Source organism: Enterobacter sp. 237C8 (assembly GCF_034106865.1).
In the GTDB taxonomy this organism is placed as follows: domain Bacteria; phylum Pseudomonadota; class Gammaproteobacteria; order Enterobacterales; family Enterobacteriaceae; genus Enterobacter; species Enterobacter asburiae_B.
On sequence record NZ_JAWNDF010000002.1, the window covers coordinates 286,561 to 344,231 of the forward strand.

The 57,671-nt window shown below is 57.7% G+C and carries 45 protein-coding genes and 1 tRNA gene (2 of these 46 only partly in view); 31 read left to right on the forward strand and 15 right to left on the reverse strand.

The annotated features are described in order from the left end of the window. The 8 genes from nuoG to nuoN all read left to right on the forward strand — a co-directional run. Positions 1 to 1,982, forward strand: the 3' portion of a protein-coding gene (nuoG, locus tag USF70_RS11300) for an NADH-quinone oxidoreductase subunit NuoG (RefSeq protein WP_126327509.1). Its footprint begins 742 nt before the window's first position; the window shows 1,982 of its 2,724 coding nt (coding positions 743-2,724); the start codon falls outside the window, past its left edge; it ends in the stop codon at positions 1,980 to 1,982. Next, positions 1,979 to 2,956 (forward strand): NADH-quinone oxidoreductase subunit NuoH, encoded by a 978-nt coding sequence (gene nuoH / locus USF70_RS11305; RefSeq protein WP_008500211.1) that lies wholly within the window; start codon positions 1,979 to 1,981, stop codon positions 2,954 to 2,956. The genes nuoG and nuoH overlap by 4 nt, the downstream gene beginning before the upstream one ends. 13 nt (positions 2,957 to 2,969) lie before the next feature. Then, positions 2,970 to 3,512, forward strand: a complete 543-nt coding sequence (nuoI, locus tag USF70_RS11310; RefSeq protein ID WP_003861491.1) for an NADH-quinone oxidoreductase subunit NuoI — start codon at positions 2,970 to 2,972, stop codon at positions 3,510 to 3,512. A 10-nt stretch (positions 3,513 to 3,522) separates the two neighbouring features. Beyond that, complete coding sequence (nuoJ, locus tag USF70_RS11315) at positions 3,523 to 4,077, forward strand: NADH-quinone oxidoreductase subunit J (RefSeq protein ID WP_023312534.1); 555 nt, start codon at positions 3,523 to 3,525, stop codon at positions 4,075 to 4,077. Further along, the gene (gene nuoK, locus USF70_RS11320) at positions 4,074 to 4,376 is read left to right on the forward strand and encodes an NADH-quinone oxidoreductase subunit NuoK (RefSeq protein WP_003861496.1); all 303 of its coding nucleotides are present in this window, start codon (positions 4,074 to 4,076) and stop codon (positions 4,374 to 4,376) included. The genes nuoJ and nuoK overlap by 4 nt, the downstream gene beginning before the upstream one ends. After that, on the forward strand, positions 4,373 to 6,214 hold the full coding sequence (gene nuoL, locus USF70_RS11325; RefSeq protein WP_014884634.1) for an NADH-quinone oxidoreductase subunit L: 1,842 nt from the start codon (positions 4,373 to 4,375) through the stop codon (positions 6,212 to 6,214). Before nuoK ends, nuoL begins: the two co-directional genes overlap by 4 nt. A 76-nt stretch (positions 6,215 to 6,290) precedes the next feature. After that, positions 6,291 to 7,820, forward strand: coding sequence for an NADH-quinone oxidoreductase subunit M (gene nuoM / locus USF70_RS11330; protein ID WP_023312532.1), 1,530 nt, complete (start codon positions 6,291 to 6,293; stop codon positions 7,818 to 7,820). A 6-nt stretch (positions 7,821 to 7,826) separates the two neighbouring features. Beyond that, positions 7,827 to 9,284 carry an NADH-quinone oxidoreductase subunit NuoN gene (gene nuoN / locus USF70_RS11335; RefSeq protein ID WP_029740937.1) on the forward strand — a complete coding sequence of 486 codons (1,458 nt, stop codon included), beginning with the start codon at positions 7,827 to 7,829 and terminating at the stop codon, positions 9,282 to 9,284. Between the two features lie 198 nt (positions 9,285 to 9,482). Here the strand turns inward: nuoN and USF70_RS11340 are convergent, their stop codons facing one another. Next, entirely contained in the window at positions 9,483 to 10,487 is a 1,005-nt protein-coding gene (locus USF70_RS11340; protein WP_033146077.1) for a chemotaxis protein, read from the reverse strand. A gap of 64 nt (positions 10,488 to 10,551) precedes the next feature. Next, positions 10,552 to 11,469: a ribonuclease BN gene (gene rbn, locus USF70_RS11345; RefSeq protein WP_048980038.1), complete on the reverse strand. Its 918-nt coding sequence runs from the start codon at positions 11,467 to 11,469 to the stop codon at positions 10,552 to 10,554. A gap of 71 nt (positions 11,470 to 11,540) precedes the next feature. On the opposite strand from rbn, the gene USF70_RS11350 reads away from it, so the two are divergent. The 10 genes from USF70_RS11350 to USF70_RS11395 all read left to right on the forward strand — a co-directional run bounded on the left by USF70_RS11350 (position 11,541) and on the right by USF70_RS11395 (position 21,409). Beyond that, positions 11,541 to 12,002: a GNAT family N-acetyltransferase gene (locus USF70_RS11350; RefSeq protein ID WP_033146075.1), complete on the forward strand. Its 462-nt coding sequence runs from the start codon at positions 11,541 to 11,543 to the stop codon at positions 12,000 to 12,002. 53 nt (positions 12,003 to 12,055) lie between these two features. Then, entirely contained in the window at positions 12,056 to 12,361 is a 306-nt protein-coding gene (elaB, locus tag USF70_RS11355) for a stress response protein ElaB (RefSeq protein ID WP_008500219.1), read from the forward strand. Between the two features lie 86 nt (positions 12,362 to 12,447). Next, positions 12,448 to 13,743 (forward strand): isochorismate synthase MenF, encoded by a 1,296-nt coding sequence (menF, locus tag USF70_RS11360; protein ID WP_320735638.1) that lies wholly within the window; start codon positions 12,448 to 12,450, stop codon positions 13,741 to 13,743. Between the two features lie 88 nt (positions 13,744 to 13,831). Beyond that, positions 13,832 to 15,502 carry a 2-succinyl-5-enolpyruvyl-6-hydroxy-3-cyclohexene-1-carboxylic-acid synthase gene (menD, locus tag USF70_RS11365; protein ID WP_048975386.1) on the forward strand — a complete coding sequence of 557 codons (1,671 nt, stop codon included), beginning with the start codon at positions 13,832 to 13,834 and terminating at the stop codon, positions 15,500 to 15,502. Next, positions 15,499 to 16,275: a 2-succinyl-6-hydroxy-2,4-cyclohexadiene-1-carboxylate synthase gene (menH, locus tag USF70_RS11370; RefSeq protein WP_087823053.1), complete on the forward strand. Its 777-nt coding sequence runs from the start codon at positions 15,499 to 15,501 to the stop codon at positions 16,273 to 16,275. Before menD ends, menH begins: the two co-directional genes overlap by 4 nt. Further along, positions 16,272 to 17,129: a 1,4-dihydroxy-2-naphthoyl-CoA synthase gene (gene menB, locus USF70_RS11375; protein WP_023312524.1), complete on the forward strand. Its 858-nt coding sequence runs from the start codon at positions 16,272 to 16,274 to the stop codon at positions 17,127 to 17,129. The genes menH and menB overlap by 4 nt, the downstream gene beginning before the upstream one ends. Continuing rightward, entirely contained in the window at positions 17,129 to 18,094 is a 966-nt protein-coding gene (menC, locus tag USF70_RS11380) for an o-succinylbenzoate synthase (RefSeq protein ID WP_217071601.1), read from the forward strand. The genes menB and menC overlap by 1 nt, the downstream gene beginning before the upstream one ends. Further along, a complete protein-coding gene (menE, locus tag USF70_RS11385) occupies positions 18,091 to 19,452 on the forward strand; it encodes an o-succinylbenzoate--CoA ligase (protein ID WP_232937548.1) in 1,362 nt (453 codons plus the stop codon). The genes menC and menE overlap by 4 nt, the downstream gene beginning before the upstream one ends. 124 nt (positions 19,453 to 19,576) lie before the next feature. Then, a complete protein-coding gene (locus USF70_RS11390) occupies positions 19,577 to 20,116 on the forward strand; it encodes a YfaZ family outer membrane protein (RefSeq protein WP_167818405.1) in 540 nt (179 codons plus the stop codon). A 93-nt stretch (positions 20,117 to 20,209) separates the two neighbouring features. Beyond that, positions 20,210 to 21,409, forward strand: a complete 1,200-nt coding sequence (locus USF70_RS11395; RefSeq protein WP_320735639.1) for a nicotinamide mononucleotide deamidase-related protein YfaY — start codon at positions 20,210 to 20,212, stop codon at positions 21,407 to 21,409. Positions 21,410 to 21,442: 33 nt separating this feature from the next. Here USF70_RS11395 and glpC read toward each other — a convergent pair whose 3' ends face one another. From glpC to glpA, 3 genes are read right to left on the reverse strand one after another with little or no spacing between them, the layout of a single operon-like run. Further along, on the reverse strand, positions 21,443 to 22,633 hold the full coding sequence (gene glpC, locus USF70_RS11400) for an anaerobic glycerol-3-phosphate dehydrogenase subunit GlpC (protein ID WP_232937553.1): 1,191 nt from the start codon (positions 22,631 to 22,633) through the stop codon (positions 21,443 to 21,445). Beyond that, complete coding sequence (gene glpB / locus USF70_RS11405; protein ID WP_143346673.1) at positions 22,630 to 23,847, reverse strand: glycerol-3-phosphate dehydrogenase subunit GlpB; 1,218 nt, start codon at positions 23,845 to 23,847, stop codon at positions 22,630 to 22,632. Before glpB ends, glpC begins: the two co-directional genes overlap by 4 nt. After that, positions 23,837 to 25,465, reverse strand: a complete 1,629-nt coding sequence (gene glpA / locus USF70_RS11410) for an anaerobic glycerol-3-phosphate dehydrogenase subunit A (protein ID WP_167818407.1) — start codon at positions 25,463 to 25,465, stop codon at positions 23,837 to 23,839. The genes glpB and glpA overlap by 11 nt, the downstream gene beginning before the upstream one ends. A gap of 252 nt (positions 25,466 to 25,717) precedes the next feature. Here glpA and glpT point away from each other — a divergent pair, with 252 nt between their 5' ends. After that, positions 25,718 to 27,070 carry a glycerol-3-phosphate transporter gene (gene glpT, locus USF70_RS11415; RefSeq protein ID WP_045888627.1) on the forward strand — a complete coding sequence of 451 codons (1,353 nt, stop codon included), beginning with the start codon at positions 25,718 to 25,720 and terminating at the stop codon, positions 27,068 to 27,070. 11 nt (positions 27,071 to 27,081) lie between these two features. Continuing rightward, positions 27,082 to 28,140 (forward strand): glycerophosphodiester phosphodiesterase, encoded by a 1,059-nt coding sequence (gene glpQ / locus USF70_RS11420; protein ID WP_320735640.1) that lies wholly within the window; start codon positions 27,082 to 27,084, stop codon positions 28,138 to 28,140. Positions 28,141 to 28,245: 105 nt separating this feature from the next. Here glpQ and yfaE read toward each other — a convergent pair whose 3' ends face one another. The 4 genes from yfaE to ubiG all read right to left on the reverse strand — a co-directional run bounded on the left by yfaE (position 28,246) and on the right by ubiG (position 33,041). Then, positions 28,246 to 28,500: a class I ribonucleotide reductase maintenance protein YfaE gene (yfaE, locus tag USF70_RS11425; protein WP_023294104.1), complete on the reverse strand. Its 255-nt coding sequence runs from the start codon at positions 28,498 to 28,500 to the stop codon at positions 28,246 to 28,248. After that, positions 28,500 to 29,630, reverse strand: coding sequence for a class Ia ribonucleoside-diphosphate reductase subunit beta (nrdB, locus tag USF70_RS11430; protein WP_023312514.1), 1,131 nt, complete (start codon positions 29,628 to 29,630; stop codon positions 28,500 to 28,502). The genes yfaE and nrdB overlap by 1 nt, the downstream gene beginning before the upstream one ends. Positions 29,631 to 29,679: 49 nt before the next feature. Continuing rightward, a complete protein-coding gene (gene nrdA / locus USF70_RS11435) occupies positions 29,680 to 31,965 on the reverse strand; it encodes a class 1a ribonucleoside-diphosphate reductase subunit alpha (RefSeq protein WP_023312513.1) in 2,286 nt (761 codons plus the stop codon). Between the two features lie 347 nt (positions 31,966 to 32,312). After that, complete coding sequence (gene ubiG / locus USF70_RS11440) at positions 32,313 to 33,041, reverse strand: bifunctional 2-polyprenyl-6-hydroxyphenol methylase/3-demethylubiquinol 3-O-methyltransferase UbiG (protein WP_048980024.1); 729 nt, start codon at positions 33,039 to 33,041, stop codon at positions 32,313 to 32,315. A 146-nt stretch (positions 33,042 to 33,187) separates the two neighbouring features. Between ubiG and gyrA the strand changes: the two genes are divergently transcribed. Next, on the forward strand, positions 33,188 to 35,824 hold the full coding sequence (gene gyrA / locus USF70_RS11445; RefSeq protein ID WP_039263204.1) for a DNA topoisomerase (ATP-hydrolyzing) subunit A: 2,637 nt from the start codon (positions 33,188 to 33,190) through the stop codon (positions 35,822 to 35,824). A 135-nt stretch (positions 35,825 to 35,959) separates the two neighbouring features. Next, complete coding sequence (gene rcsC / locus USF70_RS11450; protein WP_064672872.1) at positions 35,960 to 38,806, forward strand: two-component system sensor histidine kinase RcsC; 2,847 nt, start codon at positions 35,960 to 35,962, stop codon at positions 38,804 to 38,806. A 90-nt stretch (positions 38,807 to 38,896) separates the two neighbouring features. Here rcsC and rcsB read toward each other — a convergent pair whose 3' ends face one another. Both rcsB and rcsD read right to left on the reverse strand, forming a co-directional pair. Next, a complete protein-coding gene (gene rcsB, locus USF70_RS11455) occupies positions 38,897 to 39,547 on the reverse strand; it encodes a response regulator transcription factor RcsB (protein WP_003859405.1) in 651 nt (216 codons plus the stop codon). Between the two features lie 16 nt (positions 39,548 to 39,563). Further along, a complete protein-coding gene (gene rcsD, locus USF70_RS11460; RefSeq protein ID WP_033146060.1) occupies positions 39,564 to 42,236 on the reverse strand; it encodes a phosphotransferase RcsD in 2,673 nt (890 codons plus the stop codon). A gap of 744 nt (positions 42,237 to 42,980) precedes the next feature. Between rcsD and USF70_RS11465 the strand changes: the two genes are divergently transcribed. The 6 genes from USF70_RS11465 to mgtE all read left to right on the forward strand — a co-directional run bounded on the left by USF70_RS11465 (position 42,981) and on the right by mgtE (position 50,348). Next, complete coding sequence (locus USF70_RS11465) at positions 42,981 to 44,093, forward strand: porin OmpC (protein ID WP_033146057.1); 1,113 nt, start codon at positions 42,981 to 42,983, stop codon at positions 44,091 to 44,093. A 114-nt stretch (positions 44,094 to 44,207) separates the two neighbouring features. Then, positions 44,208 to 45,263: an FAD:protein FMN transferase ApbE gene (gene apbE, locus USF70_RS11470; protein ID WP_232937564.1), complete on the forward strand. Its 1,056-nt coding sequence runs from the start codon at positions 44,208 to 44,210 to the stop codon at positions 45,261 to 45,263. Between the two features lie 72 nt (positions 45,264 to 45,335). Beyond that, the gene (ada, locus tag USF70_RS11475) at positions 45,336 to 46,394 is read left to right on the forward strand and encodes a bifunctional DNA-binding transcriptional regulator/O6-methylguanine-DNA methyltransferase Ada (RefSeq protein ID WP_320735641.1); all 1,059 of its coding nucleotides are present in this window, start codon (positions 45,336 to 45,338) and stop codon (positions 46,392 to 46,394) included. Beyond that, positions 46,394 to 47,050, forward strand: a complete 657-nt coding sequence (alkB, locus tag USF70_RS11480) for a DNA oxidative demethylase AlkB (protein ID WP_033146054.1) — start codon at positions 46,394 to 46,396, stop codon at positions 47,048 to 47,050. Before ada ends, alkB begins: the two co-directional genes overlap by 1 nt. A gap of 69 nt (positions 47,051 to 47,119) precedes the next feature. Further along, a complete protein-coding gene (locus USF70_RS11485) occupies positions 47,120 to 48,763 on the forward strand; it encodes a multidrug ABC transporter permease/ATP-binding protein (protein ID WP_320735642.1) in 1,644 nt (547 codons plus the stop codon). Positions 48,764 to 48,911: 148 nt separating this feature from the next. Further along, positions 48,912 to 50,348: a magnesium transporter gene (mgtE, locus tag USF70_RS11490; protein WP_021241530.1), complete on the forward strand. Its 1,437-nt coding sequence runs from the start codon at positions 48,912 to 48,914 to the stop codon at positions 50,346 to 50,348. Here the strand turns inward: mgtE and USF70_RS11495 are convergent. Continuing rightward, positions 50,311 to 51,600, reverse strand: a complete 1,290-nt coding sequence (locus tag USF70_RS11495) for a SulP family inorganic anion transporter (protein WP_048980011.1) — start codon at positions 51,598 to 51,600, stop codon at positions 50,311 to 50,313. The genes mgtE and USF70_RS11495 overlap by 38 nt on opposite strands. A gap of 187 nt (positions 51,601 to 51,787) precedes the next feature. On the opposite strand from USF70_RS11495, the gene mqo reads away from it, so the two are divergent. Next, positions 51,788 to 53,437, forward strand: coding sequence for a malate dehydrogenase (quinone) (gene mqo, locus USF70_RS11500; RefSeq protein ID WP_320735643.1), 1,650 nt, complete (start codon positions 51,788 to 51,790; stop codon positions 53,435 to 53,437). Between the two features lie 135 nt (positions 53,438 to 53,572). Here mqo and eco read toward each other — a convergent pair whose 3' ends face one another. Then, positions 53,573 to 54,076 carry a serine protease inhibitor ecotin gene (eco, locus tag USF70_RS11505; protein ID WP_033146052.1) on the reverse strand — a complete coding sequence of 168 codons (504 nt, stop codon included), beginning with the start codon at positions 54,074 to 54,076 and terminating at the stop codon, positions 53,573 to 53,575. A 209-nt stretch (positions 54,077 to 54,285) separates the two neighbouring features. On the opposite strand from eco, the gene USF70_RS11510 reads away from it, so the two are divergent. Together USF70_RS11510 and USF70_RS11515 are read left to right on the forward strand one after the other, a co-directional pair. Beyond that, positions 54,286 to 54,546 carry a DUF2534 family protein gene (locus USF70_RS11510; RefSeq protein ID WP_008500962.1) on the forward strand — a complete coding sequence of 87 codons (261 nt, stop codon included), beginning with the start codon at positions 54,286 to 54,288 and terminating at the stop codon, positions 54,544 to 54,546. A gap of 138 nt (positions 54,547 to 54,684) precedes the next feature. Continuing rightward, positions 54,685 to 55,872, forward strand: coding sequence for an MFS transporter (locus USF70_RS11515; RefSeq protein WP_320735644.1), 1,188 nt, complete (start codon positions 54,685 to 54,687; stop codon positions 55,870 to 55,872). A gap of 35 nt (positions 55,873 to 55,907) precedes the next feature. On the opposite strand, the gene USF70_RS11520 is transcribed toward USF70_RS11515, so the two are convergent. Both USF70_RS11520 and yejM read right to left on the reverse strand, forming a co-directional pair. Then, positions 55,908 to 55,984: transfer RNA gene (locus tag USF70_RS11520), tRNA-Pro, on the reverse strand. A gap of 72 nt (positions 55,985 to 56,056) precedes the next feature. Beyond that, positions 56,057 to 57,671, reverse strand: the 3' portion of a protein-coding gene (yejM, locus tag USF70_RS11525; protein ID WP_047060568.1) for an LPS biosynthesis-modulating metalloenzyme YejM. The gene runs 146 nt beyond the window's last position; the window shows 1,615 of its 1,761 coding nt (coding positions 147-1,761); its start codon lies beyond the right edge, outside the window; the stop codon is at positions 56,057 to 56,059.

The following is a 57,671-nucleotide window of genomic DNA, read 5'->3' on the forward strand; positions in this document are numbered from 1 at the left end:
GTATCGAAAACCGTTACAACGGCACCGTTAACCACTACTTCCTCTGCGACCGCGGTCGTTTCGGCTATGGCTATGTGAACCTGAAAGACCGTCCGCGTCAGCCGGTTCAGCGCCGTGGCGACGACTTCATTACCCTGAACGCTGAACAGGCGATGCAGGGCGCGGCAGATATTCTGCGCCAGTCGAAGAAAGTGATCGGTATCGGCTCCCCGCGCGCCAGCATCGAAAGCAACTTCGCGCTGCGCGAGCTGGTTGGCGCGGAAAACTTCTATACCGGTATCGCCCAGGGCGAGCAGGAACGTCTGCAGCTGGTACTGAAAGTGCTGCGTGAAGGCGGTATTCATACCCCTGCGCTGCGCGAAATCGAATCTTATGATGCGGTCCTGGTGCTGGGTGAAGACCTGACGCAGACGGGCGCACGTGCGGCTCTGGCGGTTCGTCAGGCGGTGAAGGGTAAAGCACGTGAAATGGCGGCCGCGCAGAAAGTGGCTGACTGGCAGATTGCGGCGATCCTGAACATCGGCCAGCGCGCGAAGCATCCTCTGTTTGTGACCAACGTCGACAACACCCGTCTGGACGATATCGCCGCGTGGACCTACTGCGCGCCGGTTGAAGATCAGGCGCGCCTCGGCTTTGCGATTGCCCACGCGCTGGACAGCAGCTCGCCGGCCGTTGAACTGGATCGCGACCTGCAGAACAAGGTCGACGTGATTGTTCAGGCCCTGGCAGGTGCGAAAAAACCGCTGATTATTTCCGGTACCAACGCCGGCAGCGCGGAGATCATTCAGGCGGCAGCCAACGTTGCTAAAGCCCTGAAAGGCCGCGGTGCGGACGTCGGTGTGACCATGATTGCCCGTGCGGTGAACAGCATTGGTCTGGGCATGATCGGCGGCGGCTCGCTGGAAGCAGCGTTAAGCGAACTGGAGTCCGGTGCCGCTGACGCCGTTGTGGTGCTGGAAAACGATCTGCATCGCCACGCCTCTGCCGCTCGCGTTGACGCCGCGCTCTCCAAAGCGCCGCTGGTAATGGTCATTGACCATCAGCGCACCGCGATCATGGACAAAGCGCACCTGGTGCTCTCTGCGGCAAGCTTCGCAGAAAGCGACGGTACCGTTATCAACAACGAAGGCCGCGCCCAGCGTTTCTTCCAGGTTTACGATCCGGCGTACTACGACAGCAACACCGTGATGCTGGAAAGCTGGCGCTGGCTGCACTCCCTGCACAGCACCGTGCAGAGCCGTGAAGTGGACTGGACGCAGCTCGACCACGTTATCGACGCGGTAGTGGAAAAACTGCCTCAGCTGGCAGGCATTAAAGATGCCGCACCTGAAGCAAGCTTCCGCATTCGCGGCCAGAAACTGGCGCGTGAACCGCACCGTTACAGCGGCCGTACCGCGATGCGCGCCAATATCAGCGTGCACGAACCGCGCCAGCCGCAGGATAAAGACACCATGTTCGCCTTCTCTATGGAAGGGAACAACCAGCCGTCTGCGCCGCGTTCGCAAATCCCATTCGCATGGGCGCCGGGCTGGAACTCCCCGCAGGCATGGAACAAGTTCCAGGCTGAAGTGGGTGGCTCCCTGCGTCACGGCGATCCGGGCGTGCGTCTGATTGAAGCCTCCGAAACCGGTCTGGACTTCTTCACCGCCGTACCGGCGAGCTTCCAGGCGCAGGATGGCAGCTGGCGTATCGCGCCGTACTACCATCTGTTCGGTAGCGACGAGCTGTCTCAGCGTTCGCCTGTCTTCCAGACCCGTATGCCGCAGCCTTACATCAAGCTCAACCCGGCGGATGCCGCGAAGCTTGGCGTAAACGCGGGCGCGAACATCGCCTTTAGCTATGACGGCCAGACAATCAGCCTGCCGCTGATTATCTCCGAAGGTCTGACAGCAGGGCAGGTGGGTCTGCCGATGGGTATGCCTGGCATCGCGCCGGTTCTGGCGGGTGCGCGTCTTGATAATCTGCAGGAGGCAAAAGCATGAGTTGGTTAACGCCGGATCTTATCGACATCCTGCTGAGCATTCTGAAAGCGATCGTTATCCTGCTGGTGGTGGTCACCTGCGGCGCGTTCATGAGCTTTGGTGAACGTCGTCTGCTCGGTCTGTTCCAGAACCGTTACGGACCGAACCGCGTGGGCTGGGGTGGTTCACTCCAGCTGGTCGCGGACATGATCAAGATGTTCTTTAAAGAGGACTGGATCCCACGCTTCTCTGACCGTGTGATCTTTACTCTGGCACCGATGATCGCCTTCACCTCGCTGCTGCTGGCGTTTGCTATCGTTCCGGTCAGCCCGACCTGGGTGGTCGCTGACCTGAACATCGGCATTCTGTTCTTCCTGATGATGGCAGGCCTCGCGGTGTACGCGGTGCTGTTCGCAGGCTGGTCCAGTAACAACAAATACTCGCTGCTGGGTGCGATGCGTGCTTCCGCGCAGACGCTGAGCTACGAAGTGTTCCTGGGTCTCTCCCTGATGGGCGTGGTGGCGCAGGCCGGTTCATTCAACATGACCGACATCGTCAATAACCAGGCTGACATCTGGAACGTTATCCCGCAGTTCTTTGGGTTTATTACCTTTGCTATCGCGGGCGTGGCGGTGTGTCACCGTCACCCGTTTGACCAGCCAGAAGCCGAACAGGAACTGGCCGACGGTTACCACATCGAATATTCCGGTATGAAATTCGGTCTGTTCTTCGTGGGCGAGTACATCGGTATCGTCACCATTTCCGCGTTGATGGTAACGCTGTTCTTCGGTGGCTGGCATGGCCCGTTCTTACCGCCGTTCATCTGGTTCGCGCTGAAAACCGCGTTCTTCATGATGATGTTCATTTTGATTCGCGCAGCGTTACCGCGTCCGCGTTATGACCAGGTAATGTCCTTCGGCTGGAAAGTGTGCCTGCCGCTGACGCTCGTCAACTTGTTGGTAACGGCGGCTGTCATTCTCTGGCAGCAGCCATAAGGGGCTATAGACCATGACCTTAAAAGAATTACTGGTAGGCTTTGGTACCCAGGTACGCAGTATCTGGATGATCGGCCTGCACGCGTTTGCCAAACGCGAAACCCGGATGTACCCGGAAGAGCCGGTATATCTGCCGCCGCGCTACCGTGGCCGTATCGTGCTGACGCGCGACCCGGACGGTTCCGAGCGCTGCGTTGCCTGTAACCTGTGTGCGGTAGCGTGTCCGGTCGGCTGTATCTCTCTGCAGAAAGCAGAGACGGTAGACGGCCGCTGGTACCCTGAGTTCTTCCGCATCAACTTCTCACGCTGCATTTTCTGCGGTCTGTGTGAAGAAGCGTGCCCAACCACGGCGATTCAGCTGACTCCAGACTTCGAGCTGGGTGAGTACAAGCGTCAGGACCTGGTGTACGAGAAAGAGGATCTGCTGATTTCCGGTCCGGGCAAATACCCGGAATATAACTTCTACCGGATGGCGGGTATGGCAATCGACGGCAAAGATAAGGGCGAAGCAGAGAACGAAGCTAAGCCTATCGACGTCAAGAGCCTGTTACCGTAAGGAGAGGGCAATGGAATTCGCTTTTTATATCTGTGGCCTTATCGCCATCCTGGCTACGCTGCGAGTGATTACGCACACCAATCCGGTGCATGCGCTGCTGTACTTAATCATCTCGCTGCTGGCCATTTCCGGGGTGTTCTTCGCACTGGGCGCGCACTTCGCCGGTGCGCTGGAAATCATCGTCTACGCCGGGGCCATCATGGTGCTGTTCGTGTTCGTGGTGATGATGCTGAACCTGGGCGGCTCTGAAATTGAGCAGGAACGTCAGTGGTTAAAACCGCAGGTGTGGATTGGCCCGGCAATTTTGTCGGCCATCATGCTGGCGGTGATTGTTTACGCCATTCTGGGCGTCAACGATCAGGGCATCGACGGCACGCCGATCGGCGCTAAAGAGGTTGGTATTACCCTCTTTGGCCCATACGTTCTGGCGGTTGAACTGGCCTCAATGCTGCTGCTGGCAGGTCTGGTTGTTGCTTTCCACGTTGGCCGCGAAGAGCGTGCTGGCGAGGTGCTGAGCAACCGCACTGACGACCGCGCGAAAAGAAAAACGGAGGAGCGCGCATGATCCCCTTAACACATGGACTGATCCTCGCTGCGATTTTATTCGTTCTGGGTCTGACCGGTCTGGTTATCCGCCGCAATCTGCTGTTTATGCTGATCGGTCTGGAAATCATGATTAACGCCTCCGCGCTGGCCTTCGTGGTCGCCGGAAGCTACTGGGGCCAGACCGATGGTCAGGTGATGTACATTCTCGCCATCAGCCTCGCGGCTGCCGAAGCGAGTATTGGCCTGGCGCTGTTGCTGCAGCTCCATCGTCGCCGCCAGAACCTGAACATCGATTCAGTAAGTGAGTTGCGTGGATGAACATGCTTGCCTTAACCATTATTTTTCCGCTGATTGGCTTCGTGCTGCTGGCGTTTTCTCGCGGCCGCTGGTCTGAGAATCTGTCTGCGACCGTGGGCATTGGCTCCATCGGTCTGGCTGCGCTGGTGACGGCGTATGCGGGTATCGACTTCTTTAACAACGGACGTCAGCCTTTCAGCGTGCCGCTGTGGACCTGGATGTCGGTCGGTGATTTCAACATCGGCTTCAACCTGGTGCTGGACGGCCTCTCGCTGACCATGCTCTCCGTGGTCACCGGCGTGGGCTTCCTGATCCACATGTTCGCCTCCTGGTATATGCGCGGTGAAGAGGGTTACTCCCGCTTCTTCGCCTACACCAACCTGTTTATCGCCAGCATGGTTGTTCTGGTGCTGGCCGATAACCTGCTGCTGATGTATCTGGGCTGGGAAGGCGTAGGTCTGTGTTCTTACCTGCTGATCGGTTTCTACTACACCGATCCGAAGAATGGCGCAGCGGCCATGAAAGCGTTCGTCGTGACCCGCGTGGGTGACGTCTTCCTCGCTTTCGCGCTGTTCATTCTTTACAACGAACTGGGCACGCTGAACTTCCGCGAAATGGTGGAACTGGCGCCGGCGCACTTCGCTGCTGGCAACAACATGCTGTGGTGGGCAACGCTGATGCTGCTGGGTGGCGCCGTGGGTAAATCCGCGCAGCTGCCGTTGCAGACCTGGCTGGCCGACGCGATGGCGGGTCCAACCCCTGTCTCCGCGCTGATCCACGCCGCAACCATGGTAACCGCCGGTGTCTACCTGATTGCGCGTACCCATGGCCTGTTCCTGATGACCCCGGAAATTCTGCATCTGGTGGGTATCGTCGGTGCGGTCACGCTGGTGCTGGCAGGCTTTGCCGCGCTGGTGCAGACCGACATCAAACGTGTTCTCGCGTATTCCACCATGAGCCAGATTGGTTACATGTTCCTGGCGCTGGGCGTTCAGGCGTGGGACGCAGCCATTTTCCACCTGATGACGCACGCGTTCTTTAAAGCGCTGCTGTTCCTCTCATCCGGTTCCGTGATCCTGGCCTGCCATCACGAGCAGAACATCTTCAAGATGGGCGGACTGCGTAAGTCCATTCCGCTGGTGTATGTCTGCTTCCTGGTGGGCGGCGCGGCGCTGGCGGCACTGCCGCTGATTACCGCGGGCTTCTTCAGTAAGGACGAAATCCTTGCGGGTGCCATGGCGAATGGTCATATCAATCTGATGGTTGCGGGTCTGGTCGGTGCGTTCATGACCTCCCTGTATACCTTCCGTATGATTTTCATCGTATTCCACGGTAAAGAACAAATTCACGCTCACGCAGGGAAGGGGATCACCCACCACCTGCCGCTGATTGTGCTGCTGGTACTGTCCACCTTCGTTGGCGCGATGATTGTGCCACCGCTGCAGGGCGTACTGCCAGACACCACCGAGCTTGAGCACGGTCGCGTTCTGACGCTTGAAATCACCTCCGGTGTGGTCGCTATCGCGGGCATCCTGATCGCTGCATGGCTGTGGCTGGGCAAACGTACGCTGGTGACTGCCGTTGCCAACAGTGCGCCGGGCCGTCTGCTGGGCACCTGGTGGTACAACGCGTGGGGCTTCGACTGGCTGTACGACATGATCTTCGTTAAGCCGTTCCTGGGCATTGCGTGGCTGCTGAAGCGCGACCCACTGAACAGCCTGATGAATATCCCGGCGATCCTTTCCCGCTTTGCAGGTAAAGGCCTGCTGTACAGCGAGAACGGTTACCTGCGCTGGTATGTGGCGTCCATGAGCATCGGTGCGGTTGTCGTGCTGGCGCTGCTGATGGTGTTGCGTTGATCGTTAAGTGAATTTTATTCGAATTCGTTGAAAATCAGGCCCCTGCTGGGGGCCTTAAAAAGGAATGTAAATCGCCATGTTACTACCCTGGCTAATATTAATTCCCTTCATCGGCGGCTTCCTGTGCTGGCAGACTGAACGCTTTGGCGTGAAGATGCCGCGCTGGATCGCGCTGATCACCATGGGATTGACGCTCGCGCTTGGCCTGCAACTGTGGTTGCAGGGCGGTTACTCACTGACCCAGTCTGCAGGCATTCCGCAGTGGCAGTCTGAGTTCATCCTGCCGTGGATCCCGCGTTTCGGCATTACGATCCACCTGGCGATTGACGGTCTGTCGCTGCTGATGGTGGTGCTGACCGGTCTGCTCGGCGTTCTGGCGGTACTTTGCTCCTGGCGAGAAATCGAAAAATACCAGGGCTTCTTCCACCTGAACCTGATGTGGATCCTGGGCGGCGTGATCGGCGTGTTCCTTGCCATCGACATGTTCCTGTTCTTCTTCTTCTGGGAGATGATGCTGGTGCCGATGTACTTCCTGATCGCGCTGTGGGGCCACAAGGCGTCCGACGGTAAAACGCGTATCACGGCGGCAACCAAGTTCTTCATCTATACCCAGGCGAGTGGTCTGGTGATGTTGATTGCTATTCTGGCGCTGGTGTTTGTTCACCACAACGCGACCGGAACCTGGACCTTCAACTACGAAGATCTGCTGAAAACGCCAATGTCCCACGGCGTTGAATACCTGCTGATGCTGGGCTTCTTCATCGCGTTCGCGGTGAAAATGCCGGTTGTTCCGCTGCACGGCTGGCTGCCAGACGCGCACTCTCAGGCACCAACGGCGGGTTCCGTTGACCTGGCGGGCATCTTGCTGAAAACGGCGGCCTACGGTCTGCTGCGTTTCGCACTGCCGCTGTTCCCGAATGCCTCCGCTGAGTTCGCACCGATTGCCATGTGGCTGGGTGTGATCGGTATCTTCTACGGTGCCTGGATGGCCTTCACGCAGTACGACATCAAGCGTCTGATTGCCTACACATCCGTTTCCCACATGGGCTTCGTGCTGATTGCTATCTACACCGGCAGCCAGCTGGCGTACCAGGGCGCGGTGATCCAGATGATTGCGCACGGTTTGTCCGCAGCCGGCCTCTTCATCCTGTGCGGTCAGCTGTACGAACGTCTGCATACCCGCGACATGCGCATGATGGGCGGCCTGTGGAGCAAAATTAAATGGCTGCCAGCGCTGTCCATGTTCTTTGCAGTGGCTACCCTGGGGATGCCGGGTACCGGTAACTTCGTCGGCGAATTTATGATTCTGTTCGGCAGCTTCAAAGTGGTACCGGTGATTACCGTGATCTCCACCTTTGGTCTGGTGTTCGCTTCCGTGTATTCGCTGGCGATGCTGCACCGCGCCTACTTCGGTAAAGCGAAGAGCGAAATTGCTGCACAAGAACTGCCGGGGATGTCGCTGCGTGAGCTGTTCATCATCCTGCTGCTGGTCGTACTGCTGGTGCTGCTGGGCTTCTTCCCACAGCCGATTCTGGATACCTCGCATAGCGCGATGGGTAACATCCAGCAGTGGTTTGTTAATTCTGCTTCTACTACAAGGCCGTAATTCGCCATGACAATAACTCCACAACAACTGATCGCGCTGCTACCGCTGCTGATCGTCGGATTGACGGTGGTGGTTGTGATGCTCTCCATTGCGTGGCGACGCAATCACTTCCTGAATGCCACGCTGTCGGTCATCGGCCTGAACGCCGCGTTAGTCTCTCTCTGGTTTGTTGGCCAGGGTGGGGCGATGGACGTCACCCCGCTGATGCGCGTTGACGGTTACGCCATGCTGTATACCGGTCTGGTGCTGCTGGCGAGCCTGGCAACCTGTACCTTTGCGTACCCGTGGCTCGAAGGCTACAACGACAACAAAGAAGAGTTTTACCTGCTGGTTCTGATTGCCGCGCTGGGCGGCATTCTGCTGGCGAATGCGAACCACCTGGCCGCGCTGTTCCTCGGTATTGAGCTGATCTCTCTGCCGCTGTTCGGCCTGATTGGTTACGCCTTCCGTCAGAAGCGCTCCCTGGAAGCAAGCATCAAGTACACCATTCTGTCTGCTGCGGCATCCTCGTTCCTGCTGTTTGGTATTGCGCTGCTGTACGCACAGTCCGGTAACCTCTCTTTCATGGCGCTCGGCAAGAGCCTCGGTGACGGCATGCTGCATGAGCCGCTGCTGCTGGCGGGTCTGGGCATGATGATTGTTGGCCTCGGCTTCAAACTCTCTCTGGTGCCGTTCCACCTGTGGACGCCAGACGTATACCAGGGCGCCCCGGCTCCTGTATCGACCTTCCTGGCGACGGCGAGCAAGATCGCTATCTTCGGTGTGGTCATGCGTCTGTTCCTGTACGCGCCTGTGGGTGACAGCGAAGCGGTTCGCGTGGTGCTGGGCATTATCGCGTTCGTCTCCATCATCTTCGGTAACCTGATGGCGCTGAGCCAGACCAACATCAAGCGTCTGCTGGGCTACTCGTCTATCTCTCATCTGGGCTACCTGATGGTGGCGCTGATTGCGCTGCAGAGCGGCGAGATGTCAATGGAAGCCGTGGGCGTGTATCTGGCCGGTTACCTGTTCAGCAGCCTCGGCGCCTTCGGCGTGGTGAGCCTGATGTCCAGCCCGTACCGTGGCCCGGATGCCGATTCACTGTTCTCCTACCGTGGTCTGTTCTGGCACCGTCCGATCCTGTCCGCGGTAATGACCGTGATGATGCTCTCTCTGGCAGGTATCCCGATGACGCTCGGCTTTATCGGTAAGTTCTACGTGCTGGCCGTCGGTGTGCAGGCGCACCTGTGGTGGCTGACCGCGGGCGTGGTTATCGGCTCCGCGATTGGTCTCTACTACTACCTGCGTGTTGCCGTGAGCCTGTACCTGAGCGCGCCTCAGCAGCTCAACCGTGATGCCCCAACCAACTGGCAGTACAGCGCCGGTGGTATCGTCGTGCTTATCTCCGCACTGCTGGTGCTGATCTTCGGTATCTATCCGCAGCCGCTGATTGATATCGTGCAGCGAGCGATGCCGCTGATGTAAGGTGAAAGCAAAAAGGCAACGAAAGTTGCCTTTTTTAATGTTTGCGCCCTCTCCCGGTGGGAGAGGGACGGGGTGAGGGCACCAGCCCGCACGTAACGAAAAAACCCGCCTCGGCGGGTTTTTTTATGGTTTGCCCAGCGGCGCTACGCTTGCAGGGCCTACGGGTTTTGTAGGTCGGGTAAGCGTAGCGCCACCCGACTAAGCCAGCTGCTTGCGGCTAATCAACGGCCCGTCAATCTTCTTCATCGAGCGGTCCAGCACTTCCTCAATCACCGACGACAGTTCGTTCAGCTCAAACTTCGCCACATACCCGTCCGCCTTCACCTTGCGAATATGGTCTTCGTTGGCGTTGCCGGAAAGGGAAGAGTGGATCACGACCGGAATATCCTTCAATATCGGGTCGGTTTTGATTTTGCGCGTCAGCGTAAAACCGTCCATCTCCGGCATTTCGAGGTCGGTCAGCACCAGAGCGATCTTATCGGTGATGGGAACTCCTTCAGCCTGCGCCTGCGCCGCCAGCACGCCGATTTTTTCCCACGCGTCTTTGCCGGTGATATGCAGCTGCGCGGGGATCTCCATCGCCTGCAGACCTTTCTCCAGCATCGAGCGCGCCACCTTGGAGTCTTCCGCGACGATGGCGACAGCGCCCGGCTTGATATGGAATTTGGTGGTCTTCAGGTTCGTGGCGTGCAGATCGTGATTGGCCGGGGTGATGTCATACAGGATCTGCTCAACGTCCAGCACCATCGCCAGATCGTTGGTATCGGTCTTCTCGTCAAGACACGCAATGCTGGTGATGTAGCGACCGCTGACGGCGGTTTCCGCCGCATGCACCTGCTTCCAGTCCAGACGCATGATGTTCTCAACCGATTCCACGGCAAACGCCTGCACGCTGCGCGCATATTCGGTGATCAGCAGGATGTTCAGCCCGGTGGTGGGCTTACAGCCCGCCACGGCGGCCAGGTCAATCACCGGGATCACCTGATCGCGAATATTCACCATTCCCATCAGCGGTGACTTCATCCCGGCGGGTTTTGTGAACTCCGGCATCGGCACAATTTCACGCAGCTTAAAGACGTTAATGCCAAACAGCTCGGATTTATTTTCGTTCAGAGAGGTGCCAAGACGGAACAGCAACAGTTCAAAACGGTTCGACAGGGTCAGATTCGCCCTGTCATCAATATCTTTCTGGAAATTATCCATTCTACCCTCGAGAGAAATGCTGACCTTTTAATCGTTATCGGCATCCTGAGGGAAAAATGAAGGACTAAACGCTAACCTGAGCGAAATCTTCGGCCAGCTCACATTCCGGGAACAGCGCGCGGCACTCTGCCAGCAGGCTTGCGCATCCCCGCGCGTCGTAGCGCGAGCTGACGTGGGTGACGATGAGCCGCCCGACGCCCGCGTCACGGGCAAGCTGCGCCGCCTGACGCGTGGAGCTATGGCCCCGGCTGTTGGCTTTCTCTTCCATCGCCGTTTCAAGCGTCGCTTCATGCACCATGACGTCCACGCCCTGGGCCAGCGTGAGCGCCGCCGGGCACGGAGCCGTATCGCCAAAAATCGCCAGTTTTTTGCCGGGCTGCGGTGCGGCGAGATAATCCTGGCCGTTAATGACGCGTCCGTCCTCCAGCGTGACGGTCTCTCCGTGCTTCAGACGCTGGAACAGCGGCCCGGGTTTTACGCCGTCGGCCATCAGCGCGGCGGCATCCAGCGCGCCGGGTTTGTCATGCGCCTCAATGCGGTAGCCATAGCACTCGACAGGATGATTGAGCGGTTGAGCGGTAACCCGATAATCCCCGTCGTCGAATACCAGGCCTTCGGCAATCTCAACGACCTCCAGCGGATAATCTGTCCATGACCCGCTCAGGCGCAGCGTAGTTTCGACAAATTCACGAATACCCGCTGGCCCGTAAATCGTCAGCGGGTTGGCGTTACCGGCCATCGAGCGGCTGCACAGCAGGCCGGGAAGGCCAAATAGGTGGTCGCCATGCAGATGGGTGATAAAAATTTTATCCAGCTTGCCGGGGTGGTAAGCGGTGTGTAACAGCTGATGCTGCGTCCCTTCACCGCAGTCAAACAGCCACAGCCCGCCGCGGGTGGGATGCTTAAGATCCAGCAGGATCGCCGTCACGTTTCGTGAGCGGGTTGGCACGCCAGCGGACGTACCCAGAAAAATCAGTTCCATAACGCAATCAGCCCTTTGCCGAACGGGGAGGGGTTTAGTATAACGTGATGAACCCCAGGAAGGAGACTGACATGATCCAGTGGCAAGATTTACATCATAGCGACCTCACCGTTCATTCACTTTACGCCCTGCTGAAGCTGCGCTGTGAAGTGTTTGTTGTGGAACAGACCTGCCCGTATCAGGACATCGATGGTGATGACCTTGTCGGTGAGAACCGCCATATCCTCGGCTGGCGGGATAACGAGCTGGTGGCGTATGCGAGGATTCTGAAAAGCGAAGACGATTTTGAGCCCGTCGTCATTGGCCGCGTCATCATTAGCGGCAAAGCGCGAGGGGAAAAACTGGGCTATCAGCTGATGGAAAAAACGCTGGAGGCGTGCCGGAAACAGTGGCCGGACAAGGCGTTATACCTCGGCGCGCAGGCGCATCTTCAATCCTTTTACGGGCACTTTGGCTTTGCGCCAGTGACGGAGGTATACGATGAAGATGGCATTCCGCACGTCGGCATGGCGCGAGAAGTGAAACAGGCGTAATGGCATCTCGTTGGCTATAGTTAGCGGACTGGTGTACTAACATGGAGAAAAATATGTCATTTCAATCCTGGGATACCCGTATCGACGACGACCTGGCCTTGCTGAGCGAAACGCTGGAAGAGGTGCTACGTTCCTCGGGCGACCCTGCCGATCAGAAATATATTGAGCTAAAAGCCCGTGCCGAGCAGGCGCTGCATGAAGTGAAAAACCGTGTCAGCCATGCGTCAGATACTTACTACTACCGTGCCAAAAAAGCGGTGTATCGTGCCGATGACTACGTGCATGAAAAACCGTGGCAGGGTATTGGGGTGGGTGCTGCCGTGGGCCTGGTGCTGGGGCTGCTGTTAGCCCGTCGTTAAGCCGCTTAACCACTCCCTATACGTGGGTACTGCTATTTATGGTCAGTACCCCGTATAATACGAGGTTTTAACAGGGAGAGGTTCGCGTGAATTCGATTTTCCTCGCGCTGGAGCAACTGCGTACCCAGCTATCGCAAGCGTTACCCGCAGCACCCGGCATACGTCATTTCGACGTCTCTTTCCCGTTAAACGACGCCTTCGATCCCCTCGCCTGGCTGGGCGAGCAGCAGTGTTATCCGCAGTTTTACTGGCAGCAGCGTAACGGCGATGAAGAGCTGGCCGCGCTGGGGGCGGTCAACCAATTTTCCTCTCTGGCATTAGCCTCGCAGTTTTTGCGCGAGCAAAATGCGGCGCAAGATACTCGCGTCTGCGGCCTGAACGCCTTTAATCCCGAACAGGGGAGCCTCTTTTTACCGCGACTGCTCTGGCGACGTACCGCCGGCAACGCCACGCTGCGCCTGCAGCTGTGGAGCGACCGCTCGCTTGTGGAGGATGCCCGCGCCGCGCTGGATTTTTTACAGCGGCTTCGTCCTGCCAAATCTATCCGTCCGCTCTCCGTGCAGGTTGAGCACGAAACCCATCAGCCGCAGCAGGCCGAATGGCTGAAACTTATCCGCAGGGCGACGGAGACCATCGCGCGCGGTGAGTTTGAAAAAGTGGTGCTCGCCAGGGCAACCGATCTGCAGTTCACGCAGCGCGTTAACCCTGTCGCGCTGATGGCCGCCAGCCGCGCCCTGAATTTACATTGCTATCATTTCTGCATGGTATTCGACGCCAGCAACGCGTTTCTCGGCTCTACGCCCGAGCGTCTCTGGCGTCGGCGCGGCAAGCTGCTGCGCACGGAAGCGCTGGCGGGTACCGTCGCCAGCCACAATGATGATAAACAGGCGCAGCGTCTGGGCGAGTGGCTGCTGAACGATGATAAAAACCAGCGCGAAAATATGCTGGTGGTGGAAGATATCTGCCAGCGTCTTCAGCGCTCTACGCGGACGCTTGAGGTACTGCCCCCCCAGGTGGTACGCCTGCGTAAGGTGCAGCATTTGCGCCGCTGTATCTGGACCGAGCTGAAACAGGCCGACGACGAGCAGTGTCTGCTCATGTTACAGCCGACCGCGGCCGTTGCCGGATTACCCCGACAGCCCGCGCGCGAGTTCATCCAGAAGGTTGAACCCTTTAACCGCGAGTGGTATGCCGGTTCGGCCGGGTACTTATCCCCCGAACAGAGTGAGTTCTGCGTGGCGCTGCGCTCCGCGCGCGTTCAGGAGGACTCCCTGCGGCTCTACGCCGGCGCCGGTATTGTCAGCGGATCTGACCCGGAGCAGGAGTGGCAGGAGATTGAAAACAAAGCCGCCGGATTGCGCTCTCTGCTCCTAAGGGATTAATACAGATTCGCGCAATCCCGATTCATATCAAAATTCCAATTTTTTCTATTATTTATACTGTGTCGCATTCTTGATACCGGACAATCTCATGTCAGTAAGTTCTTTTAACCGACGCTGGGCGGCGGTGATCCTTGAAGCCCTGACGCGCCATGGCGTCAGGCACGTGTGTATTGCACCGGGTTCTCGCTCAACGCCGCTGACGCTGGCGGCCGCAGAAAACCGGGCGTTGATTCACCACACCCACTTTGATGAACGCGGCCTCGGCCATCTGGCGCTGGGTCTGGCGAAAGTCAGCAAAGAACCTGTGGCGGTGATCGTCACCTCCGGTACCGCCGTGGCGAACCTCTATCCGGCCCTGATAGAAGCCGGGTTAACGGGTGAAAGACTGATCTTACTGACGGCCGATCGTCCCCCTGAGCTTATCGACTGCGGCGCCAATCAGGCCATTCGCCAGCCGGGGCTCTTTTCTTCGCATCCTTCGCAGACGATTTCGTTACCGCGTCCCACCCAGGATATTCCGGCAAGCTGGCTGGTCTCCACTGTCGATCACGCCATGGAGACGCTGCGCAGCGGGGCGCTGCATATCAACTGCCCGTTTGCCGAGCCGCTCTACGGCGAGCTGGACGACACCGGTCTTGACTGGCAGCAGTCCCTCGGCGACTGGTGGCAGAGTGAAAAACCGTGGCTGCGCGAGCAGACGCATCTTGAGAGCGCGAAGCAGCGCGACTGGTTCTTCTGGCGGCAGAAGCGCGGCGTGGTGATTGCCGGGCGCATGAGCGCCGCCGAAGGCAAGCTGGTCGCTGAATGGGCGCAAACCCTTGGCTGGCCGCTGATTGGCGATGTGCTTTCGCAGACCGGTCAGCCGCTGCCGTGCGCCGACCTCTGGCTGGGTAATGCGAAAGCGGTCACCGAACTGGCGCAGGCGCAGATTGTGGTCCAGCTTGGATCGAGTTTGACCGGCAAACGGTTACTGCAGTGGCAGGCCACCTGCACGCCGGAAGAGTACTGGCTGGTGGATTCGCTGGAAGGGCGGCTTGACCCGGCGCACCACCGCGGCCGTCGTCTGGTCAGCAGTATCGACGCCTGGCTGACGCTTCATCCGGCTGAGAAACGCAAGCCCTGGGCGGTGGCTATACCGGACCTTTCGCGCCAGGCGTGGGAACTGACCAAAGCGCACTGCGAAGCGTTTAGCGAAGCCGGGCTGGCGCACCGCATTCGCCAGTACCTGCCTGAACAGGGGCAGCTGTTTGTCGGCAACAGCCTCGTCGTGAGGCTGATTGACGCTTTCTCGAAGCTGCCCGCGGGCTACCCGGTGTACAGCAACCGCGGTGCCAGCGGCATCGACGGGCTGATCTCCACGGCGGCGGGCGTGCAGCGCGCCAGCGCGAAATCGACGCTGGCGATCGTGGGCGATCTCTCCGCGCTCTACGATCTCAACGCGCTGGCGCTGCTGCGTCAGGCGTCTGCCCCGTTTGTGCTGATTGTGGTCAACAACAACGGTGGGCAGATTTTCTCCCTGTTGCCAACGCCGCAGAGCGAGCGCGAGCGCTTCTATCTGATGCCGCAGAACGTGCAGTTCGAACACGCCGCGGCGATGTTTAGCCTGAAATACCATCGCCCGGAAAGCTGGGAACAGCTGGACGCGGCGTTAAGCAGCGCCTGGAAACAGCCGGGCGCGACGCTGATTGAGCTGGTGGTGAATGAGGCTGACGGTGCGCAGGCCCTGCAAAGCCTGCTGGCGCAGGTGAGCCAGCTGTGATCCTCACTGGCGTGCAGCAGGCTGGCAAACCGGGCTATCCCTGGCTGGTCTTTTTGCACGGTTTTTCCGGCGACTGCCGCGAGTGGCAGAGGGTCGGTGAAGGGCTCCGCGATTATCCCCGGCTGTATCTGGATCTGCCGGGTCACGGCGGATCCCGGAATCTGGGCGTGACGGGGTTTGACGAGATGAGCACGTTGCTCACCCGAACCCTTCTTAGTTACAACATACTTAAATTCTGGCTCATCGGGTACTCCCTCGGCGGCCGCATTGCGATGTTCCATGCCTGCCAGCAGCCAAAGGGGCTGCTCGGGGTGATTGTTGAAGGTGGACATCCGGGCCTGCAGGATGCCGATGCGCGAAATGCGCGGCTGGCGTCCGACCGCCGCTGGGCAACGCGTTTTCGCACCGAACCGCTGGAGAAGGTGTTCGCTGACTGGTACCAACAGCCCGTGTTCGCCTCCCTCACGGACGCCCAGCGCGATGCGCTTATTACCCTGCGCAGCCAGAACAACGGCGCGACGCTGGCGATGATGCTTGAGACGACCTCGCTGGCCGTGCAGCCTGACCTGCGTGCCGCGCTTAGCGCACGCGATTTCTCTTTTGACTATCTCTATGGCGAACGGGATGAGAAGTTCGCGGCCCTTGCCGCGGAAGTGAACGCCGTTCGCCATGCCATTCCAGACGCCGGACACAACGCCCACCGGGAAAACCCCGATGCGGTTATCGCGAGTCTGGCTCAGATACTGCGTTATCGAATAAAGGACACTCTATGATTTACCCTGATGAAAACATGCTTTACGCCCCGGTTGAATGGCAGGACTGCTCCGAAGGCTACACCGACATTCGCTACCACAAATCCACCGACGGCATTGCCAAAATCACCATCAACCGTCCGCAGGTGCGTAACGCCTTCCGTCCGCTGACCGTGAAAGAGATGATTCAGGCTCTGGCGGATGCGCGCTACGACGATAACATCGGCGTGATTGTCCTGACCGGCGAAGGCGATAAAGCGTTCTGCTCCGGCGGCGATCAGAAAGTGCGCGGCGACTACGGCGGATACCAGGACGATGCGGGTACGCACCACCTGAACGTCCTCGATTTCCAGCGCCAGATCCGCACCTGTCCAAAACCTGTGGTGGCGATGGTGGCGGGCTACTCCATCGGTGGCGGTCACGTGCTGCACATGATGTGCGATCTGACCATCGCCGCAGAGAATGCCATCTTCGGCCAGACCGGTCCGAAAGTGGGCTCCTTCGACGGCGGCTGGGGCGCCTCGTACATGGCGCGTATCGTCGGGCAGAAAAAAGCCCGCGAAATCTGGTTCCTGTGCCGTCAGTACAACGCCCAGGAAGCGCTGGATATGGGCCTGGTGAATACCGTGGTACCGATTGCCGATCTCGAAAAAGAGACCGTTCGCTGGTGCCGCGAAATGCTGCAAAACAGCCCGATGGCGCTGCGCTGCCTGAAGGCCGCTCTCAACGCCGACTGTGACGGTCAGGCGGGTCTGCAGGAGCTGGCTGGCAATGCCACTATGCTGTTCTACATGACCGAAGAGGGTCAGGAAGGGCGCAACGCGTTTAACGAAAAACGCCAGCCGGACTTCAGCAAATACAAACGGAATCCGTAATGCGTCGCGCGCAGGTTTACCGCTGGCAGATACCGATGGACGCGGGCGTGGTGCTGCGTGAACGGCGGTTAAAAACCCGTGACGGCTTCTTCGTGCATCTGCAGCAGGACGAGCGGGAAGGCTGGGGCGAGATTTCGCCGCTGCCGGGCTTTAGCCTGGAGTCGCTGGATGACGCGCAGTCTGTATTGCTGGCGTGGGCAGACGCGTGGCGTGACGGCGCGGATCCGGCGTTGCCGGACGTGCCTTCTGCAGCTTTTGGTATCAGCTGCGCGCTGGCGGAGCTGGACGGCAGCCTGCCTGAAGAGGCTAACTACCGCGCGGCACCGCTCTGTACGGGCGATCCTGACGAGCTGTTCGCGCTGCTCTCCGCCATGCCGGGCGAGAAAGTGGCGAAAATTAAAGTCGGTCTCTACGAAGCGGTGCGCGACGGCATGGTCGCCAACCTGCTGCTGGAGGCGATCCCCGATCTTCATCTGCGTCTGGACGCTAACCGCGCCTGGACGCCGCTCAAGGCGCAGCAGTTTGCAAAGTACGTCAACCCGGCGTACCGCAGCCGCATTGCCTTCCTCGAAGAGCCGTGCAAAACCCGCGACGATTCGCGCGCGTTCGCCCGCGAAACGGGGATTGCCATCGCCTGGGATGAAAGCCTGCGCGAGGACGATTTTGAATTTGTCGCCGAGCCCGGCGTCAGCGCGGTGGTGATTAAACCAACGCTGACCGGCAGCCTGGCGAAGGTGCGAGAGCAGGTCGCGGCAGCGCATGCCTCAGGGCTGACGGCGGTCATCAGCTCGTCGATTGAGTCCAGCCTTGGGCTGACCCAGCTGGCGCGCATTGCCGCCTGGCTAACGCCGGATACGATCCCTGGCCTCGACACGCTGAACCTGATGCAGGCTCAGCTTATCCGCAGGTGGCCGGACAGCGCGCTGCCGTGCCTCAACGTCGCGGCGCTGGAGCCGTTGTTATGAGTTTTACCGATTGGCCGTGGCGGCACTGGCGCGCGCAGTTTGCTGATAAACCGGCCCTCAGGCTGAACGACGAGGTGCTCAGCTGGCAACAGCTGTGCGCCCGCGTCGACCGCCTTGCGGCAGAGTTTCACCTGCAGGGTGTGGAGGAGGGCAACGGCGTGCTGCTGCTGGCCCATAATCATCCGCAAACCCTGCTGGCGTGGCTGGCGCTGCTCCAGTGCGGGGCGCGCATTCTTCCCGTCAATCCGCAGCTGCCTCGCCCGCTGCTGGACGTGTTGCTCCCGCAGATGACGCTGCGCTTTGCGCTGGCGCTGGACGGTACCTGTGATGGTCTTCCTGCCCTGAGCATGCGCGAGCGCGCCGGGGAATATCGCGTTGCGTGGCAGCCGGCGCGGCTGGCGTCCATGACGCTGACCTCCGGCTCTACCGGGCTGCCGAAAGCAGCGGTGCATACCTGCGACGCCCATCTCGCCAGCGCGCGCGGCGTGCTGGCGCTGATGCCCTACGGCGAAGACGACGACTGGCTGCTTTCGCTGCCGCTGTTTCACGTTTCCGGCCAGGGGATTTTATGGCGCTGGCTGCAGGCCGGCGCGCGGTTAACCGTGCGCGAGAAACAGCCGCTGGCGCAGGCTTTGCGCGGCTGTACGCACGCTTCGCTGGTGCCGACCCAGCTCTGGCGTCTGCTTAATACCCACCAGCCTGTTGCACTGAAAGCGGTGCTGCTGGGCGGGGCCGCCATCCCTGTTGACTTGACGCAGCAGGCGCGCGAGCAGGGGATTCGCACCTTCTGCGGCTACGGCCTGACCGAGTTTGCCTCTACCGTCTGCGCGAAAGCGGCGGACGGCGAGCCGGACGTAGGCTATGCGCTGCCGGGCAGAGAGGTGCAGGTGGTTGACGGTGAAGTCTGGATCCGGGCAGAGAGTATGGCCTCAGGCTACTGGCGGGACGGCGAATTGGTTCCGCTGACCAACGCGCAGGGATGGTTCGCTACCCGCGATCGCGGGGAATGGCATGACGGCCGCCTGACGATCCTGGGCCGCATGGACAACCTCTTTTTTAGCGGCGGAGAAGGGATCCAGCCGGAAAGCCTTGAGCGCGTTATCGCCCGCCATCCGCAGATTAACCAGGTGTTTATCGTCCCGCTGGACGACGCCGAGTTTGGACAGCGTCCGGTGGCGGTGGTGGAGTGCGAGCCGGGAACGGATATCACCTGTTTACCTGACTGGGTCAGGGATAAGGTGGCGCGTTTTGAACAACCCGTCCGCTGGCTGCTGTTGCCGACCGAACTCAAAAATGGCGGCATTAAAGTCTCACGCCGCGCGTTGCAGCAGTGGGTGAACGCCTCGCTGAAGGGATAATAGCCGTTTCAAATAATTACAATCTACTGACCTGCCGCACGCAGAGTGCTTGATCCCCGGGAGACTCCGGTTAAAATCTCGCGGTTTTGGGACTTCTTTATAATAATTGTGCGGGATCACGACAATGAAAAAAGTGGCATTCGTGGGCTTCGGCCTGATGGTTGTATCTGCGGCGGCTAACGCCATCAGCATTAACGGATCGGCGGGTCAGGATTATACCCACCTGGGCTTTGGCATGGGTACCGAGACTTCCGGCCTGGCGATGACCGGCGGCTGGACGCATAACGATGACGACGGCGACGCGGCGAGCCTCGGCCTGGGTCTGAACGTTCCTCTTGGCCCGTTCCTGGCCACCGTCGGCGGTAAAGGTATCTATACCAACCCAAATGACGGTGACGAAGGGTACGCGGCGGCAGTGGGCGGCGGCCTGCAGTGGAAAATTGGCGACAGCTTCGGCCTGTTTGGTGAGTACTACTATTCGCCGGACTCCCTCTCAAGCGGTATCGAAAGCTATGAAGAGGCCAACGCCGGCGCGCGCTGGACCATCATGCGTCCGATTACCATCGAAGCGGGCTATCGCTATCTGAACCTGGCCGGCAAAGACGGCAACCGCGACAACGCGCTAGCCGACGGCCCGTACGTGGGCATCAGCGCAGGCTTCTAATCACTCCGGCGCGGCGTTCTGTCGCGCCAGTTTCTCTCTTCTCCACCCCGCGTTTGCGCTATAGTGTTTTGACCAAATAAGCGGGAGAACATAATGATTAACGTGGAGATGTTATCCACCGGCGACGAAGTGCTGCATGGACAAATTATTGATACCAATGCTGCCTGGCTTGCCGATCTTTTCTTTGAGCAAGGATTACCGTTAACGCGCCGCAATACGGTGGGCGACAATCTTGAGTCGCTGGTCGCTATTCTGCGCGAGCGCAGCGAACACTGTGACGTGCTGATTGTGAATGGCGGACTCGGCCCCACCGGTGACGATCTCAGCGCGCTGGCCGCCGCGACCGCAAAAGGCGAAGGGCTGGTGCTGCACGAGGCGTGGCTTTCGCAGATGGAGCGCTTTTTCACCGAACGTGGCCGCGTCATGGCCCCCAGCAACCGCAAACAGGCTGAAATTCCCGCCAGCGCCGAGCTGGTCGATAACCCGGTGGGTACCGCGTGCGGGTTTGCCATGCAGCTGAACCGCTGCCTGATGTTCTTCACGCCGGGCGTGCCCTCAGAATTTAAAGTGATGGTCGAGCAGCAGATCCTGCCGCGCCTTCGCGATCGTTTTACCCTGCCTGAACCGCCGCTGTGTCTGCGTCTGACCACCTTTGGCCGCTCGGAAAGCGATCTGGCCCAGAGCCTTGACCCTCTCCCGCTGCCGCCGGGCGTCTCCATGGGCTACCGCTCCTCCATGCCGATCATTGAGCTCAAGCTGACAGGTCCGGCCGAACAGAAAGAGGCGATGCTGGCCCTGTGGCCCGAGGTGCAGCGCGTGGCGGGCGAAAGCCTGATCTTTGAAGGGACGGAAGGGCTGCCCGCGCAGATTGCGACGCATCTGCAGTCGCGTCAGCTGAGCGTGACCTTAAGCGAGCAGTTCACCGGTGGCCTGCTAGCGCTGCAGCTGTCGCGCGTCAACGCGCCGCTGCTGGCCAGCGAAGTGGTGCCGTTCCAGCAGGAGACCCTGGCGCAAACCGCCCGCTGGGCTTCCGAGAGAAGGGTGAAGCATTTTGCCGGTCTGGCGCTGTTTGTCGGGGGGCTGGATGAGGAACACCTTAACTTCGCGCTGGCGACGCCGGAAGGCACCTGGGCCCTGCGGGTAAAAATGAGCATTACCCGCCACAGCCTAGCGGTGCGTCAGGAGGTTTGCGCCATGGTGGCGTTGAACATGCTGCGCCGCTGGCTGAATGGCAAAGAGGTTGCCAGCGAGCACGGCTGGATTAACGTTGTCGAGTCGCTGTTCGTGGAGTAAAACCATGGCCGGGGCGTTTCGCCCCGGCCATGTTCAGCCCAGCGCCTTCGCCAGCAGGGTGACTGGATGTTCGCAGCGCTTGCTGGTGGACATCTCAATCTGCCACTTGCAGGTTTCGCAGTCCGTTACCACGATATCCGCGCCGCTCTCTTCAATCTGGCGGAACAGCGGGGCGCCAATCGCCTGTGACGTTTCGTAGTTTTCACGCTTAAAGCCGTAGGTTCCCGCAATCCCGCAGCAGCGCGAATCCAGCACCGTCAGCTCCAGGCCCGGAATTAACCGCAGCAGCTCAAGCGTATAGAGCGACCAGCCCATTTTCTCCATATGACACGGCGTGTGATACACCACTTTCAGGGGCAATTTCCCCAGCGGCAACGTCTGTCCGCTGTCCAGCTTGCGCCACAGGAAACGTGTCGCCAGCTCGATGTGCTCGCGCAGGCCGTTATTATCCACGTCCAGCAGATGCGGGTACTCATCGCGCAGGGTGAAGGTACAGGTGGACGAGGTCGCCAGCACCGGAATACCTTTATCGACAATCGCTTCGCGCAGGGAGGTGACGTTGCTCTGAGCCTGCCTGCGCGCTTTATCGGTAAACCCGTTGGCGATCAGCGGTACGCCGCAGCACTTCTCTTTGTTCAGCAGCTGAACGCCCGTTCCCATGGCGTTCATCACCTTCAGCAGATCTTTGCCCAGCTGCGGGTGGTTGTAGTTCACATAGCAGCCGTGGAAAAAGGCCACCTGGTCGGCGTACTGCGCCTGCTCCGCCGCGACGGATTTGTACCAGCGGCGGAAGGTGCCGTGAGAATATTTCGGCAGGCTGCGGTGATGGTCTATCTTCAGCGTGGCATCCAGCAGCTGACGCACCGGTTTGAGGGAGGTCGCGGCATTCACCAGCGGGGCAAACGGCGTCGAGACGCTGCCCATCAGATCGGTATGGCTCAGAATAGCGTCCCGCAGCGTCGGCTTTTGCGTGCTGTAGCGCGCCCGGGCGCGCTGGATAATATCGCCGATTTTAACGTCCGACGGGCAGGCGACTTCGCAGCGTTTGCAGTTGATGCAGTATTTCAGCGCCTCGTCGTACAGCTTGCCGTCCTTCAGGCGCAGACGCTCGCCGTCCGGCCCGGCCTGCTTTGGTCCGGGATAGCGTGGGTTCACGCCGCTCACCGGGCAGACGGTGGTACACACCGTGCATTTAATGCAGCTTTCAAAACGGGTGTCGTTCATTGTTCAGCCTCCGTGCGCTGGCTAATCTGCTCTGCCACATACAGCGCCGTGACGGCGCAGACCCCGCCACCGCATCCCTGGGCAATGGGATCGTACCCGCCCAGCAGCGAGCCGATGGCAAAAAGATTACTGACGGGCTTACCGGAAAGTTGCGGATGTAGCTGGTTATCGACAATCACGCCGAACTGCTGCCAGGGCTGCGGAGAGAAGAAATCACTTTGATACCAGTCCGCACGGGAGGCACGCTGGCGAACATCCAGCCCCATAATGGCTTCCCGGATGCCCTCCCGGCTGCTCAGCAGCCCGTTGCTGAAGAAGCTGCCGCTTGCCAGAACCGTAAAGCGCGCGCGAAGCGGAATATCGTCGTGGTTGCGCGTCCAGATTTCGCTGACCGCGCCGTCGGTCAGGGTGATTTTTTTCACCTCATCACCCGCCATCCACACGCCGCCCTGCGCGACAAACTGGCGCTGGAGCTGGGTATGCAGGCGAATGCCGGGGACGGAAGGGGGCAGGGTTGGCAGCAGGCCAAGCGAGCAGGGCAGACGATCCGAGAGCCAGCGCCAGAGCCGGTTGTCGCGTAAACCAAAGCAGGCGGGCATCAGCAGGGCGTCACAGCTGTCGCTGAGCGGTCTGAGTGCGTCATACAGCAGCGGCCATTTGTCCTCGTTATCCAGAAAACGGGCGATATTCACCGCGCGAAATTCGCTCGGGTTGTCGCGCAGGACATCAAGCTCAGGCAGCTCTATCTCTGCCGTTTCGGCATTGACGCCCTGGCGACAGAGCGACGCCGCCGCGAGATGGGGCTGAAAATCCAGAAAGCCGCTAATGCCCACGACCCGCACGCGCGCGGCGTTGAAGGGAGCAACGGGCACTTCTTCCGGGCTGAGCCAGGCAGAGCGCAGGGTGCCGAGCGGCGTGACGCGCTGGTGATTGAGCCGGGCGCTTCCCTTCAGACGCGCGCCGCAGTCTGCCAGCAGCGCTTCGGTTTCCAGCGCAAAGCGGTCAATATGCTGGGCGCCAATCAGGTGATACGGGTGCTCCGGCGGCAGCTTATCGCGGTACGCGTCGTCCACCAGATCCAGCGAGCCCGACGAGAAGTGCAGGGCGCTCTGGCCCCGGGTGATAATGGCGCAGCGCAGCCCCTGCTTCGTGAGCTTGATGCCGCAGAGCAGGCCTGCCAGCCCGCCGCCGACGATTACGGTATCAAATTTCATCGCGTTGCTCCTTCTCAAGACCGCAAAGCCCCTGGTAGACCCAGCGGGTAAATTCGCTTTCGCGCAGGGCATCGCCCCAGGCGACAGGCTGAATGCCTTTCCAGCGCTCGTTTAAAAACGCGCTGAGCTGATCGAGCGACTGGGTGGCGGTAGTGGTGTGAAAACGCTGCAGCAGCCCGGCGGCACGACAGGCGCACAGCTCGCCCTGACAGGTACCCATTCCCACGCGGGTGCGGCGACGAAGATCGAGCAGGCTTGTGACCGTCAGGCTCTCCACCGCGTACTGCACCTCACCGGCGGTGACGGCTTCACACTCGCACACCAGGCTGCGGCTCAGGCGTCCTTCACCGAGCCACTGCGGCGTTCTGTCGCCGTGGCGGTAGATAGCGGATCCGCGCAGCGGCGCGGGCAGGGAGATAATTTTTTGCAGCGTTTTTTCGGTGGACTGACGCGAGCCGGGCAGGGCTTGTTCTGCCGTCACGCACCGTTCGGTATTGCCCAGCTTGCGGCAGACGGCATCGGTCGTCCACTCGGCCATCAGGCGGTAGGTCATCAGCTTGCCGCCGGTGATGGTGATAAACCCGTCCATGCCGTCGCGCTCGGCGTGATCGAGCAGCACGATGCCCCGGCTGACGTTACGTCCGCTCGGGTCGTTGTCGCTGGCGACCAGCGGACGCACGCCCGCGTAGGCGCGCAGAATACGCGTCTGCGCCATCACCGGGGCCAGTTTTTCCCCTTCGCGCAGCAGGACGTCGACCTCTTCGGCGGTCACGCGGTTGTAGTCAATCTCGCTGTAGTCGACGTGGGTTGAGGTGGTACCGATTAACGAAATGGTGTCGCCCGGGACGAGGATATCGGCATCAGACGGTTTGCGGCAGCGGTTGATCACGTGGTTATTGATACGGTGGTCGAGGATCAGCAGCGAGCCTTTCGCCGGGAACATGCGCACCGACAGGTCCGCGTATTCCGCGATGCGCTGCCCCCAGATCCCCGCCGCGTTAACCACCACGGCGGCATACAGCTCGCTGTGTTCGTTATATTGCGTATCAAGGATCCGCACGCCGCAGATACGATGACCTTCACGGATAAGCCCGGTCACTTCGTGCCCGGTCAGGATTTGCGCGCCATGCTCGCGGGCGTCCAGCATATTGGCGGCGGTCAGGCGGAAGGGGTCAACGGTGCCGTCAGGCACTTTCACCGCGCCGATAAGCGCCGGGTTAACCGACGGTTCCAGCCGCCGCGCCAGCGCCGGGTCCATGGCCTCAGCCTGAATGCCCGCCGCAGTGCAGGCGGTAATAAAGGTGTCCTGAAAGGCGAGGTCATCTTCGGGAAGAGTAATAAAGAGGCCGTCGGTCGGCTCAATGCAGTGGCGGGCGATACGCTTGAGGATCTGGTTTTCAGCAATACATTCGCGTGCGGATTCACCGTCGGTAACCGCATACCGCGCGCCGCTGTGCAGCAGGCCATGGTTACGCCCGGTTGCGCCCGTGGCGATATCGTGGCGCTCCAGCAGCGTGACGCTTAAGCCGCGAAGGGCGCAGTCGCGTGCGATCCCGGCGCCGGTTGCGCCACCGCCAATGATTATCACATCGCTGTAGCGAGGATCGTGAATGGTCATTGTTTACCCTCTATGTTCGTTTTTTTATCATTTAGCCATATCAATAGTGTGGTTTGTTTGATTTCGAACATAAACGCGCGAAATTCGAAACTGGAGCGTGATTTCATGCGCTTTTTTGCGCATTCTGTCATATTTCTGTAACAATCTGTGCGTTGATTCACAGTAACAATCACCGTGATTTCTTAACATCCCCGCCTCTGGAATTCAGGTGCGAGCCACCTGCCCATTCAATTCAAGGCCACGGAGGCTGTTATGCTCAGTATCTTCAAACCTGCGCCGCACAGGGCGCGTCTGCCAGAGGCAGAAATTGATCCGCTATACCGCCGTCTGCGCTGGCAAATTTTCCTGGGGATCTTCTTCGGGTACGCGGCGTACTACCTTGTACGTAAAAACTTCGCGCTCGCCATGCCGTATCTGGTGGAGCAGGGCTTCTCCCGCGGCGATCTGGGGTTCGCGCTGTCGGGGATCTCAATCGCCTACGGTTTTTCCAAATTCATCATGGGGTCGGTATCGGATCGCTCGAATCCGCGCGTGTTCCTGCCCGCCGGCCTGATCCTGGCGGCTGCGGTCATGCTGTTCATGGGCTTTGTGCCGTGGGCAACCTCCAGCATCGCCGTCATGTTCGTGCTGCTGTTCCTCTGCGGCTGGTTCCAGGGGATGGGGTGGCCGCCGTGCGGACGTACCATGGTGCACTGGTGGTCGCAGAAGGAACGCGGCGGCATCGTGTCGGTGTGGAACTGCGCGCATAACGTCGGTGGCGGTATCCCGCCGCTGCTGTTCCTGCTGGGGATGGCCTGGTTCAACGACTGGCACGCTGCGCTCTATATGCCTGCCTTTGGCGCCATCGTCGTGGCGATTATCGCCTTCGCGCTGATGCGCGATACGCCGCAATCCTGCGGCCTGCCGCCGATTGAAGAGTACAAAAACGACTATCCGGATGATTACAGCAAGGAGCACGAAGAAGAGCTGACCGCAAAACAGATCTTCATGAAGTACGTCCTGCCGAACAAGCTGCTGTGGTACATCGCGGTGGCGAACGTGTTCGTTTACCTGCTGCGCTACGGCATTCTGGACTGGTCCCCGACCTACCTGAAAGAGGTGAAGCACTTCGCGCTGGATAAATCGTCCTGGGCCTATTTCCTGTATGAATATGCCGGGATCCCGGGCACGCTGCTTTGCGGCTGGATGTCGGACAAGGTGTTTAAAGGCAACCGCGGCGCGACGGGCGTGTTCTTTATGACCCTGGTCACCATCGCGACCGTCGTTTACTGGCTCAACCCGCCGGGCAACCCATCAGTAGACATGGCCTGCATGATCGTTATCGGCTTCCTGATTTATGGTCCGGTAATGCTGATCGGCCTGCACGCGCTGGAACTGGCGCCGAAAAAAGCGGCAGGCACGGCGGCAGGCTTTACCGGTCTGTTCGGCTACCTGGGCGGTTCGGTCGCGGCGAGCGCCATCGTGGGCTACACCGTAGACTTCTTCGGCTGGGACGGCGGGTTTATGGTGATGATCGGCGGCAGCGTGCTGGCGGTACTGCTGCTCATTGTGGTCATGATCGGTGAGAAACGTCACCACGCGGAAGTGCTGGCGCGTCGTCAATAAGGAGCATTGCGATGAAATTATCTTACGTAACAACCGGCCTGCTGCTGGCGGGCCTGATGACAGGCTCGGCGCTGGCGGCGGATAAAATCGTTATCGCCCACCGCGGCGCCAGCGGCTATCTGCCGGAGCATACGCTCCCGGCGAAGGCGATGGCCTATGCCCAGGGCGCGGATTATCTGGAGCAGGATCTGGTGATGACGAAGGACGACCAGCTGGTCGTCCTGCATGACCACTATCTGGACCGCGTGACGGACGTGGCGGAGCGTTTCCCGGACCGCGCGCGCAAAGATGGTCGCTACTACGCCATTGATTTCACGCTGGCGGAGATCCGTTCCCTGAAGTTTACCGAAGGCTTTGAGATTGAAAACGGCAAGAAGGTGCAGGTCTATCCGGGACGTTTCCCGATGGGCAAATCTGACTTCCGGATCCATACCTTCCAGGAAGAGATTGAGTTTGTTCAGGGGCTGAACCACTCAACCGGTAAAAATATCGGCATCTACCCGGAGATCAAAGCGCCGTGGTTCCACCATCAGGAAGGCAAAGACATTGCCGCGAAGACGCTGGAGGTGCTGAAACAGTACGGCTACACCAGCAAGAAGGACAAAGTCTACCTGCAGTGTTTTGACGCCGCCGAGCTGAAGCGCATCAAAACCGTGCTGGAGCCGAAGATGGGGATGAACCTCAATCTGGTGCAGCTGATTGCCTATACCGACTGGAATGAAACCCAGGAGAAGCAGCCGGACGGCAAGTGGGTGAACTACAGCTACGACTGGATGTTTAAGCCGGGCGCGATGAAGCAGATTGCGCAGTACGCCGACGGCATCGGACCGGATTACCACATGCTGGTGGCGGAAGGCTCAGCGCCGGGCCACGTGAAGCTGACGGCGATGGTGAAAGAGGCGCACGCCAGCAGGATGCAGGTGCATCCGTATACCGTGCGTGCAGACCAGCTGCCGCCGTATGCCACGGACGTGAATCAGCTTTATGAGGTGTTGTATAACCAGGCGGGCGTGGACGGACTGTTTACGGATTTCCCGGATAAAGCGGTCGAATTCATTCACCGGAAGTAGGTTTGGCAGGTCGGGTAAGGCGAAGCCGCCACCCGACAATCAGGCTCTGCGGCCTGATGCCCTCACCCTAACCCTCTCCCACCGGGAGAGGGGATAAGGACAACATCACATCTCGATCTCGATATCGCCTTTTGCCCGGCAGCAGCAGGGCAAAATTTCCCCTTCGTTGATAAAGGCCAGTGGCTCGGTCAGCCAGTCCACCTGGCCGGCGACCAGACGGCAGCGGCAGGAGCCGCAGTAGCCGGAACGACACTGGTACTCTACTTCTACCTGATGCGCCTCAAGCGCCACCAGCAGAGAAGGGTGCTCCTCCCGACACAGTACCTCAGTGCCGGAAAGACGTAGCGTGACGCGTGACATCAGAGCTGGAAGTTGCTCAGGTCGTCGGTGTTGACTTCAGAATCAATCTGACCGACCAGATAAGAGCTGACTTCCACTTCCTGCGGCGCAACCTGCACGTTATCGGACACCAGCCAGGTGTTGATCCACGGAATCGGGTTAGAGCGCGTTTGGAACGGCAGGTCAAGACCGACGGCCTGCATGCGGATGTTGGTGATGTACTCAACGTACTGGCACAGAATGTCTTTGTTCAGGCCAATCATGGAGCCGTCGCGGAACAGGTAGTCTGCCCACTCTTTCTCCTGCTGAGCCGCCAGCACGAACAGGTCGTAGCACTCCTGCTTGCACTCTTCGGCAATTTCCGCCATCTCCGGATCGTCCGTCCCGCTGCGCAGCAGGTTCAGCATATGCTGGGTACCGGTCAGGTGCAGGGCTTCATCGCGGGCGATCAGACGAATGATTTTGGCGTTGCCTTCCATCAGCTTGCGCTCTGCAAAGGCGAAGGAGCATGCGAAGCTCACGTAGAAGCGGATCGCTTCCAGCGCGTTAACGCTCATCAGGCACAGGTACAGCTGTTTTTTCAGCGCGCGCAGGTTCACGGTGATGGTTTTACCGTTCACGTTGTGCGTACCTTCGCCCAGCAAATGCCAGTAGCTGGTCATCTCGATCAGCTCGTCGTAGTAGTGGGCAATGCCTTCCGCGCGCTTCTGGATCTGCTCGTTGGTGACGATATCGTCAAACACCACAGCCGGATCGTTCACGATGTTGCGGATGATGTGGGTGTAAGAGCGGGAGTGGATCGTCTCGGAGAACGCCCAGGTTTCCACCCAGGTTTCCAGCTCCGGAATGGAGATCAGCGGCAGCAGCGCCACGTTCGGGCTTCGACCCTGAATGGAGTCCAGCAGCGTCTGGTACTTCAGGTTGCTGATGAAGATATGTTTTTCGTGATCCGGCAGCGACTGGTAGTCAATACGGTCGCGGGAGACGTCCACTTCTTCCGGGCGCCAGAAGAAGGAGAGTTGCTTTTCAATCAGCTTTTCGAAGATGTCATATTTTTGCTGATCGTAGCGTGCCACGTTGACCGGCTGGCCGAAGAACATCGGCTCTTTGAGCTGGTCGTTTTTCGTCTGTGAAAAGGTGGTATATGCCATGAGTGTGTCCTGTCTTACGAAATAAAGGCGGGGATATCCCCGCCCTTCATTAGATCTTACATGCGCCGCTTTCGCAGCCATCGTCCTGAATTGACGGTACCATGTCGTCCTGCGCGTCTTCCGCACCGTCACGGGTGTTGTGATAGTACAGCGTTTTCACGCCAAATTTGTAGGCGGTGAGCAGGTCTTTCAGCAGCTGCTGCATCGGTACCTTGCCGGACGGGAAGCGCGTCGGGTCATAGTTGGTATTGGCAGAGATCGACTGGTCGATAAACTTCTGCATGATACCCACCAGCTGCAGGTAGCCGTCGTTGTTCGGCATTTCCCACAGCAGCTCGTAGTTATTACCCAGCGTTTCGTAATCCGGTACCACCTGACGCAGCACGCCGTCTTTCGACGCTTTGATGCTCACGTGGCCGCGCGGCGGTTCAATACCGTTGGTGGCGTTAGAGATCTGCGAAGAGGTCTCGGACGGCATCAGGGCAGAGAGCGTGGAGTTACGCAGGCCATGGGTCTTGATGGACTCGCGCAGGCCTTCCCAGTCGAGATGCAGCGGTTCGCTGACGATCGCATCCAGGTCTTTCTTGTAGGTGTCGATTGGCAGAATGCCTTTCGCGTAGGTGGTTTCGTTGAACCACGGGCACGCGCCTTGCTCTTTCGCCAGCTCGTTAGAGGCTTTCATCAGGTAGTACTGAATCGCTTCGAACGTCTGGTGCGTCAGGTTGTTAGCGCTGCCGTCGGAGTAACGCTTGCCGTTTTTCGCCAGCCAGTAGGCGAAGTTGATCACGCCGATACCCAGGGTACGGCGGCCCATTGCACCGCGTTTAGCGGCCGGGATTGGGTAATCCTGGTAGTCCAGCAGGGCGTCGAGCGCGCGAACCGCCAGCACGGCCAGCTCTTCCAGCTCGTCCAGGCTCTTAATCGCGCCCAGGTTGAACGCGGACAGCGTACACAGCGCGATTTCACCGTTTTCGTCGTTCACGTCTTCCAGCGGTTTGGTCGGCAGGGCGATCTCCAGGCACAGGTTAGACTGGCGCACTGGCGCAACTACTGGATCAAACGGGCTGTGGGTGTTGCAGTGGTCCACGTTCTGGATGTAGATACGGCCGGTAGAGGCACGTTCCTGCATCATCAGGGAGAACAGGTCTACCGCCTTCACGCGCTGCTTGCGGATGCTGTCGTCTTTTTCGTATTTGGTGTACAGACGCTCGAACTCGTCCTGATCGGCAAAGAACGCGTCATACAGGCCCGGAACGTCGGACGGGCTGAACAGGGTGATGTCTTCGCCTTTCAGCAGACGGGTGTACATCAGCTTGTTGATCTGCACGCCGTAGTCCATATGGCGCACGCGGTTGCCTTCCACGCCGCGGTTGTTTTTCAGAACCAGCAGGCTTTCCACTTCCAGGTGCCACATCGGGTAGAACAGGGTCGCAGCACCGCCGCGCACGCCGCCCTGAGAGCAGGATTTTACTGCCGTCTGGAAGTGTTTATAGAACGGGATACAGCCGGTGTGGAACGCTTCACCGCCGCGAATCGGGCTGCCCAGCGCACGGATGCGACCGGCGTTGATGCCGATACCGGCACGCTGGGAGACGTATTTCACGATGGCGCTGGAGGTGGCGTTGATGGAATCCAGGCTGTCACCACACTCGATCAGTACGCAGGAGCTGAACTGACGGGTTGGGGTACGCACGCCAGACATGATTGGCGTTGGCAGAGAAATCTTGAACGTGGATACCGCATCGTAGAAACGCTTCACGTATTCCAGACGGGTGTCTCGCGGGTAGTTAGAGAACAGGCAGGCGGCCACCAGAATATAGAGGAACTGGGCGCTTTCGTAGATCTCACCGGTTACGCGGTTCTGAACCAGGTATTTGCCTTCGAGCTGCTTCACCGCCGCGTAGGAGAAGTTCATGTCGCGCCAGTGATCGATAAACCCGTTCATCTGCTCGAACTCTTCTTCCGTATAGTCTTCCAGCAGATGCGTGTCGTATTTGCCCAGCTCAACCATTTTCACTACGTGATCGTAAAGCTTCGGCGGCTCAAACTGGCCGTAGGCTTTTTTACGCAGGTGGAAAATCGCCAGACGTGCAGCGAGGTACTGATAATCCGGTGCTTCGCGGGAGATGAGGTCTGCCGCTGCTTTAATGATTGTTTCGTGGATATCAGACGTTTTGATGCCGTCGTAGAACTGAATGTGGGAACGCAGTTCAACCTGGGAGATAGATACGTTGTTCAGTCCTTCTGCTGCCCAGTCGAGAACTCGATGGATTTTGTCCAGATTGATACGCTCGGTAGTACCGTCGCGCTTTGTCACCAGCAGACTCTGATTCATGTGGGTTTTACCTGTCCGTGAAATAAAAAATATCCCCCGTTTATCCACAGATCCGTCTTGTGACTAACTCTGTGGATAAATACTACATGTAGGGGGTTTGCGATAAGAAAAACGCTATATGGTGAGTATTCTAGTATCGAATCTTTTCAGCACAAGGGTTGATTTTGGCGTTAAATTGAGGTTGTGAAAGGGTAAAAAAGGCTAAGTCCTCGTACCGTAAGGCCTGGAAGACATGTCAATAATTAAGAAAAAAAATTCAAAATTTGATCGAGTGCTGATTTCTTCAACGGGAGGTCAGAATTGCGCAACATGATGTCGCGCAATCTTTATAAGAATAACGAATGACGTTAGTCGTTTTTGGCGGTGGTATGCAACATATAGTTAACATCTACGCCCGGTGCGAGCTTGAATTTATCGGTCAGCGGATTGTAGTGCAGGCCGGTGATGTGCTGCTCTTTGAGCCACGTCTGGTCAACCCAGCCTAACAGTTCCGCAGGCTTGATGAATTTCTTCACGTCGTGCGTCCCTTTCGGCACCATGCGCAGCACATACTCCGCGCCGACAACGGCCATCAGCCAGGCTTTACCGTTACGGTTGATGGTTGAGAAGAAGACCTGGCCGCCCGGTTTCACCAGTTTTGCACAGGCGTGCACCACCGACTGCGGATCGGGAACGTGCTCCAGCATCTCCATGCAGGTCACCACATCGTACTGATGGGCGTGTTTTGCCGCGTGCTCTTCCACGGTTTCCTGCACGTATTCCACTTGTATGCCGGACTCCAGCGCGTGAAGGCGGGCCACCTGGAGCGGTTCAAAGCCCATATCCAGGCCCGTAACATTCGCCCCTTCGCGCGCCATGCTCTCAGCCAGGATGCCGCCGCCGCAGCCGACGTCGAGCACTTTCTTACCGAACAGACCGCCGGAACGCTCCGCGATATAGCCCAGACGCAGCGGGTTAATGCGATGCAGCGGTTTGAACTCACCTTCGAGATCCCACCAGCGGGACGCCACCGCTTCAAATTTGGCAATCTCTTCGTGGTCAACGTTGTGAACCACCGGGGATTTTTCGGCATTCATGGGCGCTTTTACTCCTTATTTAGCAAGACAAAGGAGTATATCAGGCAATCCCCGTGAATAAAGCGTATAGGTTTACCTCAATCACCTCGGCTGTGTTATAATTTGCGACCTTTGAATCCGGGATACAGTAGAGGGATAGCGGTTAGATGAGCGACCTTGCGAGAGAAATTACACCGGTTAACATCGAGGAAGAGCTGAAGAGCTCCTATCTGGACTATGCGATGTCGGTCATTGTTGGCCGTGCGCTGCCGGACGTCCGCGATGGCCTTAAGCCGGTACACCGTCGCGTACTATACGCCATGAACGTATTGGGCAATGACTGGAATAAAGCCTATAAAAAATCTGCCCGCGTCGTCGGTGACGTCATCGGTAAATATCACCCGCATGGTGATACCGCCGTGTATGACACCATCGTTCGTATGGCGCAGCCATTCTCCTTGCGTTACATGCTGGTAGATGGTCAGGGTAACTTTGGTTCAGTCGACGGCGACTCCGCTGCGGCGATGCGTTATACGGAAATCCGTATGTCGAAAATCGCTCATGAGCTGATGGCCGACCTGGAAAAAGAGACCGTTGATTTCGTCGATAACTACGACGGCACCGAGCGCATCCCTGATGTGATGCCAACCAAGATCCCGAACCTGCTGGTTAACGGTTCCTCCGGTATCGCGGTCGGTATGGCAACCAACATTCCGCCGCACAATATCACCGAAGTGATCAACGGCTGCCTGGCCTATATCGACGATGAAGACATCAGCATTGAAGGGCTGATGGAACACATCCCGGGTCCGGACTTCCCAACGGCGGCGATTATCAACGGTCGTCGCGGTATTGAAGAAGCGTACCGCACCGGCCGCGGCAAGATTTACATCCGTGCCCGCGCCGAAGTGGAAGCGGACGCTAAAACCGGCCGTGAAACCATCATTGTTCACGAGATCCCGTATCAGGTGAACAAAGCGCGTCTGATTGAAAAAATCGCCGAGCTGGTAAAAGAAAAACGCGTTGAAGGCATCAGCGCGCTGCGTGACGAGTCTGACAAAGACGGTATGCGCATCGTGATTGAAATCAAACGCGACGCGGTGGGTGAGGTTGTGCTGAACAACCTGTACTCCCAGACTCAGCTTCAGGTTTCCTTCGGTATCAACATGGTTGCGCTGCACCATGGTCAGCCGAAGATCATGAACCTGAAAGAGATCCTGAGCGCGTTCGTGCGTCACCGCCGTGAAGTGGTGACCCGTCGTACCATCTTCGAACTGCGCAAAGCGCGCGACCGTGCGCACATTCTTGAAGCGCTGGCGGTTGCGCTGGCCAACATCGACCCGATCATCGAACTGATCCGTCGTGCGCCAACCCCGGCGGAGGCGAAAGCCGCCCTGATTTCCCGTCCGTGGGATCTGGGTAACGTCGCCGCGATGCTGGAACGTGCGGGCGATGACGCAGCGCGTCCTGAGTGGCTGGAACCTGAATTCGGCGTGCGTGACGGTCAGTATTACCTGACTGAACAGCAGGCTCAGGCGATTCTGGATCTGCGTCTGCAGAAACTGACCGGCCTTGAGCACGAAAAACTGCTCGACGAATACAAAGAGCTGCTGGAACAGATTGCTGAGCTGCTGCACATTCTGGGCAGCGCAGAGCGTCTGATGGAAGTGATCCGTGAAGAGCTGGAGCTGGTCCGCGATCAGTTCGGCGATGCGCGCCGCACCGAAATCACCGCGAACAGCTCTGATATCAACATTGAAGATCTGATCAACCGCGAAGACGTGGTGGTCACCCTGTCTCACCAGGGCTATGTGAAGTATCAGCCGCTAACCGACTACGAAGCACAGCGTCGTGGCGGTAAAGGCAAATCTGCGGCACGTATTAAAGAAGAAGACTTTATTGACCGCCTGCTGGTGGCGAACACCCATGACACGATCCTCTGCTTCTCCAGCCGCGGTCGTCTGTACTGGATGAAAGTCTATCAGCTGCCGGAAGCGAGCCGTGGCGCGCGTGGCCGTCCAATCGTTAACCTGCTGCCGCTGGAAGCGAATGAACGTATCACCGCCATCCTGCCGGTACGCGAGTACGAAGAGGGCGTGAACGTCTTTATGGCGACCGCCAGCGGTACCGTGAAGAAAACCGCGCTGACCGAGTTCAGCCGCCCACGTTCCGCCGGGATCATCGCGGTGAACCTGAACGAAGGCGACGAGCTGATCGGTGTGGATCTGACCTCCGGTTCTGATGAAGTGATGCTGTTCTCTGCGGCCGGTAAAGTGGTGCGCTTTAAAGAGAACGCCGTTCGTGCAATGGGTCGTACCGCTACGGGCGTTCGTGGTATCAAACTGGCTGGCGAAGACAGCGTTGTTTCTCTGATTATTCCGCGCGGTGAAGGGGCTATCCTGACCGTGACGCAGAATGGTTACGGTAAACGTACGGCGGAAGGGGAATACCCAACCAAGTCTCGCGGCACGCAGGGCGTTATCTCTATCAAAGTGACCGAGCGCAACGGTTCCGTTGTGGGCGCGGTGCAGGTAGACGATGCCGACCAGATCATGATGATCACCGATGCCGGTACGCTGGTGCGTACCCGCGTCTCTGAGATCAGCGTGGTGGGGCGTAACACCCAGGGCGTGATCCTCATCCGTACAGCGGAAGATGAAAACGTGGTGGGTCTGCAGCGCGTTGCTGAGCCGGTGGATGACGAAGAGCTCGATTCCATCGACGGTAGCGTTGCGGAAGGCGATGATGATATCGCGCCGGAAGCCGACACCGACGATGACGTAGCGGATGACGCTGACGAGTAATGTCTCCTGATGCAAAAAAGGGCCGGATTCCGGCCCTTTTCTTTTGCACAAGCAGATAAGTCAACGTTGCGACCTGGCGCGTTTACCGCTACCTTAACCACATTCTTTTGACCCCGACGGCGGAGCCTCGCCCCCTTGAAATACCTCGTCTCCTTTCGTACTACGCTGAAAGTTTCTCGCTATCTGTTTCGGGCGCTGGCGCTCTTGCTTTGGCTGCTGGTGGCCTTGTTCTCGGTGTTTTACATCGTTAACGCGCTACACCAGAAAGAAGCGGAGATCCGCCAGGAGTTTAACTTAAGCTCCGACCAGGCCCAGCGCTACATTCAGCGAACGTCTGACGTGATGAAGGAGCTGAAGTATATTGCCGAAAATCGTCTGACGGCGGAAAACGGCATTCTTGCGCTTCGCGGGCGTAACGACAAAACCGAAGTCCCGGACTTCCAGCCGCTGTTCCCGGATTCCGATTGCTCCACCATGAGCAATACCTGGCGCGGGTCGCTGGAATCCCTTGCCTGGTTTATGCGCTACTGGCGCGACAATTTCTCCGCCGCCTATGACCTGAACCGCGTATTCCTGATTGGCAGTGAAAATCTCTGCATGGCTGACTTTGGCCTGCGCGACGTGCCCGTTGAGCGTGACGATGCGCTGAAAAGCCTGCATGAACGTATTGTGAAATACCGCAATGCGCCGCAGGACGAGCGCGGGAATAACATCTTCTGGGTTAGCCAGGGCCCGCGCCCGGGCGTGGGCTATTTCTACGCCCTGACGCCGGTGTATCTGGGCAATCGCCTGCAGGCGCTGCTGGGGATTGAGCAGACCATTCGTATGGAAAACTTTTTCACTCCGGGCAGCCTGCCTATGGGGGTGACCATTCTGGATGAAAACGGTCATCAGCTGATCTCACTCGCCGGGCCGGATAACCGGTTAAACGTTGAACCGCACTGGATGCAGGAGCGGTCGTGGTTTGGCTATACCTCGGGCTTCCGCGAGCTGGTGCTGAAGAAGAGCCTGCCGCCTTCGTCGCTGAGTATTGTCTATTCGCTGCCGGTAGATATGGTGCTTGAGCGGATACGTATTCTCATCATGAATGCGATTCTGCTGAACCTGATCGCGGGCGGGGCGCTGTTTACCCTGGCGCGCATGTATGAGCGGAAAATCTTTATTCCGGCCGAAAGCGACGCCCAGCGGCTGGAGGAACACGAGCAGTTTAACCGGAAGATTGTCGCGTCGGCGCCGGTGGGGATCTGCATTCTGCGAACCCAGGACGGAACCAACATCCTGAGTAACGAGCTGGCGCATAACTACCTGAACATGCTGACGCACGAAGATCGACAGAGGCTGACGCAAATTATCTGCGGTCAGCAGGTTAACTTTGTCGACGTGCTCACCAGCACGCACACCAACCTGCAGATCAGCTTTGTGCATTCCCGCTATCGCAATGAAAACGTGGCGATTTGCGTGCTGGTGGATGTCTCCGCGCGCGTGAAGATGGAAGAGTCGTTGCAGGAGATGGCGCAGGCCGCGGAGCAGGCCAGCCAGTCGAAATCCATGTTCCTTGCCACCGTCAGCCACGAGCTGCGAACGCCGCTGTACGGGATCATCGGTAACCTCGACCTGCTGCAGACCAAAGAGTTGCCGAAAGGGGTCGACAGGCTGGTGACGGCAATGAACAACTCCTCCAGCCTGCTGCTGAAAATCATCAGCGATATTCTCGACTTCTCTAAAATTGAGTCTGAGCAGCTGAAAATCGAACCGCGGGAGTTCTCGCCGCGCGAGGTGATGAACCACATCAGCGCCAACTATCTGCCGCTGGTGGTGCGTAAACAGCTGGGGCTCTACTGCTTTATTGAACCTGATGTGCCGCTGACGCTGCACGGCGATCCGATGCGCCTGCAGCAGGTCATTTCTAACCTGCTCAGCAACGCCATCAAATTCACCGACGTTGGCTGTATCGTGTTGCACGTCTGCCGGGCGGGGGATTACCTGAGCATTCGCGTGCGCGACACGGGGGTCGGCATCCCGGCGAAGGAAGTGGTCCGCCTGTTCGACCCGTTCTTCCAGGTCGGGACCGGCGTGCAGCGTAACTTCCAGGGCACCGGACTGGGGCTGGCGATTTGTGAGAAGCTCGTCAGCATGATGGACGGCGATATCTCTGTGGATACCGAGCCCGGTATGGGCAGCCAGTTCACCATCCGTATTCCGCTCTATTCGGCGCAGTATCCGGCAAAAGCGACGTTGGACGGTCTGAGCGACAAGCGCTGCTGGCTGGCGGTGCATAACGCCTCGCTGAATGACTACCTGACGGCGCTGCTTGCCCACAGTGGAGTCAGGGTGTGTCTCTATGAAGGTCAAACACCGGATGTGGACGATGTGCTGATCGCCGACGAGATGCCGGAGCAGCCGTGGCAGGGGAGAGGGTCGGTGCTCTTCTGCCGTCGCCACATCGGCATTCCTGTCGAGCGGGCGCCCGGGGAATGGGTACACAGTGTTGCAACGCCGCACGAGCTGTTGAGCCTGCTGGCGCGTATCTACAAAGTGGAGCTGGAAGAGCGCGACGGCGCGGGCGGATTGCCGTCACCGGAGTCTCTGGCGTCGGTGAATGACGATATGATGATTCTGGTGGTGGATGACCATCCGATTAACCGTCGCCTGCTGGCTGACCAGCTTGGATCGCTGGGCTACCAGTGCAAAACCGCCAATGACGGCGTGGATGCGCTGAATGTGCTGAGTAAAAATCATATTGATATCGTGCTTAGCGACGTCAACATGCCAAACATGGACGGCTACCGTCTGACGCAGCGCATCCGACAGCTTGGCCTGACGCTGCCGGTAGTGGGCGTAACGGCGAACGCGCTGGCGGAAGAGAAACAGCGTTGTCTGGAGTCAGGCATGGACAGCTGTCTGTCGAAACCGGTGACGCTGGACGTGCTGAAGCAGACGTTGTCGATTTACGCGGATCGCGTGAGAAAAACCAGAATATAAAAAAGGCCCGTAAGGGCCTTTTCGTTTTTTCACCCTCTCCCCGTGGGAGAGGGACGGGGTGAGGGCATCAGGCTGCACACCCGTCCGGGATCAATCCTTGTCCGTTGCGCTCAGCGTAACGGAGGAGAGATAGTTCAGCAGAGCAATATCGTTGTCCACGCCCAGCTTCATCATCGCTGATTTCTTCTGGCTGCTGATGGTTTTAATGCTGCGGTTCAGCTTCTTGGCAATCTCGGTTACCAGGAAACCTTCTGCGAACAGGCGCAGAACTTCACTCTCTTTCGGGGACAGGCGTTTGTCACCGTAGCCACCCGCGCTGATTTTTTCCAGCAGACGAGAGACGCTCTCAGGCGTGAACTTCTTGCCTTTCTGCAGCGCAGCGAGCGCTTTTGGCAGATCGGTCGGGGCGCCCTGTTTCAGCACAATCCCTTCGATGTCCAGATCCAACACCGCGCTCAGGATCGCCGGGTTGTTGTTCATGGTCAGAACAATGATCGAGATATCCGGGAAGTGACGCTTAATGTATTTGATGAGCGTGATCCCATCACCGTATTTGTCCCCAGGCATGGAGAGATCGGTAATGAGCACGTGCGCATCAAGCTTTGGGAGGTTATTGATCAGTGCTGTAGAGTCTTCAAATTCACCGACTACATTCACCCACTCGATCTGTTCAAGTGATTTGCGAATACCGAACAGTACAATCGGATGGTCATCGGCAATAATTACGTTCATATTGTTCATGTATAAGGCTACCTTGCTACAGCAAGCTTTTGACGTAGGCGTCAATGTCGCTGATGTATTTTTCAATGCCAGAGGCATCTTTCTCACGAATTAGATGTTCCAGCGTTTCACATAACTGCTTGCCGGGAACCAGATTAAGCATGGCAAACACCCCTTTAAGCCGGTGTGCTGTCTGTGCCAGCGCTGCAAAATCATTCGCAGCGGACTCAGTATACAACCGCTTAACATCATCTGGTACTGTATCAACAAAGAGTGAATAGTATCCGCTGGCGTGAAGCTCGGCATTTTCATTGCCGCCTAACGGTGACTCCGTTATCTCTTCCTGCGCCAGCTGCTCTTCTATTAGTTGTAGTACAGCTTCCTGCATCGCATTGCTTATATTAAAGTTGACGCGCAGCTGGCCAGGGCCGATTTTCCGCACGCCTGACTCATCATCGCTTAAAAGCAAGCCGGAGGCAGTAAGATTAGACGGATTATCAGTTAAAAACAGATCAAATTCTTGACTTGCAAGTCTTTCATCCGGCGTGATGCAGGCCGCTCCCCAGTTTTCTAACTGACGAACGACAATATTGCGGATCTCGTTCGAGGTCACGTCGACCATCACCACGACATCATCCAGCAGACGTTCCTCATCTTCTTCCTGCGGATTGGCCGCCATTTTCACGTGCAGAGAATAGCGGGTGCCGAGGGATTCACGGGCTTTGATATTCAGGTGGCCGCCGAGCTTACGCGCCAGCTGATCGCACAGCCAGAAGGTCAGGGCATTGGCCTTGCCGTAGCGATCGCTCTGCGTGTCATTCAGGAACGGGAAGTGCAGATTATCAATTTCACTCGTTGTGACGCCTTCCCCGGTGTCCAGGATGCGGAACGTCAGACGGTCTTCTGCTGACTCCTCGGTGCTGACTTCAAGGGTGATTTTGCCGATCTGCGTGGTGGTCACGGCGTACTGAATAATCATCAGCAGAATGCGGCGCAGCGCTTCGCGATCGCCGTGGCGTTCGTCATTCGCAGGGAGATTGTTATTGATCAGCAGCTGCAGCCCTTTGCGCTTGATGACGGGCAGTACTTCAGGCACCACTTCATCGATCAGATCCTGAATGGAGAAGAGGGCTGGCGTTCCCTTCCAGAAATCATTCTCCAGCATGTTCGCCAGCTGGATCTCATCAACCATTCTGACCAGCGAATCGGCCTGGCAGGCAAGCTGGTGGCTTTCAGAGGTGTTTAACGCCGCCGCCTGGGTCGCCAGCGTTTTTAACGGCTGCTTGAAGGCATCGCCAATGTTCTGCATAAATGCGGCGCGCCCCTGCTGGTTTTTCTCATACAGCCTTTGCGCCTGCTTGAGCTTCTTATTGACCAGCACTTCGCGATCCTGGTCGCGAATAATGAAGATTTGCGTGCGGGGAGCCACCTGGCTGCGGAACTGACGGATCTCGTACAGTTCATTGTTGATGGTTGCCTGAATCACCCCCTGGTGTTGATCCGCCATGGTGGTGATGTTCTGCAGGTTAAGGTGCGGCAGCAGATGGTCGGCAATTTTATTGCTCATCACCGTACGATTCGCTTCCTGGTCGTGAACCAGGACCCCAAGCGGCAGCACGGAAATAATCTCTTCATTCAGTGCACGTAATACGCGCAGCTCGTTGCTGGTGCCGGCCGGAACCGCAGAGGCGTCGCTCTGACGACCCGTCTGGAAACGGAAGGTGCTGTAGCCAAACAGGGCCAGCGCCAGCAGACCGATATTCAGCAGCAGAGGCAGCAGGATATTTTGCAGGGTGTCGAGCAACAGCGTGCCAAACGGTACCTGCCACACCAGGCGCATACCGGTCGAGTTCAGCGATGAGGCAATTTCGATTTTCGAGCCGTTAAAGGAGATCGATACGCTCTCTGCGGCCTCTTTGTCAGACGCCGCACGCATGTTCTGGGTGCTGGTGTCTGGCTCCAGGCGGAAGCTGTCGAGCGGCATGTCCGGCGGGATTAAATCATTAATCGGTAAATCGAAGGCCACTACCGTCGCCAGATGTCCGGGCTGGTTGAACGTGGTACGCAGGGTAAAATAATGGCCGTTTTGCCAGGCCAGACGACGCAGGGAAGAGAAACTCTCACGTTCATCAAGGGCGTTCGCCTGCTGCAGCATCTCTGCCCGGCGGGAATCGACGATGCTGCCCACGGTTGTCTCTTTAAAGCCGGACGAGAGATCTTTTAACGGCAGCGTTGAGATCAGGATCATGCTGTTATCCTGACCGTTCAGATAATACATCGACCACGGAACCGTTTCGGCACCCCAGAGGGTATCCAGGTAGGTCGAAATACGCTGCGTCATCTCAAGCGTCGCGCTGTCGTGAGAACCGAAAATAAGAGCCTCGGTCTTACGCTGCGGTTTTTCGAGATAATAGACATCCTGCTTAAGCCGCGTCTCCTGAAGTCCATCCCCGGATGAGGAGGTCGGGGCTGCCGCGATATTGTCGTAAATCTGCCAGGTGGCGTAGCGCCAGGTGTCTATGCGCTTGTGCACGGCATGGGTGATATCAACGACCTGATAGCTCTTATCCTTCAGCCAGGCGTTAACCGCGCTTTGTACCATCACCCCCATGGTGACTAACAGCACAACGATCAAAAGAAGAAAGAAACGGGTGATGCTCCCGGGGAGGAGGGAGAATTTGCTCGGGGCGGTAGTTTCAGTCTGACTCATTGATATATTTAACCCGTTATGGTCGTGCTCTGTGGCGATAGGGCAGTATAAAGGGTAATAACTGAATTTCCAGCGCGACTGTCCGGGAAGAGGCGACTTTTTCTCCGGACAATATCGGCGGCGGGGAGTGCAGAAAACATGTACAAACTCGCCATGCACGTACAAATAATCGACCCACGCCGTCAATAAATAGCACGAATTAACAAGAAATTAAGTTTTTGCACCAATTTATGGACTTCGGAGAATACCCGACGAGAATTTAGTTAATAGTCGTTACAATTACGGTGCGGTAGCACAAAAAAAGAGAAGTTACGTAAAGAAAGGTAAAAAAAAACCGAATGCGAAGCATCCGGTTCAATTAGGGATAAACAGACATTCAAAACTGAATGACGGTAATAAATAAAGTTAATGATGATAGCGAGAGTTATTTTAGAGATTAGCTGCGATCTTGTTTTGTCATTCAGTGCTGTAACGTATTTTATTGTAACTTACTGATGTTTATGGGTTGATTTTTTCGTTTGATTATAAGTGCTAATTTTATAAGCTATTTGTGCTTTGTAAAAGTTCCTTGGTATTTACATTTTGAAACATGTTGATAGATAAATGAAACATCTTCAAAGTTTTCGTATCATATTCGCATTGGATTATTCTGTAATTTTGAGGAGAATGAAATTGCCGACTGGTTAATGAGGGTTAACCAGTAAGCAGTGGCAATTATAAGGCATATAACAGAGGGTTAATAAAATGAAAGTTAAAGTACTGTCCCTCCTGGTACCAGCACTCCTGGTGGCAGGCGCAGCAAATGCGGCCGAAATTTATAACAAAGATGGCAACAAATTAGATCTGTACGGCAAAGTCGATGGTCTGCACTATTTCTCTGACGACAAGGGTGCCGACGGCGACCAGACCTACATGCGTCTTGGCTTCAAAGGCGAAACTCAGGTTAACGATCAGCTGACCGGTTACGGCCAGTGGGAATACCAGATCCAGGGCAACACCTCCGAAAGCGAAAACGATGCCTGGACGCGTGTGGCGTTCGCGGGTCTGAAATTCGGTGACGCGGGTTCTTTCGATTACGGTCGTAACTACGGCGTAATCTATGACGTAACCTCCTGGACTGACGTTCTGCCAGAATTTGGCGGCGATACCTACGGCGCAGACAACTTCCTGCAGTCCCGTGCTAACGGCGTAGCGACCTACCGTAACCAGGACTTCTTCGGTCTGGTAGATGGTCTGAACTTTGCCCTGCAGTATCAGGGTAAAAACGGCAGCGTAAGCGGTGAAAACGTAGGTGGCCGTAGCCTGCTGAAACAGAACGGCGACGGCTACGGTGCATCCGTGACCTATAACCTGGGCGAAGGTTTCAGCGTGGGTGGCGCAATGTCCTCCTCCAAACGTACCGCCGATCAGAACGGCGCAAGCGTTTACGGTCATGGCGATAACGCAGAAGTCTATTCTGGCGGCCTGAAATACGATGCCAACAACATCTATCTGGCAGCGCAGTACTCCCAGACCTACAACGCAACCCGTTTCGGTACCTCTAACGGCGACAGCCCGACTACCGCTTACGGCTTCGCTAACAAAGCGCAGAACTTCGAAGTGGTTGCTCAGTACCAGTTCGACTTCGGCCTGCGTCCATCCGTGGCTTACCTGCAGTCTAAAGGGAAAGACATCGAAGGTTACGGCGATCAGGATCTGCTGAAATATGTTGATGTTGGTGCGACTTACTACTTCAACAAAAACATGTCCACCTACGTGGATTACAAAATCAACCTGGTTGATGAAAATGAATTCACCCGTCAGGCGGGTATCGGTACTGACGATATCGTAGCGCTGGGCCTGGTTTACCAGTTCTAATCGCTTCACCGTGTGACGTAAGGGGCCTGATGGCCCCTTTTTTGTGCTTCCCGGATTCTCACAACTCACCCGTTTTGGTGTACTCTTGCCGCCCTGGCATGAGGATAATAATGAATGGACATGACTTTTTTACGCGCCAGCTTTCTGGCTATGCTTTTTTTCCTGGCCGCGTGTAACGATCCCACACCCGTGGCGAAAACCGACGCACCCGCCGCGACGGTGCTCGAAGGCAAAACGATGGGCACCTTCTGGCGCGTCAGCGTGATGAACCTCGATAAAACGCGTACAGATGAACTTCGCGGCAAAATCCAGTCTCAGCTGGATGCCGACGATCAGCTGCTCTCAACCTATAAAAATGACTCGGCGCTGATGCGCTTTAATCTCTCCACCAGTACCTCCCTGTGGCCGGTGAGCGAAGCGATGGCCGATATCGTGACCGAATCCATACGCGTGGGTTACAAAACCAACGGGGCGATGGATGTGACCGTCGGACCTCTGGTGAACCTCTGGGGATTTGGCCCTAACAAACAGCCGGTGACCACGCCCGAACAGGCGGCCATTGATGACGCCCGCGCCCGCACAGGGCTGCAGCATCTGACGGTGATCAATCAGTACGGGCAACAGTACCTGCAAAAAGATATCCCCGATCTGTTTGTCGATCTGTCGACGGTTGGGGAAGGCTATGCGGCGGATCATCTTGCTGCGCTGATGGCCCAGGAAGGCATTTCCCGTTATCTGGTCTCCGTGGGCGGCGCGTTAGTCAGCCGGGGGATGAACGCCAGCGATAAGCCGTGGCGCGTAGCGATTCAAAAACCGACCGATCGGCAAAATGCCGTGCAGGCGATAGTGGATATCAACGGTCACGGCATCAGTACTTCCGGAAGCTACCGTAACTATTACGAGCTTGACGGGAAGCGTATTTCGCATGTTATCGATCCGCAGACCGGGCGTCCCATCACGCATAATCTGGTCTCGGTGACGGTCATCGCCCCCACCGCGCTGGAAGCGGATGCCTGGGATACCGGATTAATGGTTCTCGGCCCGGAAAAAGCCAAAGAGGTGGTTCGCCAGGAAGGACTGGCCGTTTATATGATCACCAAAGAGGGCGACGGGTTCAAAACCTGGAGCTCGCCGCAGTTCAAGAGTTTCCTGGTGCACGACAAAAATTAAAAAGCAAGGTTACGGGTTTTTTATCACTGGCGCTCAGGCACGCTCTATGTATGCTTACATGAGGAGCCGATAATGAGAAACCCGACCTTTATTACCGATGAGGATCGCTGGCAGGCCGTGCTGGCCCGCGATCCGCGCGCTGACGAGCGGTTTGTCTTCGCCGTACAGACTACGGGAATTTTCTGCCGTCCGTCATGCCGTGCCCGACACGCGCTGCGTAAAAACGTCCGCTTTTATCCCGATGCCTACCATGCCGTACAGGCAGGGTTTCGCCCGTGCAAGCGCTGCATGCCTGACAAACGCGATCCGCAGGAGCAGAAGCTGGCAAAAGTGGAACACGCCTGCCGTCTTCTGGAGCAGGATCCCACGCTAACCCTGGAGGGGCTGGCGCAGCAGGTCGCCATGAGCCCTTTCCATTTCCACCGTCTGTTTAAGTCCGTGACCGGCATGACGCCAAAAGCCTGGCAGCAGGCGGCGCGAGGCCAGCGCCTGCGCACCGCGCTTGCACAGGGAGACAAAATTACCGACGCCGTGCTGGCAGCGGGGTTTCCCGACAGCAGCAGCTATTATCGTAAAGCCAACGATGCGCTGGGCATGACGGCGAAGCAGTACCGCAAAGGGGATGTGGCGGTGCGTTATGCCATCAGCGGCTGTTCGTTAGGACGCTGTCTGGTGGCAGAAAGCGAGCGGGGGATCTGCGCGATCCTGCTGGGTGACAGCGATGAAGAATTAGCCGAAGAGCTTGCCGCGCAATTTCCAAAAGCAGCACATGCGCCGCTGGAAGAGGATTTCGCGCAGCGGGTCCAGCAGGTGATTGCCAGTATTGATAACCGCGACGTACCGCTTGCGCTGCCGCTGGATATTCGCGGAACCGCTTTCCAGCAGCGCGTCTGGCAGGCCCTTCGCAACATTCCCTGCGGCGAAACGGCAAGTTACCAGCAGGTGGCGCAGGCGATTGGCCAGCCCAGTGCGGTACGCGCCGTTGCCGGAGCCTGTGCGGCAAACACGCTGGCGATTGTGATCCCCTGTCATCGCGTGGTTCGTAGCGACGGCGCGCTGTCGGGTTACCGTTGGGGGACGGCGCGAAAAGCGCTATTACTGAAACGTGAGGCGAAACGCCAGGAGGGATAATGCTCGATCTTTTTGCGGATGCTGAACCCTGGCAGGAGCCGCTTGCGCCGGGGGCGGTGATCCTGCGCCGCTTTGCGCTCTCCCGTGCGGCGGCGCTGCTGGCCGGTATCGACGAGGTGACGGCGGTTTCGCCGTTTCGCCATATGGTGACGCCGGGCGGCTACACCATGTCGGTAGCCATGGCCAACTGCGGGGAACTGGGCTGGGCGACGAACGAGCGGGGCTATCTGTATGCCCCGAACGATCCCGCTACCGGCCAGCCGTGGCCCCCGATGCCTGCGGTTTTTCAGGCTCTCTGCCACGAGGCCGCCGTAGCAGCGCAGTATCCTGACTTCCGGCCGGATGCCTGCCTGATCAACCGCTACGCCGTTGGCGCGAAGCTCTCGCTGCATCAGGACAAGGATGAACCCGATCTGCGCGCGCCTATCGTCTCGGTATCGTTAGGTTTGCCTGCCGTCTTCCAGTTTGGGGGATTACGCCGCAACGACCCGCTCAAGCGCATCATGCTGGAACATGGCGATGTGGTGGTGTGGGGCAGGGAGTCGCGGCTGTATTATCACGGCATTCAGCCGCTGAAACCCGGGGTTCACCCGCTCACGGGCGAGTACCGTTATAACCTGACCTTCCGTCAGGCGGGGCACGGTAAACTAAAATAAGAATTATTCTTGATGTACACGCAGGGCAGTTTACACTGCTGGCTGATTTTTATTGTCCGGATTGCCTGCATGCAACTACTTCTCCTCGTCTGGCGTCAGTATCGCTGGCCCTTCATTGCAGTAATGGCGTTAAGCCTCGCCAGCGCCGCGCTGGGTATTGGCCTGATCGCGTTTATTAACGTGCGGTTGATTGAAATGGTCGATACCTCGCTCTCCGTTCTGCCGGAGTTTCTCGGCCTGCTGCTCCTGTTGATGGCGGTTACGCTCGGTTCCCAGCTGGCGCTGACCGCGCTCGGGCACCATTTCGTTTTCCGTTTGCGCAGTGAGTTTATCAAGCGGATCCTGGACACCCAGGTTGAGCGCGTTGAGCAGCTCGGCAGCGCATCCCTGCTGGCGGGGCTGACCAGCGACGTGCGCGCCATCACCATCGCGTTCGTTCGGCTGCCGGAGCTGGTGCAGGGGATCGTTCTGACCTTTGGCTCGGCTGCCTATCTCGCCTGGCTCTCCAGCAAAATGCTGGCGGTGACCGCCCTGTGGATTGCCATTACCATCTGGGGCGGCTTTATGCTGGTGTCGCGCGTCTATAAACATATGGCGGTGCTGCGCGAAACCGAAGATAAGCTCTACAACGATTACCAGACGGTGCTGGAAGGGCGCAAAGAGCTCACCCTGAACCGCGAGCGCGCCGAGCATATCTTTAATCATCTCTATATCCCGGACGCGCGCGAATACCGTCATCATATTATTCGCGCCGATACCTTCCACCTGAGCGCGGTGAACTGGTCAAACATCATGATGCTGGGTGCCATTGGCCTGGTATTCTGGATGGCGAACGGCCTGGGCTGGGCTGACACCAACGTAGCGGCAACCTACTCGCTGACGCTGCTGTTTTTACGCACGCCGCTGCTCTCGGCGGTCGGTGCGTTGCCCACCCTGCTGAGTGCGCAGGTGGCCTTTAATAAGCTCAAAAAATTCGATCTCGCGCCGTTTAAAGCCGAATTCCCGCGCCCGCAGGCCTTCCCGAACTGGCAGACGCTGGAGCTGCGTAACGTCACGTTTCGCTATCAGGACAGCGCCTTCTCCGTGGGGCCGGTCAACCTGACGCTCCGCCGCGGTGAACTGCTGTTCCTCATCGGCGGCAACGGCAGCGGTAAATCTACGCTGGCGATGCTGCTGACCGGACTCTATCAGCCGCAGTCGGGCGAGATTTTGCTGGACGGCAGGGCGCTGAGCGCGGAGAAGCCCGAGGATTACCGCAAGCTTTTCTCGGCGGTGTTCACCGACGTCTGGCTGTTTGACCAACTGCTGGGGCCGGAAGGGCAACCGGCCAATCCTGCGCTGGTGGAAAAATGGCTGGCGCAGCTGCAGATGTCGCACAAGCTGGAGTTACAGGACGGGAAGATCCTCAACCTGAAGCTGTCCAAAGGGCAGAAAAAGCGCGTGGCGCTGCTGCTGGCGCTGGCGGAAGAGCGTGACATCATCCTGCTGGACGAGTGGGCGGCCGATCAGGACCCGCATTTCCGCCGCGAGTTTTATCAGGTGCTGCTGCCGCTGATGCAGGAGATGGGCAAAACCATTTTCGCCATCAGCCACGACGATCACTACTTCATTCATGCTGACCGCCTGCTGGAGATGCGTGACGGCAAGCTGAGCGAGCTGACCGGTGAAGAGCGCGATGCGGCCTCGCGTGACGCGGTAGCGCGCACGGCCTGATGCCCTTACCCTGGCCCTCTCCCACTGGGAGAGGGGATAAATCGTGGCCGCGATGCCGCTTTTTTCTCCATCCCGCCGCGTTGTTTATTCTTATTTACATATCCCCGCGCTATGCTTAACCCCAACTCATTTAATGGATTTATGATTGATGTCGGTATTAAAGAAAAACAGCGCCAGACAGCGTGACCAGGAGCGCGCGCGACTCATCTGGCTTCTCACGACCGATAAAGCGGTCACTTCTACGCTTTTAGGCAAACTCACCCTGGCTGAGCAATATGATGTCGGCACCCTGGCCGACGATATTGCTGAGGTAGGTGCGCTGGTTGCTCATTTACCCCCGCCGGATCTGGCGGATACCCTTGAAGCGCTTCCCTCGGAAGAACGTCACGCCCTGTGGCGTCTGGTGCAGGATCACGAGCGCGGGCAGGTGCTGCTTGAGGCCTCCGAAAACGTCTGGGACGACCTGATCGACGAGATGAGCGACCGGGATATTCTCGACGCTCTGCAAACCCTGGATATCGACGAGCAGATTTACCTCGTTCAGCATCTGCCGCGAAACCTGACCGGTCGCCTGCTGGCGTCGCTGCCTGCCGATGAACGCGCGCGCGTCCGTCAGGTGATGCACTACGAGAAAAACAGCGTCGGCGCGATCATGGAGTTCGGCGTTATCACGGTGCGACCGGACGTCACGCTCGGTACCGTGCAGCGCTATCTGCGTCGCCTGGGCAAAATGCCGGACAACACCGATAAACTCTTTGTTACCTCCCGGGATAAAACCCTGCTTGGCGAGCTGGAGCTGAAAACCATCCTGCTCAACAGCACCCAGCGGAAGGTGAGCGAGGTGATGGAAAACGAGCCGATGGTCTTCTCCCCGGAAGACGACGCGGAGAAAGCGGCGCGTACCTTCGAGCGTGACGACCTGGTGAGTGCCGCCGTCGTGGATTCCGTCGGCAAACTGATGGGGCGTCTGACCATCGATGAGATCGTTGATGTGGTCTATGAAGAAACCGACAACGACCTGCGCGCGCTCGGAGGGATCAGCGCCGAAGATGACGTCCATGCCTCCGTCGGCAAGGCGGTGAAAACGCGCTGGGCGTGGCTGGCCATTAACCTGTGCACCGCGTTTATCGCCTCCCGGGTGATCGACGGTTTTGAACACACCATTTCGCAGCTGGTGGCGCTGGCCTCGCTGATGCCGATTGTGGCCGGAATTGGCGGCAACACCGGAAACCAGACCATCACCATGATCGTCCGCGCCCTGGCGCTGGAAAACATTCAGCCCGGTAACTTTGCCTTTCTGATCTTCAGGGAGATGGGCGTGGCGCTGATTAACGGCCTGGTGTGGGGCGGGATTATGGGCGGCATCACCTGGTGGCTGTACGACGATATGGCCCTGGGCGGCGTGATGATGCTGGCGATGGTGCTGAACCTGCTGGTGGCATCAATGATGGGGGTCATTATCCCGCTGACGATGACCAAACTGGGGCGCGACCCCGCGGTGGGGTCGAGCGTGATGATCACCGCCATCACCGATACCGGCGGTTTCTTTATTTTTCTTGGGCTGGCGACGATTTTTCTGCTTTAAGTCGACGCTTAATGCGGGCGGGGAGGAGTGCCATGACGATAATCCCGCCCAGCACGCCAATCGCCAGATTGCCGGTTGATACCGTGGCGGCAACGGTGACCAGCATGACGACCGTTTCTGCTATCGGGGCCGTTTTCACCGTGGCTGGCTGAAGGCTGTGCCAGCTGAAGGTTTTGACGGCGACAATCGCCATAATACCTGCCAGCACCGCCATCGGGATGTTGGCCATCACGTCGCTGAGCGCCGTCACCAGGATCAGCAGCACAATGCCCGCCGCAAAGGTTGAAATGCGGCTTCGACCTTTCCCCATCTCCACGTTGACGATGGTTTGTCCGATCATCGCGCAGCCTGCAATCCCGCCATAAAATCCGGCCAGAATATTGCCGACGCCTAGTCCAATGCTTTCGCGGCGTTTACCTGACGGTGTCGAGGTCAGCTCATCCACCAGCTTTGCCGTCAGCAGGGATTCCAGCAGGCCGACAAACGCGATGCTCAGCGCGCACGGCCAGATAATGCTCAGCGTCTGCACATTGAGCGGGACCAGCAGCTCGGTAAGACCCGGCAAACCTCCGCTCATGGAGCCTTCATCGCCCACGGTTGGCAGGATTTGACCGGTTGAAACGGTGAACAAGGTAAGCACAACAATCGCAATCAGCGGGGAAGGGATGCTTTTGATATAGCGCGGCACCCACAGCACGATCAGCAGCGTCAGGACGAACAGGCCCACAATCAGCGGGCTTCGGCTCCAGAAATGCGGCACCTGAGCGAAGAAGATCAAAATGCCCAGGGCGTTAACAAATCCGGTCATGACCGACTGAGGTATAAAGCGCATCAGCCTTGCCATGCCCAGCACGCCAAACAGAATCTGAATCACGCCCGCCATCAGCACGGCGGGAAGTATGTACTGTACGCCGTGCTGATGCACCATCGGGCCAATGACCAGCGCCACGGAACCGGCCGCTGCCGTGACCATCGCCGGACGGCCCCCGAGTACAGACAGGGCAAGACACAGCACCACGGAGGCGATCAGGCTGACCTTCGGGTCAACGCCCGCCACAACCGAAAATGAGATAACCTCGGGGATCAGCGCTAGGGCGGTAATCACGCCAGCCAGCGTTTCACGCGTCAGCCGCTTTGGGGAACGCAGCACGTTGGCTACGCGGTCTTCGGGGGATACAGCAGAATGGGGTAGGGACATAACAGTTCGCTGGTTAGGGCAGGCTTCCGTGCGCGCGATCACAAAACGCAACATACTAGCCAGTAAAACCGCGCTTTACCAGACGCATCGATAATTCCTCACAAACAATCCATCATTAAATTTCACAATTACAATAATTTCGTAACCTTTAAACAATATTTAAAAGTTGTTACCGTGCCCCCGCAGCTTTTTTCACCTGCAATTTCCACGCATCAAGCACTTTTACACTAAGGCATAAATTATGAAAAAAATGACTGCCATGCTCTTTTCTCTGGCCGTGGGGCTTAACACCGTCTCCATGGCGGTGAAAGCTGACGCACCAAAAGAGCAGGAAACGGACGTCCTTTTGATTGGTGGCGGTATCATGAGCGCCACGCTGGGAACCTATCTGCAAGAACTGCAGCCGGACTGGTCTATGACCATGGTCGAGCGCCTTGATGGCGTGGCGCAGGAGAGTTCGAACGGATGGAATAACGCCGGTACCGGACATTCGGCACTCATGGAACTGAACTATACGCCGCAGAAAAAGGACGGTTCCATTAGTATCGAGAAGGCGGTAGAGATCAACGAAGCATTCCAGGTTTCTCGCCAGTTCTGGTCTCATCAGGTCAACAGCGGCGTGATGCACGACCCGCACTCCTTCATCAACACCGTGCCGCACATGAGCTTTGTGTGGGGTGAGCAGAACGTTAACTTCCTGCGCGCGCGCTACGCCGCTCTGCAGCAGAGCACGCTGTTCCGCGGGATGAAATACTCGGAAGACCACGCGCAGATTAAAGAGTGGGCTCCGCTGGTCATGGAAGGTCGTGACCCGAACCAGAAAGTGGCGGCAACCCGTACCGAAATTGGTACCGACGTTAACTACGGCGAAATTACCCGTCAGCTGGTGACGTCTCTGAAGAAAAAAGAGAACTTCAACCTGCAGCTCAGCACCGAAGTGCGCGGTTTCAAGCGCAACGCGGATAACAGCTGGAGCGTGACCGTCGCCGATCTGAAAAACAACGAAGCCGAGCACGTCATCAAGGCGAAGTTTGTCTTTATCGGTGCGGGCGGCGCGGCGCTGAAGCTGCTGCAGGAGTCCGGTATTCCGGAAGCGGACGACTACGCGGGCTTCCCGGTGGGCGGCCAGTTCCTGGTGTCCGATAACCCGGAAGTGGTGAATCGTCATCTGGCAAAAGTGTACGGCCAGGCTTCCGTTGGCGCACCGCCGATGTCTGTTCCGCATATCGACACCCGTATGCTTGACGGCAAACGCGTGGTGCTGTTTGGGCCGTTCGCGACCTTCTCCACCAAGTTCCTGAAAAATGGCTCCCTGTGGGATCTGCTCAGCGCCACGACCACCTCTAACGTCAAGCCGATGATGGACGTGGGTCTGGATAACTTCGACCTGGTGAAATACCTGATTAGCCAGGTGATGCTCTCTGACGACGACCGTTTCGAGGCGCTGAAAGAGTACTATCCGCAGGCGAAAAAAGAAGACTGGCGTCTGTGGCAGGCGGGTCAGCGCGTACAGATCATCAAGCGCGATCCGAAAGAGGGTGGCGTGCTGCGTCTGGGTACCGAAGTGGTAAGCGATAAGGATGGCACCATCGCCGCGCTGCTGGGTGCGTCGCCGGGCGCGTCTACCGCTGCGCCAATCATGCTGCACCTGATGGAAAAAGTGTTTAAAGATAAAGTCGCCAGCCCGGAATGGCAGGCGAAGCTGAAAACCATTATTCCATCCTACGGCACGAAGCTGAACGGCAACGTGAGCGCGACGGAGCAGGAGCTGGAATACACCAGCCGCGTACTGCAGCTGCAGTACATCAAGCCACAGGCTGCGGATGCGGCGCCAAAAGCGGAGCTGAAGCCTCAGCCGGAAAACAAACCGGTTGCGGATATCGCGCTGTAAGATAAAAGCAAAACGGTAACATCCGTTACCGTTTTTAGTGTTTTCTCCCTCTCCCAGTGGGAGAGGGGCGGGGTGAGGGCACCAGAGCGCACCCTTTCCGGGTCGGGTAAGGCGAAGCCGCCACCCGACTTAATTTCAACGTACTACGGCTTGTCCGATGTTCTCATCAGCCTTCCAGATGCGATACTTCACTTCCACGTTTTCAGGCGTATAGACCACGATCGGCAGCTTGCTGTTGTAGCGCAACAGACTGTTGTCGCCCAGATACGCCGTTACAAATTTCTTCTCTTTCTTGCCGTCCGGGCAGGCCATCATGGTGGAGACCGGAGAGGTCACTTTGTCAAAGACGTAATAGTCGTAACCCCAGCCTTCCAGGGTTTTGCTTTCCAGCTGACCGCCCAGACGGTGCTGGTTGCAGTCCACTTCCAGCGTCTTGCCAATTAACAGTTCCACTTTGAAGTTCGCTTCATCCTGCTGAACCGGCAGCTGAATCACCTGACGCTTCATCCCTTTGTCCGCCTGCGGGTACGGAGCCACTTTTTCCAGCGGCTGCTGTTTTGGGGTTTCGCTGGCGAAAGCGCTGCTGCTGACGCACGCGGCGGCGATGAGGGCGATGGCAAATTTAGGTGCGTTTTTCATTGTCATTCCTTTATGTCAAAACGATCCTGCGCAGGTTAACATAACAACGATGAATGATTGGTGTTATTTACTTACATTTTCACTATAGGTAGCGTTATGCGCTTTTAATTTACCTGTTTAGTGGTTGTTTGTGCTGGTGTGGAGTCGGGTGCCAGTTCGTGTTATTTTAGACCCTATATATTGTTATTCATCTGTAAAAGGGAAGAGAGATGGTTCGTGCAAAACTGAAAACGCCTGAAGGCCGCAAGTTCCTCCTGGCGCTGCTGGTCGTATTTATGATTGCCGCCGCGTGCGTGGGGCGGGCAACCATTGTTGGCGTTATCGAACAGTACAATATTCCCCTCTCAGCCTGGACAACCAGCATGTATGTCCTGCAGTCGGCGATGATCTTCGTCTACAGCCTGGTGTTCACCGTTCTGCTGGCCATCCCGCTGGGCATTTTCTTCCTGGGCGGACGTGAGAAGCATTAAGCGCGGACTCGCAATAGCTAAGCCATCCTGCCGGATGGCTTTTTTTATGGTCTCATCCCACTCTCCTCAGGTTTTTTTAATCCGCGATATCCTATCCTGTAAGCATTCAGGCAACTGTTTTTAAAGCAGGAGCGGTAGATGCGTTCCAGATTTCCAGTGCTCAGCCAGATCCCCAAAGGCGTCTGGGTTGTAGGAGGCGTCAGTATGTTGATGGATATCTCGTCAGAGAGTATTCACAGCCTGCTGCCACTTTTTATGATGACCACCCTCGGTACGAGCGTGCTGTTTATCGGCCTGATTGAAGGGCTGGCGGAGGCCACCGCGCTTTTTATTAAGGTCTTTTCGGGGGCGATAAGCGACTACCTGGGTCAACGTAAGGGGCTGGCCCTGCTAGGGTATGGCCTGGGGGCGTTAAGCAAACCCCTTTTCGCATTAGCGTCCTCTTCCGGGATGGTTTTAGGCGCACGTCTGATAGATCGTACGGGGAAGGGGATACGGGGCGCACCGCGGGATGCGCTGGTTGCAGACGTCACGCCGCCGGAAATGCGTGGTGCGGCATATGGTCTGCGTCAGTCAATGGATACCACAGGCGCATTTCTTGGCCCATTACTGGCCGTAAGCTTAATGCTATTGCTGGACAACGACTTTCGCACTGTTTTCTGGATAGCCCTTATCCCCGGTCTGCTTTCAGTTGCCTTGCTCTATTTTGGCCTTCAGGAGCCGAAAACTCCCCTCGAACATAAACGTACTAATCCCATTAAACGAGAGAATTTAAGGCGGCTGGGTAAAGCGTGCTGGTGGGTGATTGGCCTTGGTGCAGTGTTCACGCTTGCCCGGTTTAGCGAGGCTTTTCTCGTCCTTCGTGCGCAGCAGTCGGGCGTTCCTCTGGCCCTTATTCCGCTGGTGATGGTGGTCATGAACGTACTCTATTCCCTTTCCGCTTACCCTTTTGGCAAACTTTCTGATGGCATGCGCCACACCCGGCTTCTGCAGTGGGGGCTAATGGTGCTGATTGTTGCAGATGTTGTTCTGGCCCTGAGCAGCCACTGGATGGGGGTCATTTTAGGCGTCGCGCTTTGGGGAATACATATGGGTATGACCCAGGGATTACTGGCGGCAATGATCGCTAAAACCGCACCGCCCGATCTCCGCGGCACGGCTTTCGGTATTTTTAGTCTGGTCAGCGGCGTGGGATTATTAATCGCCAGCGTGGGAGCCGGCGCGATATGGGAAACGTTTGGCGCGGAATATACGTTTTATGCCGGAGCGGTGATTTGTCTGGCTACGCTAGTGTATCTGCGCAAAACGCCGGACGAGTCGAAATAAAAAACCAGCCATCAGGCTGGTTTTCAGTGTGTTTTTGGTCGGCACGAGAGGATTTGAACCTCCGACCCCCGACACCCCATGACGGTGCGCTACCAGGCTGCGCTACGTGCCGACGCATAAAAAGAATACTACTCGATTCCGTTTTGAATGCAAGGGAATCTGTCGCTAACTGGTTTATTATTAATCAGTTAGCGATGAAGCGCTTCTCATCCGTCAGGACCTGAAGCAGCAGGCTCAGCTGCGGTTTCTGGTCTTTCAACCGTTCACCCTGCAGATTGTACGTCTGATAATTCCCGTTGCTGTTCAGCACCAGCGTCAGCTTCGGCGTGGTGACTACCAGCGTATTATTCCCCGCCGCCGTCACCCAGCTGTGGCGGCGCGCGGCGCTGAAGAGATCCTGCCCCTGCGAATACTCGTTTGCTGGCGTGCTGACGTGCAGCAGGCGTTGCATCAGGGTGGTCATCACATCTTTATGCTCGGTGAGCATATTGATGCGCTGCGCCGGGGTGCCAGGCCAGTGGATCACCAGCGGAACCTGCAGATTCGGGCGAGACCAGCTCATACTCTTCGTCTCGTCACCTAGCGGGATGCCATGGCCCGCGGTCACGATCACCACGGTATTGTCCAGCTTGCCCGACTCGCGAAGCGCGTCAAGCACGCGGCCTATCTGCGCATCAACATCGCCAGCCGCGCGACCGTAGCGGCGCGCAAAGTCACTCTTATTGCTGTTGGCAAGCGTTGTGCCGTTAAAGGCAACCCATGAGAACCAGCGGTTATCTTCCTGGGCGTAGCGCTGCAGCCAGTTTATCCACTGGCTGGCGGTCTGCGCGTCGGACTGATTTTGTGCCGTCGGCAGTGAGAAATCGGACAGCAGCGCCTGGCGGTAGAGCGGGCTGTTAAAGCCATCGGAGGAGAACAACCCTAGCTGATAGCCTTGCTGATTCAGCCCGGTGATCAGCGCCGCAGGCGTGCGGGTAGACAGTACGCCGTCCATGTAGCCGGCTGAAATGCCATAGAAGAGGCCAAAGATGCCCGCATCGGTTGTGTTACCGGAGCTCATATGCTGAGTAAACGAGACGTTCTGACTCGCGAAAGCGGCCAGCGCAGGCATCTGCTTCTCGAAACGGGAATAGTTCAGGCCATCGACGGTGATCAGCAGGACGTTTTGCCCGCGCCCCATATCGCGGTAGTTCAGGTCGCTCAGAGGATACTGAACGCTGACGGCTTCCGGGTTGCCCTGCTCGATAAGACGGCGCTGGTACTCCTGTGCATCAAGCAGACCGTGTTTCTCGAGGAAGCGACGGGCCGTCATCGGGTACGAGAGCGGCAGGTTCGCGCGCTGCATGGTAATAGGGCGATAGAAGTTCGCATCCGCCCAGATATACATGATGTGCGAACTGATAAAGGAGACGAAAAAGAGCGCGGCGACGGGCTTCGCATAATGGCGTCGCCGGGTCAGACTGCGGAGCTTTTGCCAGCTCCAGGTGGCGAACAGCATCTCAATCAGCAGGATCACCGGGACGCTGATAAACATCAGCTGCCAGTCACGGGCCGTTTCGTTCTGGTCGGGGTTAATCACCAGTTCCCAGACGATGGGGTTGAGGTGCAGGTGGAAGCGGGTGAACACTTCACTGTCGATAAGCAGCAGCGTCATCCCCACCGTCGCAAGGATGGCGGACAAGAACCGCATCAGACGCTGCGACATGACGATAAACGTCAGGGGGAACAGGATCAGCAGATAGGTGGCGAAAACCAAAAAGCTAAAGTGACCGACAACGCTTATCCAGGAGTAGATACGC

Bases quoted from the DNA above. Each gene is read 5' to 3' on its own strand.
- nuoH (WP_008500211.1), top strand. From the start codon at position 1,979: ATGAGTTGGTTAACGCCGGATCTTATCGACATCCTGCTGAGCATTCTG.
- nuoI (WP_003861491.1), top strand. From the start codon at position 2,970: ATGACCTTAAAAGAATTACTGGTAGGCTTTGGTACCCAGGTACGCAGT.
- nuoJ (WP_023312534.1), top strand. From the start codon at position 3,523: ATGGAATTCGCTTTTTATATCTGTGGCCTTATCGCCATCCTGGCTACG.
- nuoK (WP_003861496.1), top strand. From the start codon at position 4,074: ATGATCCCCTTAACACATGGACTGATCCTCGCTGCGATTTTATTCGTT.
- nuoL (WP_014884634.1), top strand. From the start codon at position 4,373: ATGAACATGCTTGCCTTAACCATTATTTTTCCGCTGATTGGCTTCGTG.
- nuoM (WP_023312532.1), top strand. From the start codon at position 6,291: ATGTTACTACCCTGGCTAATATTAATTCCCTTCATCGGCGGCTTCCTG.
- nuoN (WP_029740937.1), top strand. From the start codon at position 7,827: ATGACAATAACTCCACAACAACTGATCGCGCTGCTACCGCTGCTGATC.
- USF70_RS11340 (WP_033146077.1), bottom strand. From the start codon at position 10,487: ATGGATAATTTCCAGAAAGATATTGATGACAGGGCGAATCTGACCCTG.
- rbn (WP_048980038.1), bottom strand. From the start codon at position 11,469: ATGGAACTGATTTTTCTGGGTACGTCCGCTGGCGTGCCAACCCGCTCA.
- USF70_RS11350 (WP_033146075.1), top strand. From the start codon at position 11,541: ATGATCCAGTGGCAAGATTTACATCATAGCGACCTCACCGTTCATTCA.
- elaB (WP_008500219.1), top strand. From the start codon at position 12,056: ATGTCATTTCAATCCTGGGATACCCGTATCGACGACGACCTGGCCTTG.
- menD (WP_048975386.1), top strand. From the start codon at position 13,832: ATGTCAGTAAGTTCTTTTAACCGACGCTGGGCGGCGGTGATCCTTGAA.
- menB (WP_023312524.1), top strand. From the start codon at position 16,272: ATGATTTACCCTGATGAAAACATGCTTTACGCCCCGGTTGAATGGCAG.
- menC (WP_217071601.1), top strand. From the start codon at position 17,129: ATGCGTCGCGCGCAGGTTTACCGCTGGCAGATACCGATGGACGCGGGC.
- menE (WP_232937548.1), top strand. From the start codon at position 18,091: ATGAGTTTTACCGATTGGCCGTGGCGGCACTGGCGCGCGCAGTTTGCT.
- USF70_RS11390 (WP_167818405.1), top strand. From the start codon at position 19,577: ATGAAAAAAGTGGCATTCGTGGGCTTCGGCCTGATGGTTGTATCTGCG.
- USF70_RS11395 (WP_320735639.1), top strand. From the start codon at position 20,210: ATGATTAACGTGGAGATGTTATCCACCGGCGACGAAGTGCTGCATGGA.
- glpC (WP_232937553.1), bottom strand. From the start codon at position 22,633: ATGAACGACACCCGTTTTGAAAGCTGCATTAAATGCACGGTGTGTACC.
- glpB (WP_143346673.1), bottom strand. From the start codon at position 23,847: ATGAAATTTGATACCGTAATCGTCGGCGGCGGGCTGGCAGGCCTGCTC.
- glpA (WP_167818407.1), bottom strand. From the start codon at position 25,465: ATGACCATTCACGATCCTCGCTACAGCGATGTGATAATCATTGGCGGT.
- glpT (WP_045888627.1), top strand. From the start codon at position 25,718: ATGCTCAGTATCTTCAAACCTGCGCCGCACAGGGCGCGTCTGCCAGAG.
- glpQ (WP_320735640.1), top strand. From the start codon at position 27,082: ATGAAATTATCTTACGTAACAACCGGCCTGCTGCTGGCGGGCCTGATG.
- yfaE (WP_023294104.1), bottom strand. From the start codon at position 28,500: ATGTCACGCGTCACGCTACGTCTTTCCGGCACTGAGGTACTGTGTCGG.
- nrdB (WP_023312514.1), bottom strand. From the start codon at position 29,630: ATGGCATATACCACCTTTTCACAGACGAAAAACGACCAGCTCAAAGAG.
- nrdA (WP_023312513.1), bottom strand. From the start codon at position 31,965: ATGAATCAGAGTCTGCTGGTGACAAAGCGCGACGGTACTACCGAGCGT.
- ubiG (WP_048980024.1), bottom strand. From the start codon at position 33,041: ATGAATGCCGAAAAATCCCCGGTGGTTCACAACGTTGACCACGAAGAG.
- gyrA (WP_039263204.1), top strand. From the start codon at position 33,188: ATGAGCGACCTTGCGAGAGAAATTACACCGGTTAACATCGAGGAAGAG.
- rcsB (WP_003859405.1), bottom strand. From the start codon at position 39,547: ATGAACAATATGAACGTAATTATTGCCGATGACCATCCGATTGTACTG.
- rcsD (WP_033146060.1), bottom strand. From the start codon at position 42,236: ATGAGTCAGACTGAAACTACCGCCCCGAGCAAATTCTCCCTCCTCCCC.
- USF70_RS11465 (WP_033146057.1), top strand. From the start codon at position 42,981: ATGAAAGTTAAAGTACTGTCCCTCCTGGTACCAGCACTCCTGGTGGCA.
- apbE (WP_232937564.1), top strand. From the start codon at position 44,208: ATGGACATGACTTTTTTACGCGCCAGCTTTCTGGCTATGCTTTTTTTC.
- ada (WP_320735641.1), top strand. From the start codon at position 45,336: ATGAGAAACCCGACCTTTATTACCGATGAGGATCGCTGGCAGGCCGTG.
- alkB (WP_033146054.1), top strand. From the start codon at position 46,394: ATGCTCGATCTTTTTGCGGATGCTGAACCCTGGCAGGAGCCGCTTGCG.
- USF70_RS11485 (WP_320735642.1), top strand. From the start codon at position 47,120: ATGCAACTACTTCTCCTCGTCTGGCGTCAGTATCGCTGGCCCTTCATT.
- mgtE (WP_021241530.1), top strand. From the start codon at position 48,912: ATGTCGGTATTAAAGAAAAACAGCGCCAGACAGCGTGACCAGGAGCGC.
- USF70_RS11495 (WP_048980011.1), bottom strand. From the start codon at position 51,600: ATGTTGCGTTTTGTGATCGCGCGCACGGAAGCCTGCCCTAACCAGCGA.
- mqo (WP_320735643.1), top strand. From the start codon at position 51,788: ATGAAAAAAATGACTGCCATGCTCTTTTCTCTGGCCGTGGGGCTTAAC.
- eco (WP_033146052.1), bottom strand. From the start codon at position 54,076: ATGAAAAACGCACCTAAATTTGCCATCGCCCTCATCGCCGCCGCGTGC.
- USF70_RS11510 (WP_008500962.1), top strand. From the start codon at position 54,286: ATGGTTCGTGCAAAACTGAAAACGCCTGAAGGCCGCAAGTTCCTCCTG.
- USF70_RS11515 (WP_320735644.1), top strand. From the start codon at position 54,685: ATGCGTTCCAGATTTCCAGTGCTCAGCCAGATCCCCAAAGGCGTCTGG.